The organism is Desulfobacter vibrioformis DSM 8776 (genome assembly GCF_000745975.1).
GTDB classification, from domain to species: domain Bacteria; phylum Desulfobacterota; class Desulfobacteria; order Desulfobacterales; family Desulfobacteraceae; genus Desulfobacter; species Desulfobacter vibrioformis.
This window is the reverse complement of the sequence record NZ_JQKJ01000016.1, coordinates 57,672-115,342: the sequence shown is the minus strand read 5'-3', so window position 1 is coordinate 115,342 and position 57,671 is coordinate 57,672. Positions and strand designations below refer to the sequence as shown.

Sequence of the window (57,671 nt, the reverse complement as noted above, 5' to 3'; positions counted from 1 at the left end):
GTCAAATTCATTGATACCGGTGCCCATACGCAGGGAAGAGGAAACCTCCACGTCTTCAATGGGTACGGGTCTGGCTGCAATGGCAGGCCTGCCCGCACCCGCCACACCCGGGGTCCGAACCACCAGGGTCTCCTCGATAAGGCTGTCCCAGTCTCCACAGTCCGGACACTGGCCCATCCATTTAGGCGTCTGGGTTCCGCAGTTTTTACAGCGGAATATGGTTTTATCTTTTTTTTTTGCCATGCCTTAATTTTGTCCAACTGGTTGAAAATCGAGTGAATGTATCATGATATCTTATCCCTATCAAGCACTGATCATTCCTGTCGTCGTGGACGCATCAACTTCTCGTTGTCTACGGATGCCAATACCAGCACGATATCTGCGGGCTTCCCCTCAATAATGAAGAAGCCACCGGCACCACGTCTGTCAATCGTCTTTAATGATGTCTTGAAATAACATTATTGTTTTTTTTCTATTTACAATAATGTCACGCAAACGATTTGATTTGATTCTATTTGTAATTTTTTATACCATTGCAAAAGAAAATTTTGTTATTTTAAATATCATATATATAGTTGGTATTATTTTTGCAAAAAATAATTAAGACAATTTATAGATTGTTTGTAGAAATAATGACCAGCAGAGCCAAAGGATGGGATGTGGACACCGAATCCGAAGATTTATTAAAAGAATTTGTAGCGGAGAGTGCCGAGAATCTCAGCGCCATCGAGCAGACCTTATTAGGCCTGGAAACAAACAGGTCTTCAAAGGACGTTGATGAAATATTCCGGGCAATTCACTCAGTCAAGGGCGCAGCAGGATTTTTCCAACTTACCGGCATTGAACGGGTCGGCCATAATGCCGAAACATTGCTGGAAAAAATAAGAAGCAATGACATTCCGGTTACGGCAGACATTGTCGATATTCTTTTAAGGGCAAGGGACACCCTTTCGGACATGCTCTTTGCGCCGGATTTTGGAAATGATCTGGACATAGACGAGCTGGTGGCCGAACTTAAACAGGCCTGGTCCGGACATCCGGATACAGCCCAGACGGCTCCGGATGAAAGGAGATTTCCCGCAAACGACCAGGCCGAAAAGGCGTTGCCTGAAAATGACAAAATTGAAAACAAACCAAAAGAGAAAAACCAAACCGGTCCCGTATCACCGGAAACCGGGACCGGCCTGCTGTCCAACGGGACTGAAAAAAGTACCATCCGTATTGGTGTGGATGTTCTGGACGAGTTGCTGGAGTTGATTGGAGAAGTTGTACTGGGGCGCAATCAATTCTTAACAAAATATGAGAGAGATAAGCCGTTCCAGACCCTTTCTCAAAGTATTACAAAACTGCACCAGCACGTCATACAGATCCGGATGCAGCCCATCGGACATCTGTTCAATAAATACAAGCGAACGGTTCGTGACCTGTCCAGGGACCTTGGCAAAAAAATTGAGCTGCACATTGACGGCGGCGAACTGGAACTGGACAGAACCATTCTGGAAGCGCTCTCAGATCCCTTGACCCATCTGGTTCGAAACGCAGTGGATCATGGCATAGAAAAGCCGGGGGAACGTTCCAATTCCGGCAAAGGCATTTTAGGCAATCTGTACCTTCGGGCCCGCCACGAAAGCGGACAGATTCTCATTGAGGTCGAGGATGACGGCAAGGGCATTCATCCCGATGTGATCCGGGCCAAGGCCATCGAAAAAAAACTGGTCACCGAGGCAGAAGCCGGGCTGCTTTCTGACAAAGATGTAATACATTTCATTTTCCACCCGGGATTTTCCACCCAGGAACATCCCACCACGCTTTCAGGCAGGGGCGTGGGCATGGATGTTGTACGCAACAACCTGGAAAAAATCGGCTGTATGGTGGATATCTCCTCCAAACCGGAAAAAGGCACTTTGATTCAGGCCCGGATCCCCCTGACCCAGGCCATTGTCAATTCCTCGGTGATTGCCGGACTGATCATAAATATCGGATCATACACACTGGCAATCCCCCAGGTCGCGGTCAACGAGGTGATCACGCTGTCACCGGATGTGGAAATGCAGCAGATCGCCAGAATCAAAGACCAGGAAGTCTTCAAGCTCAGGGATAAACTGATCCCCCTGGTTCACCTGGAGGATATTCTTGAAATTCCCAGAACCTATATTTCCAATGACGGCAAAAAATCCCAAGACCGACGACAGTCTTTTGTTGACCGGCGCCTGGAAGTCCCCCGGGGTGAAGCTAAAAAAAGCCGGAATCAGAGAACAGGAGCAGACCGGCGGAAAGACAACCTTATTTTTATTGTACTTCAATTCAAACAAAACTATTTCGGCGTTTTGGTGGACCGGATTATGGGTAAGGAGGAGATTGTCGTCAAACGGTTGCCCCAGTTGATCAAGCACCGGAGGGTATTTGCAGGCAGCACCATTCTGGGAAACGGAAAAGTGGCGTTGATTCTTGACATCAACGGGCTGGTGGAAAAGGCGGCTTTAAATTTTTCCCGCCACCAGGAAACCCATCATCAAGCCGCCAGAAGGGTGATGCAGGATGATAAGCAGCAGGTTGTGGTGTTTAATTATGCACCTGAAGAGTACTTTGCCGTTCCCGTAAATCTGTTGTCGGAAATCGACAAATTTAAAATAAAAGATGTAAAAAAAGTGGGCAACCGTGAGTTCATCCAGCGTCATGGCAAATCCATGCCCCTGCTTCGCCTGGACAAATCTTTGGATGTGTCCTCCCTGGAAAAGCCAAAAGAAGAGTTGATATTCCTTGTCCCTTCCAGAATAAAATACCCCACCGGAATCGTTGGATGCCGTATTATCACACATATTGAACTTACGGAAAATCTGAACACCAAAGAGGCCGATGAAAACGGCATCATGGGGACCTTTTTCCACAATGATGAGCTGATCACCCTTCTGGACATATTTACGCTGCTGCAGAAGTTTGACCCGAAACGGTATCACAAAAAGCTTTCCAGCAATATTGAACAATGCCGGATTCTGCTTGCCGAAGACCAGATCTTTTTCAGGCAGCTTATCGTGCAGTATTTTAAATCCTACGGGATTAAAAACATAACCGTGTGCAAGAACGGTAAAGAGGCGTTGCATGCGCTGATCGCAAAACCGGATGAATTCGACATCCTGGTCTCAGATATTGAAATGCCTGTTATGGACGGATACCAGCTGGTCTCAACAATTAAAACAGATCCAAGACTCCGGGACATTCCCGCCATGGCATTAACATCGCTGAACAGTGAAGAGAATATCAAAAAAGGTATGGACGCAGGATTTGATGCCTATGAGGTGAAACTGGACAAGGACCGGGTCCTGCACCGGATCAGCGAACTTTATGAAACAAATAAAACCAACCCAAGGAATGCATGATGAAATATGCTACATTTTATATTGCTGACGATCTTTTCGGCATTCCCATCTACCTGGTTCAGGAAATTTCAAGACAGGCCACTGTGGATCCCATCCCGGGGAACGATTCAAGAATCGAGGGCCTTATGAACCTTCGGGGCAGAACCACTGCTGTCATAAATCTTAAGCGCTGTCTGTTTAAATCCGGGATAACGGCGGCATCCACCGGGCAACGGAAAAAAATGATCATCCTGGAAACCCAGGACGGGCTCCCCCAGGAAGCCCTGGACCTGGGGCTGAATGCCGGAGACGAACCAGTTGTCTTATTGATTGATGACGTTTTTAAAATTATTGACGGTGAGCTGGAATCTTTTTATCCACCGCCGGCCCATGTGAATGAAACATACATTGAAGGGGTCATGAAAAGTGGCGAGGATCTGATCTCTCTTTTATCAATACCCAAACTAATCCTAGGCCTCGTCACGCATATGGAGGATACAAACCATGGCAGCTGATATGGGTGCGGCAAAAAGATTCAGTATTTTTGACCCCTCGATTCAATTCGAACACCGGGAATTCTACGAAAGAATTGTAAGCGAATTAAACGGCATTTTCCCGGTCTGTAATCAAGGGGAGTCAACTGCTATGGAGATCAGTGCAAATCCCACTGAGCAGGAGCAGATCACCGAGCTGATGAAACGGGTGGAAAATTTTTCCCGGGAACTTTTAGATGTCACCAAAAAGCTTTTTGACCAGTACTACGTCGCAAAAGAGCAGTTGCATGCCTCAATTTTGCATACCACTGCGTACAACAAAATCAACACCCTTGACCGGAACCTTTTAGAACGGACCTGTGATGTGCGGTGGTGGGCGCTGGAAACCGCATTCAGCAACTGCATCCAATTCTATGAGGAAACCAGAAAAGAGGCATCCGATATTTTTAGACTGTTGGAAGGCATCTCGGAAGCAAGCAGCGACGCAGATGACAAGGCCCTGGAAAGGACGTCCCAGGAAATATCCTTTTCAAATCAACTGGAACGGATAAAAGGCGGGCTTGAAAATTTTTCCGGCTTACTCAAGCAAAACGCGCTGGAAGACTTTATATCCGCATTCAACGAGCTGAATAATTGCCTGGACAGCACGAGTACGGCAAATGTTGGAAAAACGCTTAAATCGTTTCTCAAACGACTGATTCAACTTGCCTCAAAAATTGAGTTTGCCTGCTGCCGGCTGGAGGATATCAACAACTCCTATACCCTTTACCGGGACCTGGTGATTGCGGATTCAGACGGGTTCATTATCGCCAATGCCAACAGCGAACGTCGACTGGCGGTATTGGGCCTGTGTGTAAAAGAAGAAGCCTGGTTCGTTAAGGCCCTTGACACAAAAAACGGCACAGAATATTTTGCCCAGGACATTTATCCGTCAAACGTGGAAGATCAGCTCTCCCTGGTTTATTCCACTGCTGTCAGGGAGAACAGTGACGAAAACGACAAGGTCAGCGGTGCCATGGGCGTGTTTTTCGATTTCCAGGGAGAGGCCCAGATTATTCTGGAAGAGTATATGCCCATGGACGAGGCCGGGCAAATTCTGGACGGCTGTTATTCCATGTTTACCAACAGCCGCGGAAAAATCATCGCGTCCACGGACGAAAACATCCTTGAAATAGGTGAAAGCGCCCATCTTCCCAAAAGAAACCGGACATTAAACGATGGCGAAAGCATGAACAGCTATCTGGTTTTTGAAGGGTGTGATTCTGCTGTTTTTTCTGCACGAACCGACGGATATCTGGATTACCGGGGACTTGGCTGGAGCTCCCATGTGATTATCCCCAAGTCCCATATATTTGAAAACAGCTCGGATGCCGATATCTATGATATCAGTGCCGAAGAGCTGTTGAATTCAAAAATCATTCCGGATATCAACAAACAGACCTATCGAAAAGTTCAGGATGATAAAGAGTCGATCCAGCTGATTTCCCTGAACGGTATTGTATTTGCTTCCAAGCTTGGAAAACGCGGCGGGGCGTTAGGGCCGATATTCAATCAGATTACAAAATCCGGGGACTATGTAACCTCCCGCATGGAAGATCTTCTTAAAGAGATGGCCAATGCGGAACTGCAGCTGAATTTAAAAGCCCTTGAGAATTTCTCAAAACAGGCCATTGATCTCATCGACAGGAACCTGTTTGAGCGATCCGCCGACATCAGATGGTGGGCCACTGATGAATATTTCTGGACAGCCCTTTTAAATCCAACCGAAGAAAATTTTATAAAAGCCGGAAACCGTCTGAAGGTCATCAACGGCAGTTATACCATGTACCGGAATCTGGTTTTGTCGGATGCCAACGGCGACATTCATGCCTGTTCCCGAACTGAATTGAAAAATGAACTGTCCAAGATCAATGTGTCTGACCAGGTCTGGTTTCAGATGGGAATGAGAACTACCCTGTCAAGCGAGTATGCGGTCCAGGATGTGGCGGATTCCAATCTGGAAAAAAACAAGGAGCGCTCATTAATCTATGCCAACGGGGTCAGAAGAAACGGCGAACGGGAGGGCGACAGCATCGGCGTATTGGGTATCCTGTTTGATTGGGACACAGAGGCAAAAAAGATTCTTCACACCTGCCTGCCCAAGGACCGGCAGGGAATGATTATTGAGGGCAGTGTTGCAATTTATACCAACAACCAGTCTGAAATCATCGAAACAACTGATGCAGAAAGATTTCCTGTGGGGATGAAACTGGATCTGCCGGATCAAATTTTTGATCTCAAGGCAGGCGACACGGTTTCCGGCCTATTGGAATACCAGGAGAAACGGTATATATTCGGTTCTTCAAAAACCAAAGGATATCGTGAATATGAAGGATTAGGCTGGTTTGCCCATGTTTTAAGGCCCATTTTCTGATCCTGCGATTTTTGTTATGGAGCATATTGTAAAAAACAGCATCCTGATAATTGAAGACAACAAGACGATTTCCAATATCATGAAAAAGGCCCTTGAGGCCGACATGAGTGTTGAGATCTTTCAGGTGTTTTCATTGGATGAAGCCCGCGCCCTGCTTGAACAAAAAACCGATTTTTTTGTTGCTGTCATGGGGTTGAGTTTAAAAGGGGCCCCCCGGGGGGAGGCCGTGGATTATATCATGTCCAAGGGGATTCCCTCCATTGTTCTGACCGGTACCCTTGACGAAGAGATCCGTTCGGAGATCCTTTCCAAAAATGTCATTGATTACGTCCTCAAGCAGGGTGTGGCGTGCATTGATCATATCAAAAAGCTTATTGTCCGCCTTTACATGAATCAGAAGATCAAGGCCCTGGTGGTGGATGATTCAAGGGTTCTTCGGGCCCATTACAAAAATCTTTTGACCACGCATCAGTACCAGGTGATCGAAGCCGAAGACGGCGAGGATGCCTTGGAAAAACTGGCCGGGCATAATGATGTCAAGCTTGTGATAACCGATTATCACATGCCGCGCGTGGACGGTTTTGAACTGGTTCGCCGGATCCGGCAAAAACACAGTAAAAGTGAAATGATTGTCATCGGCATTTCTGCCAAGGGCAACACGCTGCTGCCTGCAAAATTCCTGAAAACCGGGGCCAATGATTTTTTAAAAAAACCCTTTGAAAGCGAGGAGTTTTACGCCAGGGTCACCCAGAACGTCGAATACATGGAGATGCTGAAAAAGCTTAGGGATGCGGCCATTAAAGATCCGCTGACACAGCTTTACAACCGGCGTCACTTTTTCGATGTGGGTGAAAGACGTTTTGCTGAATCCAAACAGCACCGCACCCCGCTGACGGTCACCATGGTTGATATCGATTTTTTCAAAAAGGTCAATGACACCTATGGGCATGACGGTGGAGATGTTGCATTAAAGCATCTTTCCGGGCTGTTATTAGAAACCATGGAAGAGGAAAGTCACCTTCTGGCGCGTTTCGGGGGAGAAGAGTTCTGTATTCTCTCCAAAGGGTTTGATCTTGGAGCGGCCCAAAAATTTTTTGAAGATATCAGAACCCGTGTGCAAGCCTCATCCGTTGACTATAAGGGGCAAACCATAAAATTTACCATCTCTGCAGGCATATCGGATAATCGCCATGACACGCTCCAGGGGGTTATAAATCATGCGGATGACATGCTCTACCAGGCCAAGGCGGGTGGGCGAAACCGGGTAGTTCTCCCGTCCTAGAGATTACGAATAAAATTTTCCAAACAAGCAAAATACTCTCTGGCATTACGCATCATGATACTGTTATGATCGCCCTGATCAAACAGCTTAATGGTTTTACGCGCTGGTGCCCAATCATAAAGCCGCTTACCATGGCTAACATCAATCAATCCATCATTAACGGTGTGCAGCACCAGCACATCGCCTTTAAATAAAGCGATTTTCTGCTGATGATTAAGCTGCTGACCTACGACCTTGCGTAAAGTAGACAAATCAACATTAAGCTCATCCGGGTGAACACGTAACAACAAACGCTCAAGAACATCGGCAACAGCACTTTCAAGAACCAATCCGGCAGCATTAGGAAAGCGGGCTGCTGCTTCAAGGGCAAAAATAGAACCAACGCTGCGGCCGAAAAAAATCAAATCCTGCGCTTTACGTTTTAATGCTTCGATGGTTGGCACGACATCGCTGATCATTTTACCTAATTGCACCTGACCGCTTGATTGCCCATACCCGCGCATTTCTGCCAGCAGGCAATTACAGCCCATCTGATTAATCAAGGTAACAAAATCACCGCGCCAGTCATCAACAATCTCACCATTGCCGTGAAAATGCACGATCGTTTTCGCTCCGGGATTAATTTCATGATAGCTGCATGCCAATCTGGCACCATCAACATCAACCCAGAAAGGGTCAGCAAAAAATCCCTTGCGAGGAAAAAAATAACGCTGCCCAATTAACGGATGATCAAGCAAATTATCCATAAACACTCCTTATAAGTTGGAGTATTCGCCACGAGTCATGTGGCTACGTGGCGAATATTTATGCGCAGAGTAAATTAAGCTGCGGTGAATGCAATGCTTCCATCCTTGTTGATGGTTAATGTGAGATTGCCAGCCGATGCTTTATAAAGCACTTGCACGGTATTGGGATCTTGTTGGGTTGCCGCGAAAATTTCGCTGTCCCCGCTATCCCAGAAGGCATAGGTCTCGACACCGGTATAAATCCAATTGGCTTTAGGGAAGGCTTGCGAATAAGAGCCAAAAGTCCCGGTATTCAAAAGTGGCGGATGTTGTGGGTTTACCTTGGAACCTGGGCTAAGAAAATAAGTATCGCGGGTAGCCTCAGGGTTCGCTGTCACAGAATTCAAGCCGGATTCGTTCACGAACGTGGTGATGTGATAAGCCATGATATTTCTCCTTTTTAGTATTGCTGAAAAATGATGGAACGGTTTGAAGAAAAAGCTCAACTTAATTTGAAACAGCTTGTTTTGTATCATTGACTTCAATATATGTATATCAGGTAAACCCTTAATTTTTTATTGTTCTTTTGTATGGACAGGGATCAATTTTATTGAAAATTCATTTTTACCGGTACTTGAGATCAAGAGAAATAAACTTTAACCTGCTTGGAAGATCTCTTTATATTTGGAATTGCCGGGCGGAGATGTTGCCCTGAAACACCTTTCCGGGTTATTATTAAAAATTACGGAAAAGGAGAGTCTCCTTTTAAAAAAATGAAGGACATGAAAATTGATTTTCCAGTATATATTCTTCATGCCCTTCATGGTGGAATAAAAATATTGATCCCGGCATAGGGACTCGGAAAAATCAAAAAATGCGCTACCCGGCATACCTTGAAAAAAAATTTAATTTCCCCGGGTTTTACCGGGTAAGGCTGGCGTTGCCATCCATGGCGCTGCCGGATCCGGCGACGGCTCTGAAAGCACAACTGGTAAAGGCTCTGGATCAGTCAGGCATTAAGCCCGGACAGACCGTAGCCATTGGCGTGGGCAGCCGGGGCATTGACAAAGTTGCGGATCTTGTGGCACAAATCTGCCGGAGCATCAAAGACAAAGGGGCCCATCCTGTCATCATCCCGGCCATGGGAAGCCACGGCAGCGCCACCCCTGAAGGCCAGGAAAAAACCCTTGCAAAATTAGGCGTTACAAGTGATACCTGCCAGGCAGTGATTGCCCCGCAAATGGATGCAGTGCAAGTCGGAAACGTGTTTGACGCAGTGCCTGTATATTTTTCAAAAAAAGCCATGGAAGCGGACCACAGCATCTGCATCAACCGCATCAAGCCACATACCAAATTCAAAGGGGATGTGGAAAGCGGGCTTTACAAAATGATTGTGGTGGGCATGGGTAAGCACGCCGGTGCCTTGACCTATCATAATTTTGCCCTGAAATACGGATTTCATACGCTTCTCAAAGCCATGGGCGACACCATTATTGAACAAACCAACCTTTGTCTGGGCATCGGTGTGGTGGAGGATGCCTATGACCAGGTAATGAAGATTGAGGTGATACCGGCGGCCGAAATCAGCACCAGGGAGCCGTGCCTTTTAGCCCTGGCCAAATCCCATTTTCCCAGCCTGCCGTATAAAAAGCTGGATCTGCTGGTGGTCCGGCAAATCGGCAAGGAGATCAGCGGGTCAGGCATGGACCCCAATGTCACCGGCAGAACCTGTGATCTAATGGAAGATGATTTTTCCCAAAGCCTTTATGCCAAACGGCTGGTGATCCTGGACCTGTCCGCAAACACGGCAGGCAATGCCATCGGCTTAGGCAATGCCGACATCATCACCGAAAAAGTATTTGCAGGCATGAATTACCAGGCCACCATCATGAACGCCCTGACCGCCATGTCCCTGAAAAAAGCCGCCATTCCGGTCCGGCTGCCCAGTGAGGAAAAGGCGGTTCAGGCAGGGTTCCAAACCATTGGTCCGGTGCCCCCTGAAAAGGTCCGGGCCGTCATTATCAGGGACACCATGCATACGACCGATTTTCTTGTCAGTGAAGCCCTGGGGCCTGAAACCGAAAAACTGTCCTGTCTTAAAGAAATGATCCCCTGCCGGATCGCATTCTCTTCTTCCGGAGATCTTATTGCTCCCGGCCCCTGACAGATATCTAAAAAGTGCAAGACGTATCCGGCCCGGTATGATAAACACATGCCTGTAAAACAAACTGAACCAGGAGAAAAATATCCATGCCTGAGACCAAGTATATTACAACTTTTATTTTTTCACTGATGCTGCTTATAGGAACAGCCCTGATTTTGCCTGCCCACTCTTTGGCAACCCAGGAGTATGTGTTTACCGGCAAGACAATGGGTACCACCTATTCCATTAAGCTGGTTTCTGCCAAACCGCTGTCGGAAAGCTTATGGCAGGAAAAAATTGATCTGCGCTTAAAACAGGTCAATGCCCGGTTGTCCATGTATCAGAAAGACAGTGAACTGTCCCGGTTCAATGCCGCGCCAAAGAACCGGCCTTTCCGGGTTTCCTCGGATTTCTACCAGGTTCTTGAACAATGCAGGAACCTGTATACCCTGACCTCTGGGGCCTGGGACGGCACGGTCAAGCCCCTGGTGGACCTGTGGGGATTCGGCACAAAGGGACGGCGGGCCACACCGCCTGAACCCGGGGAGATAAAGGCACTACTTAAGACTATCGGCTTTAACAAGCTTGACATCGGGGATCATATCCTGACCAAGACAATGTCCGGCATAACACTGGATTTAGGCTCCATTGCCAAAGGGTATGGCGTGGATGAGATTGCCCGCCTGATCAGGGATGGCGGGGTTGAGAACTATCTTGTGGAAATCGGCGGAGAATTGGCCGGGGCAGGGGTAAACAAGCATCGCAAAGCATGGATCGTGGGCATCGCAAATCCCGAAAAAGGCATTTTGAATTCAGGGCTGTGCAAAGAAGTGCGCCTGGATAACAAGGCCATTGCCACCAGTGGCAATTACAGAAATTATTTTGAAAAAAACGGGCGCATCTACTCCCACATCATCAGCCCTAAAACCGGTTATCCAGTAGAAAACGCGGTGGTATCGGCATCGGTTATTTCCGATACCTGCACCCGGGCGGATGGGCTTGCCACAGCACTTATGGTCATGGATACCGGCAAGGCCATTGCGCTTATCAACTCCCTTGACAACACCGAATGCCTGATCATCCGCCAGGACGGGGCGAAAAAAACGGTCCTGCGGTCATCCGGATTCAAGTCCTATGAAATCGGCTTCTGATTCTTTCATCGTCCCCGACGGATGATTGCCCTGCCGGCATAATATGCCAGGGCAATCGCATATAAATTTCGGTTATTATAAGTTCAATGGGGTATAAAGCGAAATTTGCGTTTTTGCAGTCTCTCTTAAAATTTTGTTTTTTTAATTAGTTGAATTTATTAAAATTAAAAACAGCACCAATTTTATGTGCGATTGCCCTGCATAATATGCTTGACAATCTTCATTTTTCCAGTATGATGCGAGAAATGCATGTTTTGTGTGTGCATATGTTCCTTCCTTAAGGTGTATATCTCAATATTTTCTGCGATTACTCCCAAAGTTAGAAGCAAATTTTCATTTTTTTATTTAGGAGACTGCCGACATGGCAAAAGGTACTGTAAAGTGGTTCAGCGAAAGTAAAGGTTTTGGTTTTATTGAAGTAGAAGATGGCGGAAAAGATGTCTTTGTGCATCATTCCGGCATTAACGCACAAGGGTTTAAAACCCTGAATGAAGGCGATCAGGTCACTTTCGACATTGAGCAGGGTCCCAAAGGGCCTTCTGCTGCAAATGTCGTAGTTCAATAGCAGGCCACTTTTTTATTTATAACTGCCATGGTGTGACCCGATCTTTATTCCGGGTCTGTGTTCGGCAGACATGAAAGGGCTGTGGACTATTCCATACGCTTTCATTTGAACAGTTACTAAAGCCCCTGAGGATTCTGTTCTCAAGGGCTTTTTTGCATTTGGCCGTCATGGTCAATCCAGCCGAGTTAGGGAAATAACATTTGAACGGCAAGGCGTTTCAACTGCAGCAAGTGCGGCATTTAACATTCTTAGCAATCTTGCAATTCCCTATCCTTTATGTATGACACGTTGTCATGATACGCCTTTGATCCTCGGCTTATCTTTTTTCATTTAATATAATTGTAAGCAGATATAACGCATAAATCCGTCTATACGGACTAACGCGGGAGATGTCTGCATTCAGGAGTTTTAATGCGTTTTACCCAGTTTCATTTCCATCCTGATATCCAGTCAGGCATTTGTGATGCGGGCTACACCAGTCCAACCCCCATCCAACAAAAAGCAATTCCCACCATTCTTGACGGGAAAGATATCCTTGGTCTGGCCCAGACCGGTACCGGAAAAACCGTTGCCTTTGTACTGCCCATTCTTCAGCATTTGCTCAAAAAGCCCAGTACCCCGTCCGCATCGTCTCCCTCAGCATTGATCATGGCTCCCACCCGGGAACTGGCAGAGCAGATTCATGAAAGTATTAAAATGATGGCCGTTCATACCCCTGTTAAAAGCGCAGTTGTCTACGGCGGGATTGGGAAACCGCTTCAGATCAAAGCACTTAAACGGGGTGTGGATATTGTTGTGGCTTGCCCTGGCCGACTGCTGGATCTTATGAATGATAAGGCCCTGACCCTTAAGGGCGTTGATATCCTGGTTCTGGACGAGGCCGATCAGATGCTTGATATGGGGTTTCTGCCCGACATCAAGCGAATTATCAGGGCATTACCCAAAAAACGCCAGTCCCTGGTATTCTCCGCCACCATGCCGAAGATGATCGGCAATCTGGCCCAGGAGATTTTAAACCATCCCATTCAGATCCAGGTCAACCATACACAGCCTGCCCCCCGGATTACCCATGGCCGTTTTAATGTCCAACCGGAAAAGCGGACAGCCCTGCTCAAGACGTTGTTTTCCAAAAACGGTATGGCCAGCACCATTGTATTTACGCGAACCAAGCATAAAGCCAAAAGTCTTGCCGTCCTGTTGAAGAAGTCGGGTTTCAATGCCGTGTCCCTGCAGGGGAACTTATCCCAGAGTCAGCGGCGCAGGGCCATGGATGGGTTTCGAAGCGGGTCATTCAAAATTCTGGTGGCAACGGATATTGCGGCCAGGGGAATTGATGTATCAGGGGTTTCCCACGTGATTAACTACGATCTGCCGGATACGGTTGAAACCTATATCCACAGAACAGGTAGAACAGGCAGGGCCAATCAATCCGGCCAGGCCTATACCTTTGCATCCGTGGAAGACAGCAAAGCCATTGCCTTGATTGAAAAGGCATTAGGCAGAAAAATGACAGAAGAATCGCTACTTCCGGCTTAATCAGCCATAAGGTATGACTTAATAAAAGGAGAGGCATGGCAGTCCGAAAACATTATTCCTGGGAAAAACGGCAAAAGGAGCTGAACAAAAAGAATAAAAAGGAAGAAAAAATTCGGCGAAGAGCGGAAAAAAAGGGGCAGGCGGAGACCGGGGTCGATTTTGAACCGGGGCAACCGGAACAAGAGGAATAAAGGCAGCCTGATGTCAGGTTTACGCGTCCGCTATACAACCCTGGAAATCGGAGATATGGATATTCATATCAGAACGCTCAGGGATACGCTGCAGTTCCGGGATATCGATGGTGAGGCGGAAAAATTTGGAATATCTTCGGCTGCCTGGCCCATATTCGGCGTGATCTGGCCCTCAGGCCGGGTCCTTGCCCATCTGATGCTTGATTATCATGTGAGCGGAAAAAGAGTGCTTGAGGTGGGATGTGGGATTGGCCTGGCCAGTCTGATCCTGAATCAGCGGTCGACAGATATCACCGCCACGGACCGCCATCCTGAAACCGAAGGGTTTCTGGCGCACAATGTAGCACTCAATGAGGGGAATGCGATTCCTTTTGTGCGCACGGGATGGGCGGATCTGGATGATGATCTTGGTAAATTTGATCTGATTATCGGTTCTGATCTGCTTTATGAAATTGAACATGTCAGACTTTTGTCCGCTTTCATAAACCGGCATGCATGCAGCCATTGTGATGTGGTTATTGTGGATCCCAGGCGGGGATATCATGCAAAATTCAGTAAAAAGATGGCGGAATTAGGCTATGCCTGTTCACAGAGAAAAATAAACCATACAGACTTCATGGAAAAAAGTGTCAGCTGCCAGATATTGACATTTTCCCGTTAGGCTGCAATTTAAAAACAAAAGGACCCGTGAATGAACATTTATGTCGGGAATCTGACGGAACATATGACAGAAGAAACGCTCAGAAAGGCGTTTGAAGCATTTGGTGAAGTAGAAAGCGTTAAAATTATAAAAGACAGATTTACCGGACGTTCCAAGGAGTTTGGTTTTGTTGAAATGCCAAGCAATTCCGAAGCGGATAAAGCCATTAAGGCCTTGAACGGCAACATGGTTGATAAAAAGCTCATCAAAGTGAATCATGCCGATTCCGGTGGCAAAAAGAAGAAAAAGCCTTTCAGGAGAAGACGCGATTAGACGCCGGCTCAAAATCAAAGAAGGATGGGGATTTTAAATCCGGCATTTTCCCTGGTACGAATCCCTGGCTTCCAGGGTATTCTGGATCATGTTGAATGTCTCCCTGTACCGGGCCGACCACAACGGAGCCACAAGTTCATCAGGATGGGGATCCCCTGTGATCCGCTGGATGATCAGGGATTTGGGCAACTGCTCCAGAAAATCGCAGACCAGATCCACATAGGCCTGCTGTTCTAAAGGCGTATACCGGCCCTGGCCATACATCTTATCCAAAGCAGTTCCCCGGACCACATAAAGCAGGTGAATCTTTACGCCGTTTATCCCCAAGTCCCCAAGAATCCGGGCATTTTCCAGCATCATGGCCCTGGTTTCTCCGGGCAGACCCAGAATAATATGGGCGCAGACATTGAGTTTTTTTTTAGGTGCAGCCAAGGCCACGGCCGCTTCAAAGGCCTTAAAGTCATGCCCCCGGTTGATCAGGGCAAGGGTGGCGTCATGGGCGGACTGAAGCCCGTATTCCAGCCAGATAAGATAATCCTTTGTGTAGGCGTCAAGCAGATCTATTTTTGCTTTATCCACGCAGTCAGGCCGGGTGCCCACTGCCATGCCCACCACCCCCTCACAGGACAGTGCTTCGTCATATAGGGCCTTAAGATGATCCACCGGGGCATAGGTATTGGTAAAAGACTGGAAATAGGCAAGAAACTTTCCGGCCTTGTATTTTTTTATAGCCCCGATCTTGCCGGCCTCAATCTGCTGGGAAATGGAAAGCCCCCTGGCAAACGCACCGGTACCCGATCCTTTTGCATTGCAGTAAATACATCCGGACCTGGACAGGGTGCCGTCCCGGTTGGGACAGGTCAACCCGGCATCCACGGAAATTTTTTGCACCCGCTCGCCAAACAGGCTGCGAAGATAAGCATTATAATCAGAATACCGTTTTATCCGGTCAGCATCTGCCAATGTGTTCCTCCATTCCATCGTGTTGCATTCATGGGGTCACCCCCCAATACCAGCTTTTTAACATACAGATTACAGATGACTTTGCCAAGGTGAAGATTATCAGGGAAAGCTTGACCAAAAGCGGGCAGGCATTATATTTAATCCCTCAAACAAGGGGTTGTGTATGGAAATAAGGAATTTATGAACATTTTTAAAAATACATATGATGTCATTGTGGTGGGTGCCGGGCACGCCGGGTGCGAATCGGCCCTGGCTGCGGCCCGCATGGGCTGTGATACCCTGCTGCTCACCATTGACATGGATAAAATTGCAGCCATGCCCTGCAGTCCCTCCATCGGCGGTACGGCCAAGGGACAGCTGGTCAAGGAAATTGATGCCCTTGGCGGCTGGATGGCAAAGGTATCAGATTCTTCGGCCATCCAGTACCGGACCTTGAATACCCGTAAAGGGCCGGCGGTTCAGTCCACCCGGACCCAGAATGACAAGAACATGTATTCACGGCACATGAAGCATGTCCTGGAAAAGGCGGAAAACCTGGATCTTAAGCAGGCCATGGTGGAGTCTTTGATCATTGAACACAATGAAATTAAAGGGATTGCCGATAATACCGGATTTGAGTATTTTGCGCCCTGCGTGGTCATTACCACAGGCACCTTTCTGCGGGGCACCGTGCATATCGGCTCCTCCAGAATCCAGGCCGGACGTGCCGGAGAATTTGCTTCCACCGGACTGGCCCTGAGCCTTGAATCCATGGAACTTGAAATGGGCAGGATGAAAACCGGCACCCCGCCGCGCCTCCATGCCGATTCCATTGATTTTTCAAAATTCAATGTCCACGGATCTGACGAGGTGGTCAAACCCTTTTCCTATTCCACCACCAAGGTGACAACCCCCATGCTGCCAAGCTTCATGGGCCAGACCAACCCGGACACCCATGCCGTGATCCGTAACAATTTGAAGTATTCGGCCCTGTACGGCGGGCATATCAAGGGCCGGTCCGCCAGGTACTGCCCCTCCTTTGAAGACAAGGTGGTAAAATTTCCGGACCGGGATTCCCATCATGTGATCCTGGAATATGAAGGCATAGATTCCAAAGAAATTTATGCGTCAGGCCTGGGCAACAGTCTTCCCCTTGACATCCAGTACCAGGTGGTGCGCTCGGTAAAAGGCCTTGAACAGGCCCAGATCATGCGACCGGCCTATGCCATTGAATACGATTATGTGTCACCGCTGGAGCTGACACCGGCCCTTGAAACCAAAAAGGTCAAAGGACTGTTCCTGGCCGGGCAGATCAACGGCACGTCAGGCTATGAAGAGGCCGGGGCCCAAGGGCTGTGGGCCGGGGCCAATGCCGCGGCAAAAATACTTGGCCGCCCGCCTTTTATTCTGGACCGGTCCCAGGCGTATATGGGGGTCATGGTGGATGACCTTGTCACCCGGGGCACCCAAGAACCCTACCGCATGTTCACGTCAAGGGCTGAATACCGGCTGCTGCTCAGGGAAGATAATGCCGATCTGCGTCTGGCCCGGATCGGTTATGAATACGGCCTGACAGACAAGGTGCGCCTGGATGAGGTGTCGCGGATCAAGGCAGCCACAGCAAAAGAACTTGAACGGGTCAGCCGGACCGTGATCAAACCCAGTGATGAAACCAATGCCTTTCTTAGCGGACACAACTCCAATCCCATTGACACAGGTGTCCCTTTAACCCAGTTGCTCAAACGTGCGGAGCTCAGTTACGACCTTTTAAAGCAGATCGCCCCGGCTCCCGAACCTGTCCAAGACCGCGCAGCCCGGCAGGTGGAAATTGAAATTAAATATGAAGGGTATATCCGGCGTCAGTATAATGAAATTAAAAAATTTGAAGACCTGGAACGAATAAAAATTCCCTCTGAATTCTCCTTTGATGCGGCCCACGGCCTGTCCAATGAGATCAGGGAAAAGCTTAACCGGATCAATCCTGCATCCCTGGGCCAGGCATCCCGCATTGACGGCATGACCCCTGCGGCCATTTCCGTTCTCATGGTTGCCATTACCGCATTCAGGCAAAACCGGCCCCTTTGATGCAAAGTAAGGGCCGTCCTCCCCTTGACTTCACCGGGTCGCGCCTTATTTTTATTACACATTTGTACGAAAAAACAACCATACAGCTATACGCAAAGGACTCAGAAATAAAATGGCGCAAGATTATTACAAAACGCTTGGTATAGATAAAACTGCTACAGCTTCGGACATTAAAAAGGCTTACAGAAAACTTGCCCTCAAATACCACCCAGATAAAACCAAAGGGGACAAGGCCCTGGAAGATAAGTTCAAAATCATTTCCGAAGCCTATGCGGTTCTCAGTGACCCTGAAAAAAGAAAACAGTATGACACTTACGGATCTGCCGATTTCCAGCAAAGGTTCTCCCAGGAAGATATTTTCAGAAATTTTGACCTGGGCGATATTCTCAAGGAATTTGGTTTCGGGGGAGGGGGCGGATTCAATCGGTCCGGCGGCTTTTCCTCCTCATTTGGACAGGGCGGTGCAAAAACCTCGTTTTCCGGCATGGGGGGCAATCCATTTTTCCAGAACGCAAGGCCCGGGGGGGGCGGTCGTAAAGCCCCGGCCCGGGGCAAAGACCTGGAATATGAAATCCCTTTAACCCTGGACGAACTGATTAATGGTGTCGGCAAGACCATCACCATTTCCCAGGACGGCCAGACCAAGGCCATTGAGGTAAAAATTCCCAAAGGCCTGACCCAGGGCAAAAAAATCCGGCTGGCCGGCAAAGGGGAACCCGGTGCCAGCGGCGGTCCTGCCGGCAACCTGTACATCAAATCCAGCCCGTCCCTGCCCCAGGGCATTACCCTGGAGGGTAATGATATCCTGATGACAAAGGACATCAGGCTCACCCAGGCCCTTTTGGGGGACAAGGTTGAAGTAAACACCCCTTCAGGAAAAACCATCAATCTGACATTACCGCCGGGAACCGGATACAAGGCCAAAATGCGTCTGCCGGGCATGGGAATCCCACATATGAAAGGAAATGGTTGCGGAGATCTCTATGTTGTGGTTAATATAGTCATGCCAAAGGTTTTGGATCCAAAACAGCAAAAACTAATCAAAGAACTAAAGGACACAGGATTATAATTTAACATGCCTGAATTTATCCCTTTGATTTCTCAACAGGAGATTCAGGACAGAATCCGGTGGATTGGACAAGAAATTGCTCAGGATTATAAAGGCCTTGATCTCGTGGTTATAGGGGTTCTCAAGGGCGCTTTTATTTTTCTAGCCGACCTTGTCCGCCAGATTACCATTGATCATGAAATTGATCTGGTGGGTGCATCATCCTACCAAGGCACATTGTCTACCGGACAGATCGTGTTTACAAAACAGCCGGACCTTGAACTTAAAGGACGTGATGTGCTGCTTGTGGAAGATGTCGTGGATACAGGCCAGACCATTGCCAAGATTGTCGAATTCATGAAGCGGTTAAATCCCCGGTCCATAAAAATATGTACGTTGGTTGATAAAAGCGAACGCCGGGAAGTGCAGATTAATGTAGAGTATTCATGTTTCTGCCTTGATGAGGGGTTTATCGTGGGATATGGGCTGGATTACAATGAAAAATACAGAAACCTGCCGGCAATCTTTAATTTAAAATTATAAAGATAGGGGATGCCCAATGATAATTACCTGCCAAGCGTGCTCAACCCGATTTGTCCTTGATGACGCCCTGATCAAGCCTGGGGGGTCAAAGGTTAGATGCAGCATATGCCGGCATGTTTTTACAGCCTTTCCGGAAAAAAGCCCGGAAGCGCCCCAGGCCGTTGAAATTCCCGATCCGCCGGAATTTGAAGATCAGGATATCCTTTTTGATGCACCAGAGATCCAGGACGATTCAGGCGTTAACGTATCACAAGATGATGATTTCAGTATAAACAGCGGTTCGGACAGCCTGGACCCTGACCTGGAAGAGACAGACATTGATTTCTTAGAAATTGAATTCGATGAGCCGGAATTTAAACAGGACCCGTCTGAACGGGGGACAAACACAGACGCGCCGGATTCTCAGAATCAGGGCATTGAAATTGAAGACCCGGCCCAGGGCTCCGACGAAGACGACCTTGGTCTCGAAACTGCTGATTTTAAGATAGATGACCCGGAAGTGGACTTCCAGGGCTTTGAATTTGACGACGATCCCCAAGCAGATCTTATTATTGAAGATGACGGCCGGGATTTATCCCCCGAAACCGAAGACGCCCTGATTGATGTCTCCGCCGAAGAGCAGGAGGAAATAATTGGAGAACAACCGGCTATATCCATAGATGATGACAATGAAAAAAACGATGACCAGAAAGCAGACAGCGGGTTTGAACAAACCGTCTCAGACCAGGATAAATTCGCAGAATACGACGCGGTGCTGGATCAGGAGACTGAACCGGAAGACGCCAACATAACCATTCCGAATCCTGAAGTGGAAAATAACACATCAGCGCTTGAAATTCCGCTGCTTCCGACGGATGACGAAATCAAGACCCCCACAGAGGCATTAATCGACCCCAATCCATTGATCACGCCCCCGGCCGCACAAAGCGTCCGTCAAAAACGGAGCACAAAGAAGCAAAAGGGGATAACCCTGCCGGTTAAAATTCTACTGGTGCTGTTTCTGCTGATTCTGGCAGCCTATGTGGCAATCATCCGTCTTGGTGTAACCATTCCGGCGGTGTCCGGCATTCAGATTCCCTTTATCACCAAATGGCTTGAGCCCAAACCGGCACCCCAGCCGCCATTGCCCCCCGTACCGGACGAACCCAGTATCAATGGCCGGTTTGTTTCCAATAAAAGCGCAGGGGAACTGTTTATTGTCACCGGCAGGATTAAAAATCCGTCCAATACCTCTGTCAGCTACATCCAGGTCAAAGGCACCCTGATGACAAAGGACAACACCAAAGCAGGAACCCTGACGGCCTATTGCGGAAATATAATTCCCGAAGAAACACTTAAATCCGGCAATATTTCGGACATAACCAAGCAGATGGAAGTAAGACAGGGAAATCAGAACACCAATGTCAATATCAAGCCCGGTACCACGGTCATGTTTATGCTGGTTTTTTCCAATCTGCCCGAGGATCTGTCCAACTTCACCGTGGCCGTACACGGATTTGAGCCTGATGAAAAATAAAGCAGCAACGATGAATCAGTATTAGAGGACAATTATTAGTAGAATAAATTTAAATTTCATTTGACATAAATCATAACGTTGTGGTATTAAGTTTTGGTTTTTTGTGGCGACGTAGCTCAGATGGTCAGAGCATGCGGCTCATATCCGCAGTGTCCGGGGTTCAATTCCCTGCGTCGCTACCAGCCTCTACAATGGCCCCTGTTTTCAGGGGCTTTTTTGATTTCCCCCTCCTCTATGATTTCAGGGCCAAAGCAAGCTGGCGGATATCGTCCGGTGTTGTCTGGCAGCACCCTCCGATAAGCTGCGCGCCTTGTTTTGCCCAATGAACCGCCATTTCTCCAAAGGAGGGGCGGTACGGCTTGGGGGCCAACGCTTTGGTCAAGCTGTTATACACTCCGCCTTTATTGGGATACACCACCACGGGTTTGTCGGTCACGGACCGGATCTCTTTCACAAGGGACGCCACATGAACCGGATCTGTACAGTTGATGCCCATGGCTGCCACACAGGGTTTTTTATCCAGCCATTGGGCGCAGTCCCGCACGGCCTCACCGCTGTTGATGTGCCGCCCGTCCTTTGCACTGAAGCTGAACCAGGCCGGGATCGTATCCAGATCCTCCATCAAATTCTCCAGAACCCGGACAATGGCTCTGGCCTCGGCAAAACAGGGCAGGGTTTCACAGGCCAGCAGATCAGGTCCGGCGCAAATCAGTGTTTTCAATCGTTCTTTGTGAAAATCAACCAGTTCCGCTTCACTTACGCCGTAATGGCCGGTGTATTCTGACCGGTTCGCCAGAAAGGCTCCGTAGGGACCTGCAGACGCAGCCACCAGAGGTTTAAGGCGGTTGACCCGGTTGGCGGGATCAGCCCAGAACGCATCCACGACAGTTTTTGCCAGCGTAACAGCAGACCGGATAAGCTTTCGGGCCTGTTCCAGGGTGTACCCCTGGCGCACCAGGCCCTGGAACGTGGCCTGGTAACTTGCGGTGATCAGACAGTCCGCACCGGCATGAAGATAGTCGGTATGAACTGTTGCAATCATGTCGGGATTGTCCGACAGAAGCCGGGCCGACCAAAGCGGATCATTAAGATTGCACCCCCGGCGCTCGAGCTCCGTACCAAGTGCCCCGTCAATGATCAGGTATTTCTGCTGTTCAAGATACGTCTGGATAACATCGGTCATGGTCTTGTTTCTCCTTTGCCCGTTTCATTGTTTTACGGTTCACACCCAAGGATTATGAAATCCATGAATGAATTTGAAAAGTATAAATTTAATCTCCTTGACATCTTTGATTCAGACCCAAATTTATGATAGATTTTTCAAATCACCAGGCTATTTATTTAATACGGGAGTACCACCTATGCCAGGCATATATGACATTTGTGTCCAGGACCATTTTGCAGCGGCTCATTCCCTGAGGGGCTATGACGGCAACTGCTCAAATCTTCACGGCCATAACTGGGTTGTCGAAGCGCACATACGATGCACCAAACTCAACCAGCTGGGCATGGGCATAGATTTCAGGGATATTAAAAGTGTGGTCAAGGATGTTTTAAGCAAACTGGATCACACCAATCTTAATGATGTCGTTGAATTTGGATCAATCAATCCCACGGCTGAAAATCTGGCCAAATTTCTTTACTCGGAACTGTCCAGGCGTCTGAACACCAATTTCATCAAGGTCAAAAAAATCATGGTATTTGAAAGTCCGGGCTGCGGATCATCCTACCAGGAGATATAAGTGTCCCTGGACATCAGCGAGATTTTTTACAGCCTGCAGGGGGAATCCACCCGGGCGGGCCTTGCCTGCGTGTTTGTCCGGTTGTCCGGGTGCAACCTGTCCTGTTCCTGGTGCGACACCACGTATGCAGAAGTACAATCCACCCCCATGGGTATAAACCAGATCGTGGACCAGGTGGTGGCCTTTGGCTGTCCCATGGTTGAAATTACCGGTGGAGAGCCCTTGATTCAGCCCCGGACCCCTGCATTGATATCCCTGCTTCTGGAAAAAGGATTTCAGGTGCTGCTGGAAACCAATGGAAGCCAAAGCATTGCGTCCGTGGATCCCGCCTGTATCCGCATCATGGATGTCAAGTGCCCCTTATCCGGTGAAGCCGGATCATTTCTTTTCGACAACTTCAATCACATGACAGACTGTGATGAAATCAAATTTGTGGTGGGATCAAGGCAGGACTATGACTATGCCGCATCCGTCATTCAGACGCGCCTTATGGACCATCCCAGGGAGAAGATCCACATCTGCCCGGTTTTTGGCCGGATTGAACTTGCGGACCTGGCCGCATGGATACTTAAAGACAGGCTGGGTGCAAGACTGTCCCTTCAACAACACAAACTCATCTGGGATCCGGATTTAAGAGGAGTATAACCCATGACAAAAAAAGCCGTTGTTCTTTCATCAGGCGGCATTGACTCCACCACTGCCATGGCCATTGCCAGGGACAGGGGGTACAATATTTACAGTTTAAGCTTCAGATACGGCCAGCGCCACAGTGTGGAGTTGGAATGCGCAAAAAAAGTGGCCCGTCACCAGGGAACCATTGACCATAAAATCCTGGACATTGACCTGCGCCAGTTCGGCGGCTCTGCGCTCACCGACGACATTGCCGTGCCCAAACACGAAGATGTGTCGCAGATTGATCAAACCCGGATTCCTGTCACCTATGTACCGGCCAGAAACACCATTTTTTTATCCTATGCCATGGCCTGGGCCGAGGTGCTCAGGGCCGAAGCCATTTTCATCGGTGTCACAGCCGTGGATTATTCAGGATACCCGGACTGCAGGCCAACGTTTATAGAAGCCTTCCAGACCATGGCCAACCTGGCCACAAAAACCGGGGTGACAAAGGAGACGGTTCTAACCATTGAAACCCCTTTAATCCATATGTCAAAATCCGAAATAATCACCACCGGTCATGGGTTGGGCGTGGATTACAGCCTGACCATCTCCTGCTATGATCCGGACGATCAAGGCCGTTCCTGCGGCAGATGCGACTCGTGCCTGCACCGCAAAAAAGGATTTAGCGAAGCCGGTATCCCTGATCCGACCCCCTACATCAGAGAGCCACCACAACCTGGGAACGGCGAAAAGCCATTTTCATAAAAGATGATTAAAGAACTTGGTCCCAGGGTATCGGCTTAGATGAAAAGAGCTTTCCACCATACCGGCACTCTTTTTTTTGACCCCGAAGACAGGATATACAGGGATCATTTCCCGGGAAAGCCCGTGGTTCCTGGAAGTTTGATTATTCACGCCTTTCTCCGGCTCCATGGGGTTTTGGCGTATCCTGGAAATCCGGTTCAAGCCGAAAATTTCAGGTTCAAACATTTCGTCTCCCCCGGAGCGTACCAATATGAAATGACAAAAAATGATCAGGTGATCAGGTGCAGGCTTTTTGATAAAAGCCGGGTGCTTGTTACCGGACTCTTGTCTTATGAATCTTAACTTTGCTGGAAAAAATGTGTTGATAACCGGCGGCAGCTGCGGGATCGCCCTTGCGCTTGCCCCCCTTTTGATCAGTGAGGATCTTTTCCCCATCCTGACATTCAGGAACAGTAAAGGAGAAAAGAAAATAAAAGAGAGCCTCTCGGGGTGGAAGGGCCGATATGACACCACCTTCCTTGACTTTGGCCTGCCTGGAAAGATGGGAGAGATTTTTTCAAAAAGAACCGATATCAACTATATGGTGGATTTGGCCCAGGGGGATTACGAGACCCTGGTGGCTTCGGCAAATCCAGATACGCTCTCCCAGTATATGGCCGAGAATATTGCAGCCCGGGCCCAGCTGGTTCGCCTGGTCTCACGGTCCATGGTCAGAAAACGTTTCGGCAGGATGATTTTTGTTTCCTCTGTTGCGGCAGGCATGCCGGGAAAGGGACAGGGGCTGTATGCATCTTCAAAGCTTGCGGCCGAGGGGATTTACAGGAATGTCGGGCTTGAACTTGCCGCAAGGGGAATCACCACCATAAGTCTCAGGCCAGGATATGTGGCGTCGGGACGGGGAGACAAATTTATTGAAAAGAATCGGCCAGCGCTGTTGAAGAAGATTCCCGGAGGCTGTTTTATTTCAGAGGCAACGCTTGCCAAGACCCTGGTTTTCTTCTTGTCTGACACGGGCATTGCATTTAACGGGGTGAATCTTACCATGGACGGCGGTATGAGCTGCGGAAAATAAGGAGTATTACAAATGAGTACCTTTGAAAAAGTCAGGGAAATCCTGGCGGAGATTTTAGATTTTGATAAAGAGGAGATTTTTCCGGACAGTTACCTTATGCGGGAGCTTACTGCGGAATCCATTGATCTTCTGGAGGTGGCCCTGGAACTTTCTTTAAAATTTGAGATCGAGGTTCAGGACGATGATATTTTCCTCAGAAAGCTGCGGAGCATCATCTTGGATGCAGGGGAAAACGGCCTGAACCCTGTACTTGCAATTGTGGAAAAACTTCCCCACCTTAAGCAGGAACGCGTGGAAGAGATGCTGGATGAGTTAAATGAGGGACCGGTTCTAAAGGTTCGGGATATTGTTTCCTATGTGGAATATTTATGCTGATGACCACAGACTTTGACTCTTTGGTGGCGGCCAGGAGAAGCATCAGAAAATATACCGGTGAAAAGGTTCCTGACTCCCATATCCTGGATATGGTGGCCTCGGCCGGAAATGCCCCTTCTCCATCCAACAGCCAGCCGGTGAGATATCTTCACATGGTTTCTTCTGAATTACGCCAGGGGATTTTCAAGAATATGGAAACAGGATACCGGAATATGCTGGCCCAGGCGACATCCCTGGAAAAACCCCGGAAAGCCATCAACATTTTGAATCACTATTGGCGTTACTCCCGGTTCATGTTCCATGCACCGGCCCTGTTTGCCGTGGGTGTGGAAAAACAAGGAGACAGTTTTTCCGGAAGATTGAACCGTGCGGGACTCATGGAGGGGAAAGCGCTTGAAACCATGGGATGCGATATCTCTTTGGGGCTTTCTCTCCAGTTATTTATGTTAAAAGCGGTGGCGCTTGGCCTGGGAACCTGTATCTTGACTGCACCCCTCCATTTCCTTAAGAGAGAGAACGCCATTCCCGGGAGTGAAAATCTGTTGATTCGATGCTTTTTAACTGCGGGATTCCCGGATGAATATCCGGCTGCCCCGGAACGAAAACAACCCATGGAGATCTATAGGAAGGTTTAGATGAAACCGCGTGTGGTAATTACCGGGTCCGCTTTTTTCTCACCCCTGGGGAACAGCGGAAAGGAGGTGATCTCTGCCATGGTGGAGAACAGGACCGCTTTTAAAAGGGCAGACTTTGACCTTGATCTGGTGGTTGCACAGGTGCCGGATTTTAACCTGAAAACCAATACCGGAAGATATAAAAACGCCCGTTATCTCAACCGGGGAGCCGCCCTTGGTGTGGCTGCAGCCCTCAGGGCCGTCAAAGGCTCCGGCCTGTCCGGTAATATGCTTGAACATGCGGGGCTCTTCACCGGTGCGGGTCCAAACCTTGACCAGGAAGCGCGTTCCGCGCTCTGGATTCTGAAATTTCTCCCGAATACAGCGGCTGCAGCCATTGCAGATCTTGTGGGTATCCACGGAGAAAGCTTCACCATAAGCACCGCCTGCGCCACCACGCTTCAGGTGGTGGGGGAGGCGTTTCAAAAAATCAGGAACGGCAATCTTGATCTGGCCCTGGCAGGGGGAGGCGACAGCCGAATCAATCCGGGAGCTGCCCTGGCATACAAGATGGCCGGAGCCCTTTGTACGGAAAAGGGAGATCCGGCCAAGGTTTATAGGCCCTTTGATCTTGGCCGCAAGGGGTTTGTCATGGGTGAGGGGGGCGGGTTTGTGATTCTTGAATCCCTGGATCATGCAAAAAAACGGGGTGCCGATATTCTGGCAGAGGTTGCAGGGGCCGGCGCATCCATGGACGGTGGAAACATGACAGCCCCGGAGTCCTCCGGGATCTGGATGGAAAAGGCCGTACAAAAGGCCCTTACACAGGCAGAACTCCCATTTGATAAAATTGATGTGGTCTCCACTCACGGCACGGGAACCCAACTCAATGATGCAATGGAAACGGCCCTTATGGAACGTATGTTTGCCCCAAAATCCCCGCAGATCATAGCATTGAAATCCTGGATCGGGCATCTTTCCACGGCCTGCGGAGTGGTGGAGCTTGCAATTGGTCTCTGCCTTATGAAAAAGGGTATTCTTCCCGCCGTAAGAAATCTAAAAGATCCATCCTCCACTTATCTGAACTTCACGGCAGAGAACCGGGAAACTTCTTTTAACACCCTGCTTCTCCAGAATTTCGGGTTTGGCGGTCAAAACGCTGCCCTGGTGGTTAAAAAATGGAGAGAATAGATATCAATACCCAGATGGACGGTTTTCATCTTCTGACTTCAGTGACAGATCTTGATAAAGGGATGATTGGGGGAACGGCAGCTTTTGTTGACCAGCCGGCCTTTGTGGCCATGGAGTCCCTGGCCCAGCTGGGAGCCCTCCATGTCCGCTGGTTGTGTGATTTTTCAAAACATGCTTTTCTACTTAAGGTGGAGTGCTTCTCCCTTCCAAGTGAACGCCGCATCTCCGGGCTCCTGGAGCTTTCAGGCAGGCTGCTGGTGCGCAGCCAGGCGGCATTTTCCTACGATCTCACAGTATCGGGAATCTGGGAAGATCCGCTTATGGGAAGGTTTCTTTTCTCCGTGAAAGAGTATGATGACACCTTTGAAAAAGAGGTTCTGACAACGAGATACAGGGAGGTGTTTCAATGTTTGACAAGCGCTTCAGGGACCGTCTGAAACTCCGGCAACTGGAGGGACTGCACCGGAATCCCCCGGTCATCGAGAAAAGGGATGGCAGATTTGTAACCATCAGAGGCCAAAAGGTCCTGAGCTTTGCCTCCAACGACTATCTGGGGCTGGGGTCGTCACACCATCTTGCTGCCCAGGTGGGAAAACATTTTAAGGCTGAAGGTTCTTCCGCCTCCTCATCCCGTTTGGTGGCGGGAAACTACCAAACCATCTGCCGGGCTGAAAAAATTTTTGCCGATTATTTCGGGTATGAAGATGCCATCTTCTTTTCCAGCGGATTTCAGGCAAACCTGGCCATTCTCTCAACCTTGTTTGAAAAGGGAGACACCCTTATCTTTGACAAGCATGTGCATGCAAGCTGCGTCAAGGGAATCTCCTTAAGCGGTGCGTCTCTTAAGGGATATCGCCACAACAACCTGGGACATCTGGAAAAGCGCCTGGAAGCTGGGATTTTGGAAAACAAAGCCGTTGTTACTGAATCTTTGTTCAGCATGGACGGGGATCTTTTGCCCGTAAAAAGATTTGGGGATTTAAAGAAAAAATATGGATTCTACGGTGTTGTGGATGAAGCCCATGCCTTTGGCGTCCTGGGAGACAAAGGCAGGGGAATTGCCCATGGGGTGACGGATATAGCCCTTGGCACCTTTGGCAAGGCCCTGGGGCTGTTTGGCGCCTTTGTGCTGCTGCCGTATGGGGTAAAGGAGTATCTCATGAATTTCGCCTCCCCGCTTATCTACACCACCTCCCTTCCCCAGGCCCATGCCCTGGCTGCCGTGGATGCCCTGGAACTTGTGGAGCAGGGCGACAACGTCCGGAAAACCTTAAAGGATGTCAGTGCGTCCATGGGGGAAACACTTATCCGGGAAGGATTCCAGGTGGTTGGAGACGCCCATATCATATCTGTGCTGATGGGAGATGAGAAAAAAGCAACACAAGTCTCCCAGGATCTTCTTTCCCGGGGCATCCTGGCTTTTTCGGCCCGTTTTCCCACAGTGCCCTTGGGAAAGGCGATATTGAGGCTGGGCTTGACCGCTCTGCACCGGGAAGAGGACATTCAAACCTTTGTAAATGCACTAAGGGAGGTGGTCTGAATGGCTTTGTGTAAAAAATATGGTGCCGGGAACCGATAAAGTTTTTACAGCCAGCCAAGCAGCCGCCACCAAAAGTAATTAATGATCAGGAGCAGGAGAAACGTAACAAGTGCAAGGCTTATGCACACCTTAAACGCTTCTTTGTGTTTTACCTGCGCCATTTGCATGCCAACAATAAGAGGGGGTGCCTGATAAGGAAAAATGATGATCGAAAAACCGATGACCTGAGTCATCAAGACGGATTGAAGCGTAAAACCAGTGGCATGTGCCAGGCCTCCAGCCAAAGGAGTCAGTACCACCGGGATTCCCGGCAAAGTCGTGACAATTCCGGTTATCGCCGCGGTGAGCGTTAACAAAGCATAGTTGATAAATGGCGTCTGAGGATTTAACGGCAAGGAGGATATTGCAGAACTTGCCAGTACTTCTCCCAGACCGGAATAATTGATAAGTCGCCCCAGCCCCAGGATGGCAGCCACAAAAAATAACGAACTGTAATTAATTTTTTCATTGAACTGTCCTGGATCAATGATACCCACCAAAGGAAGCATTAAAAAAACAGCTCCGGCCAATGCAATCCAGGCCGGAGAGATATGGTGATAACCATCCGTTACCCAGAGCGCAATGAGCAGAAGCAAAACCAGTGATAGGATTATTTCCTTCTTGGACATGGATTTTGTTTCCAGAATACTTTGGTTATCCATATGCGGAACATCGGGATAGAAGAACAGGATCAAGCCAGCAACGATGGCGGCTTTGAGAAGTCCCAGAACAGGAAAATGGAGCAGGAGGTATTCACCGTATAATGGTGAATACTGATATAACGATTCGGACATCCCCGCTAGAACCATATTGGGTATATTGGAGGGAAGAATCGAGAAGGCGGGAATATACGATCCCAAAATACAGGCGAGAATTACACCGGTATACCCGTTTGTATCTTTTTCAAATCCAAAATAGCGGGCAATGGCCTCGGCAATCGGAACAAGCAGTACGACCCGGCCCATGGCTGAAGGCATGAGGAAACTGAAAAGAATCCCGATCAGCACTAGCCCGAAGATCAATCTGGAATAGCTGTTGCAGAGATAGGTTGATATCTTGCCTGCTATCCGCGTCCCCAGGCCAGTTCCATTGATTCCTATGCCAATCACTAGCCCGGCAAAAACCAGCCAAAACGCAGTGGAAAAAAATCCGGAAAAAATAATATCCGCCGGTACTATGGAAAACAGCATCGTTACAAGAAACACGAGCAAAGCCGTCACATGTTGAGGGATGGAGCCGGTTATCCAGAAGACCACTGCCACAAGAGTCAACGCTGCCGTCATACTCTGTGTTTTGGTGAGCATTATCGGCCCTGCCAGATAAAGGACAATCCCAGACAGAACCGATAGTAACGAGATAATATGTCGTATTTGTTTCATGATATTCTTCTCTCCTTGTTCGATATCATACTTAATAGTATGATGCATACGGTAGGCTAAAGCCATGACAATGTCAACATAAAACCATACCGATCGGTATGGTTTTATGTTCGAGAATTGGACCCTGCATGAACGTATCATAAGCAAGATAGAGCAGAATAAGCTGCAAAGGATTATTCAGGCCGCGCAGGAGATCTTTCCGTGCAGCGGCGTTATCAGTGCTATTATGGATAAAATTGCGGAAAAAGCCGCCGTCACTAAACAAAGCGGTCTTAGATCATTTGATCATACCTGCTGCTGGGAAAAACAGTGACCAAAGATACTTGATGAAATAATCCCTTGCACGTCATAACACTGTTGTGGGCGATGGAAAGATTTTAAGCTTGCACCGAAGCATGAGAACGGTGCAAGCTTATTTTTGTACAAACTTTTTTTACACTTTGTATTTCATTTCATACACCGGCATCACATCGCCCAATTCGGTCAGGGCCAAAGATGTGTCTGTGATCTGAGCAGCCATCTGCTGATCCTGGGATGACAGGCTGAACAGGGATGATACCTCGCCCAAGTAAATGGCACCCACATCGGCATCCTTAAGCTTTGTCAGGCGCATTGCTTCGTCGGATGAGGGGTTCCACAGGACAAACTGGTCAAACATGGCGTCATTTTCATCAATCCACATGTTTTCATCGTCATCATAATCGGCAAGTTCCTGGAACCCGTTCCCCGTGGATGGGCCAAACAGCTCACTGCCGTCGTTGATGATGCCGTCTTGGTTGAGATCCAGTGCCAGAAATGCGTACCCTTGGGATAATCCTGCAAGGTTTTCGTCTTCTCCGTCACAGTCCAGGTCAAAGCAGAATTCTGCGCCTTGGAGCATGGGGGTCTGTGCCTCGGTCTGGATCACCAGGGGGTCAATGAACATGTAGCCTGTTTCGGTCTCGGTGGTTGTTGATTCATTGACATACTGCCGATCCATGAACAGATCCATGGAAAAGTCAATCTGGCGGTTATCTGCCGTATAGACGGTTCCCTGGGCGGATACCGAAACTTGTTCGTTCTCTTCATAGCGAAAGGTTGTGGTGCGGGTCTGCTCCCATTGGGTTAACATGTTGAAGCCCGAAGATGACCCCGCTCCTGTGTAAACCTGGTTTAAGCTTTTCAGATTGGTTTTGGCGTCGGGGTTAAGCCGGTTCTTGACCTGTTCAATCATGTCTATGGCCATTTGACGCAGGTTATTCAACCGGATTTTAAACTGCTGGGTTAAAGAGAGTTCTCCCACTTCCTGCCAGGAGGAAAGAGTGCTTTCATCCATTTTTGAAATCTCAGCGACAGGATACACTTGTGAAAACATACCTGATTGACTGTTCTCAGTGGCAGCACTGGGGGGGTGATCGTCAAAAACAGAACGAAATGAAATTGCGTTGCTGACCTGGGTACTTTGGGTCAGGGTATAGGTTCGGGATGAATCAAGGTTGACATAAAAATCATCTATTTTCATTCAGCCTCCTAAAAAATAGGCCGGCCTGACCTCTCTCCTGAGGCGTTACCGGAATAAAAATTTCGGCATCATCTTGATGTCGGTTATACCCGGCTGATAAGCAAAAATTATACCCCTAAATTATAGCCCTGATTTTACTGAAGATACTAAAAATAATGGTTTTTTTATCCCAAGGAACCAGGAAAATTTTGCCCCAGCGCATGGGGGCACCGTTTTGAATCCGGCTTAAAAAGAAGTGAACGGTTGCGCCAACTCCCTACAATCAGCCGAACCGAAAAATTTTTCTGGAACAGAATAACCGCCCCTACTTAAATCCAAAATCTTATCCTGTTACCTTTCGCGCTTCCCAATGTTCCATGCACTTGCTGAAAATATGGGGATAGACGACGAAATGGCGGAATGGTCGGATGCCGCGCATGTATAACGCGCTAAAAGCGGTCCTGTGCTTAATGTACACCGCAAGGCGGACCTTCCATTTCCCTTCTCCAGGCGGCGCGGCAAGCTGTATTATGAAATAAATCCAGTCATGGTTTCAGATGGCGGATTCGGGTCAGGGATTTCGCGTTCATGGATTCCCAGCAGGAACAAAAGCCCATCCAGGCCCATGGTGGAAATGGCATTGGCTGCTTTTTCCCGGACAATGGGTTTGGCGTTAAAGGCCACGCCGAGCCCTGCAATGGAAATCATGGGCAGGTCATTGGCCCCGTCACCCACGGCAATGGTCTGCTGGATGGACAGATTTTCTTTTTTTGCAAGCTGGCGTAAAAGCTCTGCCTTTTTCTGGCCGTCCACAATTTCGCCGGTAACCCGTCCTGTGACTTCGCCGTTTTCTATTTCAAGGGTATTGGCAAATACATAATCAAACCCCAGGGTCTGTTTAAGATAATTGCCCACAAAGGTAAAACCGCCGGATAGGATGGCAAGCTTGTAGCCCAGCCGCTTCAGGGTCCGGGTAACAAGATCGGCCCCGTCGGTGAGGGGCAGGGTCCGGGCAAGGCCCTGGATATCCTTTTCCTTTAATCCTTTGAGCAAGGCCACACGCCGTCTAAAGCTCTGCTTGAAATCAATTTCCCCGCGCATGGCAGATTCCGTGATCTGGGCCACTTGATCGCCGACACCGGCCAGTTTTGCCAGTTCATCAATGACTTCGGCCTGGATCAATGTGGAATCCATGTCAAACACAACAAGCTTCCGGTTTTTACGGTAGATATTGTCCTCATGAAAGGAGATATCAATGCCCAGATCCCGGGAGATGTGAATGAACCTGCCCTTCATCTCTGGGATACTTCTGGGTGTGCCGGACACGGCAAACTGGATACAGGCCATGGGGGATTGGGAAGGTTTTTTCAGGGATCTGCGGCCGGACAGACGGGTAATGGAATCAATGTTGAGATCATGATCGGTAATCACCGAGGAGACAGCCGAAATCTGGGCTGTGGTAATGGCCTGGCCCATGACCGTAATAATCCGGCGTTCCTTGTTCTGGGTCTGGACCCAGGTTTCGTATTCATTACTATCCACGGGCACCACATCCACGGCCAGCCCCATCTTATGCCCTTCAAAAATCAGATCCTTGAACATCAGGGAAAAATTTTGGGAACATGGAATATCCACCAGCATGCCCAGGGAGATATGTTCATGAATGACAGCCTGGCCAATATCCAGAATGGTCACCTGATACTGGGCAAGGATGGTTGAAACCCGGGCGGTGAGCCCTTTCCTGTCCTTGCCTGTAATGCTGATAAGAACAATATCCCCCATAATCTGTCCCTCATAACTGCGTAATTAAAAAGTATAGGAATTTTATTTCCTAACACCTAACACCTAACACTTAAAACTGAACACCCGCCCGAACAGTGTTTGCAAGATGCGCTGCCGGGCTTACTTTATAACCTTGCCGTTAGAATCTGTAAAGCAATTTTGGTCCATCTGCCGGACCAGCTCTTCCAGGGTTTTTTTTTGATTAAGGGACGGATCCTCCAGCACCTGATCGAATAAAAGCGCTTTAACCTTTCCAATGGCCGGGCCCTGGGGCAGGCCCAGAATGTCCTGGATCTCCCTGCCTGAAATATCAAGGCCATTAACATTAAATGGTGTCTGCTCATTCAGGGCATCCAGGATTTTGCCCAGGCGCAGGCGGATGTCTCCAAGGGTATATGGCTTCTTTACCGGATTCAGATTGCCTTTTTTGTCGGCAATGCGCATGCGTAAAAAATCCCGGTAAGACAGATTCAGATTATCCAGCATGGCCAGAAGCCTGCGTACCGCTTTCGGGGAGGTATCTGATTTCAAAGGACGCATATGACCCCGGACCAGGGCGTGGATATAATCCATGTCCTTTCCGGAAAACCGGAGACGCCCAAGGTCGGCCATCATGGCCCGGGTGCATTTCTGATGTCCCGGAAACGTGTTTCTGCCGTCCTTGATTTCCAGTGCATCCACTTTCCCTGTGTCATGGAGAAAACCTGCCAGCCGGAGTATGGGCATGGATGCGGGCAGGGCATCGCCCACCAGAAGGTTATGCTCAAATACGGTTTCGCCGTGGTGGGGGCCGCCGTCCATGTCGGAGCACCGGTCAAGGCTGGGCAGAATCAGGGCCAGAAGGCCTGTATCATGAAGCAGATTAAAAAATCCCGAAGGCTTGTCCATACCCATGGATTTGACAATTTCCCTTTGAATCCGGTCTGCGGTCCCTTGGGCAGTGATTTTATGGGCGCAGGCACGGATGGCATTAAAGGAATCCGCTTCAATTTCAAACCCGAAACCGGCAGCAAACCGGCAGGCCCTGACCATGCGCACGGGGTCTTCTTGAATCCGGTCAAAGGGATCCCGGGTGAACCGGATGACTTTTGCTTCAATATCCTTTTGTCCGCCAAAGGGGTCTGCCAGGGTACGGGTTTCAGGGTCCCAGGCCATGCTGTTGATGGTAAGATCCCGGCGGCCAAGGTCTGTGGCCGGAAAGACGAGGCCTGCCGCCACAGCTTCTTTATCTGCGGGCCTGCAGGTTGCCACCTCCACCTTGTTGACCAGGGTCACGGCAAAGGATTTTCCCACATATTCAGTATCCTGGCCGGCAAACAGCCGGGCCAGATCTTCGGGCAGGGCATTGGTCAGGATATCGACATCTGCGGGTGCTGTACCCAGAAGAGCGTCCCGGACTGCCCCACCAGCCAGAAAGGCTTGAAACCCGGCGGCCCAAAGCGTTTCAAGGATAGGGAAAACAGGACTTCGCTCCTGGATGGTGTCCAGAATGTCGGTAACGAAACTCATAAAAAAAAATATTTTTTTACTTGATCCAGAATTAATAGATCCCGAACACAGGCGATCCGCACCCGGGACATTTATTGGCGTGGGTTAAAAGGTTTTCCACTGTATAGCCAAATCGTTTGACAACCGTCCGGCCGCAGGCTGGGCAGCAGGTGTTTTCCCTGGCACCGGGTACATTGCCGGTGTACACATGAACGAGCCCGGCTGAAAGTGCGATATCGCAGGCCTTTTCAAGGGTATCCACAGGTGTCTGGCCAACCTGGGTCAACTGGTACGCCGGGTGGAACCGGGACAGGTGCCAGGGGGTCAAAGGACCCAATTCCCCGGCAATGAAGGCCGCCATCTGCCCAAGTTCGTGTGGATCGTCATTGAGTTCCGGGATCACCAGGGTCGTGACCTCCACCATGAGGCCTAAATCCACCATGCTCTTGAGCGTCTGTTTAACCGGTTCCAGGCGGCCGTTACAATACCGGGTGTAAAACCCATTGCTGAAGGATTTAAGATCCACGTTGGCTGCATCCAGCACGGCGGCGGATGCCTGCAGAAGCTTAGGGCTCATAAAACCGTTGGTAACAAGGATATTGGCCAGTCCTGCTTCCTTTGCCAGCATTGCTGTATCCAGAACCAGTTCAAAAAAAACCGTGGGTTCGGTATACGTATAGGAGATACTTTGGCACCCCAGTTCCACAGCCCTTGCGACAATCGCTTCGGGCGTCATTGCTTTGCCGGCAAGACGACCTGCAAAAGGGTCTGCTTCCCGGTCACAGACCTGGGAGATATCGGCATTCTGGCAGAACCGGCACTTAAAATTGCACCCGGGCGCGGCAATGGAAAAAGAGAGGGAACCGGGCTTGAAGTGGAAAATAGGCTTTTTTTCAATGGGGTCCACGCCGGCGGCCACCACCCGGTCATACACCAGGGAAAAGAGCTGACCATCCCGGTTCTCCCGGACACCACACAAGCCGGTATGTCCCGGCGTAATCGTGCAAAAATGGTTGCAGGCCAGACATTTGACCGCACCACCGGACAAGGGGTCATAGAGGCGGGCCCGTATCATTCTTCCACCCTGAATCCTGACACCAGGCCTGTGGCCGGATTATACATTTTGCGACTCCGGGTTTCCAGGGCCAGGGGCCGGGTGCGGAACTTAGGCACAGGCTTGATGCACATGCCAATGAAACTGCCCCAGCAAGAGTACTGGATCAGGCTGCAATTTTCCAACTTGGAGACCAGGCGCCCGGAGATAAACGGAAACTGTACGGTTGTCCGCCATTTTACCGGCACTTTCCCCAATATTGAAGTCATCATGGTTTTCAACTCCCACACACTGAAAAAATGAGCCCGGCTGTACATATCCGGGAAAAATAAACCTTTGACCCGCCGGGCTATGTTCTGGAGGGCATACCGGTTGTGGACCCCGATGACCACCTGTTCCCGGGCCACCCGGCAGGCTTCTTCAATGGCCTTGGCCGGACGGTCTGAAAATTCAAGGCTGAAAAACAGCAATGCCGTATCAAATGTATTGTCGTCAAAGGGCAGATCTTCGGCCGCACCCCGGTGCAGGTCAACGCGATGGCCGAGCCGTTCAGCAGCCTTGTCCAGCATATATGCCGAGGAATCAATGCCGGTCAGGTTCATGCCCAGATCCACAAAAGGTTCAAGGCTCAACCCTGTGCCGCAGCCAATGTCCAGCAGGCGCTTGCCTGACATGGGGCGGATCAGTGAGCGGATCAGTTTGATCTCAAGGTTAAGGCAGTGCCTGGCCCGGCCTTTTTCAAATAAGGCATCATAGTCCTGGGCTACCTTGAAATCAAATTCATATGCCATGCTCATAGCAGATCCTCATAGCAGATCATAGGGTATTTTCTTCATCTGAACCAGGTTGTGCCTTTTTTTTATACCAGTCATATCCCTTATACAGCTTGTCCATACATGCCGGACAGGTACCGTGGGTAAAGGCCGGATGGGCGTGGGTTTCAAAATACCTGTCCACATCATTCCAGAATCCCTTGTCGTCCCGGATTTTTTTGCAATGTGAACAGATGGGCAAAAGGCTGCGCAGGGTTTTAAGTTCGATATGGGTTTTGATGCGGGCCAGAAGTTCAGCCGAATGAAAGGGTTTGGTTACATAATCCACCCCGCCTGCCTCAAACCCTTTTACAATATCCTGGTCATCGGACTTGGCTGTTAAAAAAATCACCGGAATATGGCGGGTAGGGCGTCCGGCCTTCAGTTCTTCACAAGCCTCATACCCATCCATCTCCGGCATCATGATATCTAAAAGGATGAGATCCGGGAATTCAGTTCTTACAAACTTCAGGGCCTGGGCCCCGCTCTGGGCCATGGCAACTTCATATCCGTTGTTTGACAACAACTTCCCAAGAAACTGAAGATTCTGGGGTTTGTCATCAACTGTCAGAATGAGGCTTTTATTGACCATTGCGATGCTCCAGGCCCTACATCAGGAATTAACCACAGTTGCAGGATCCGCAGCAGCCCGAATCGCAGCCCCCGCTATTGGTTCCGCAGCTGCTTGCCGGAGGTTCCAGCCCGGTTTCAGCAATGGTGATGTCAAAAATAAGGGTTTTGCCGGCCAGAAAATGGTTTACGTCCATGGTGACACTTGTTTCGCTGATACTTGCCACCCGCGCAGGGACCGGCTGGCCTGCCGGATTCTGAAGGTGAAGCTCAAGGCCTTCTGTCAGGGCCATCTCCTGGGGGAACTGGGCCCTTGGGATGTCCACCATGGCGTTTTCGTCCCTTGGGCCGTATCCCATTTCAGGCGGAATGGTTACGGTTTTTGATTCACCTTTTTTCATGCCGATGACGGCCTGGTCAAAGCCTTTGATCAGCATGCCTGTATCAACGGTGAAGGTCAGCGGCTGTTTGCCTTCGGAAGAGTCAAACACATCCCCGCTTTCAAATTTTCCCGTATAATCCACGGCAATGGTATCTCCTGATTTAATTGCTTCGGTCATAACTTTTTTTCCTTCCGGCCGGTGGCAGTTCCGACTGTTATGGTGGTTTTTCCGGTACGTTTACCCGGAAAATTGTAACACGCCTTTTTCAAGGACAGATTCAACAAAATAAGTTGAAATCATAGGGGAAAAAGCAAAAGATGTCCAAAAGTATTTTAAATTTTAATATTTTTTGTTGAATGAAATGTGGTATAGTCAGGCAAAAGTTACTAAGATTAAGGATAATAACATGGAACTTTTGAAAATTATTGCAGCCATTATTCTTCCGCCGGTGGGTGTGTTTTTTCAGGTCGGTCTTGGAAAGCACTTCTGGTTGAATATTCTTTTAACCATTCTGGGATATATTCCGGGTATTGTGCATGCCATCTGGGTAATTGCCAAAAACAAATAGTATATTCCAGGAACAATCCGCCCGCCTGGGGCGGTGCAAAAAAATTTCAATCCTCACAACCATTGAAGGTGCTCCGGTTGAAATTTTTTTTTGCGTCTTGCATCCAAGGCAATTTTCCCCAGATACGGCGGGGTTATCCCATGAACGGATAGTGGTAATTGAGGGACGGAACAAAGGTCTCCTTGATGGTCCGGGGTGATGTCCAGCGGATCAGGTTCAGATAGGACCCTGCTTTATCGTTGGTGCCGCTTTTGCGGGCCCCGCCAAAGGGCTGCTGGCCGACCACGGCGCCTGTGGGTTTATCATTAATATAAAAATTGCCGGCGGTGTGGGTCAGCCGGGCCATAAGGGCATTGATCACACTGCGGTCCCGGGCGAAAACAGCACCGGTCAGGGCATATGGGCTTGTGTTGTCCAGGATGTCCAGGGTGGCGTCAAGGTCTTTATCTTCATATACATAAACCGTGAGTACCGGTCCGAAAATCTCCTGGACCATGGATTCATAATCCGGTGTTTTCGCCTGGATTACGGTGGGGTGGACAAAATAGCCCTTGGACTTGTCCCGCTGACCGCCGATGATCACTTCAGCATCGGAAGATGCTTGGGCCCGTGAAATATACCCGTCAATGGTGTCAAAGGCTTTTTCATCAATTACGGCATTCACAAAGTTTGTGAAATCGGTCACCGGACCCACCTTGATTTCAGCAATTTTTTCTTTGAGCTGATCCTGAACCCCGGGCCACAGAGATACCGGAACATAGAGGCGGGAGCATGCAGAGCATTTCTGGCCCTGGAACTCAAAGGCGCCGCGGATGATGGCTGTGACAAGCGCATCCACATCGGCACTGGCATGGGCAAAGATATAGTCCTTGCCGCCGGTTTCACCCACGATTCTGGGATAGGAAACATAGGTTTCAATGTTTTGGGCCGCTTTTTTCCAAAGATTCTGGAAAACCGCCGTGGAGCCGGTGAAGTGCATGCCGGCAAAATCCTTGTGGGTGAACAGGATATCGCCGATCTGGGAACCACGGCCCGGGATAAAGTTGATGACGCCGTCGGGAAGACCTGCTTCCTTAAGAATCCGCATCAGAAAGTAGTTGGACAGAACAGCCGTGGTGGAAGGTTTCCACACAATGGCGTTACCCATCATGGCCGGTGTGGTGGGCAGGTTGCCGGCAATGGCTGTAAAGTTGAATGGGGTCAGCACGAAAACAAATCCTTCCAGGGGACGGTATTCCAGCCGGTTGTAAACGCCTTTTTCGCTAAACGGCTGGTTGGCGTAGATCTCTTCCATGTAACTGGCATTGAATCGCAAAAAGTCCACCAGCTCGCAGGTGGCGTCAATTTCAGCCTGGAAGACGTTTTTGGACTGCCCCAGCATGGTTGCCGCATTGAGCCTGGCCGAATATTTGCCGGAAATCAAATCTGCAGCTTTCAGGAAAACAGCAGCACGCGCCTGCCACTCCATGGTCTCCCAGGCTGATTTTGCAGACAGGGCTGCATCCACAGCAGCCTTGATCTCTTTTTTGCCTGCCATATGCACGTGACCCAGCACATGACCGTGGTCATGGGGGCAGACCACATCACTGACATCACCGGTTTTAATCTCCTGGCCGTTGATAATTACCGGGATTTCCACCTGGCCTGCCATCTGCCGCCCAAGCTCTGCGGACAGCACCCTGCGTTCCGGACTGCCCGGTGCATAGGTCTTGACAGGTTCGTTATAGGGTTTGGGGATGGTAAATATGCTGTTGGTCATTTTATACCTCCTTTTTTAATGCAGATTACTGCTACCCGATATTAAATTCGATACCCTGGGCCAGCGGCAGTTCCTTGCCCCAGTTAATGGTGTTGGTCTGGCGTCTCATGTAGGCTTTCCACGCATCTGACCCGGATTCACGCCCGCCGCCGGTCTCTTTTTCACCGCCGAATGCGCCGCCGATTTCAGCGCCGGAGGTGCCGATGTTCACGTTGGCAATGCCGCAGTCAGAGCCTTTGTGGGACAAAAACTTTTCCTGGTAGTGCAAGGATCTGGTAAAAATTGCGGAAGACAGGCCCTGGGGCACGTCGTTATGCAGTTCAAGGGCTTGCTGAAAGTCATTATACGCGATGATGTACAGGATGGGTGCAAAGGTTTCGCTCTGGACAATGGGGAAATCATTTTTGACTTCAGCCACGGCCGGACGCACATAATGGCCGCCGTCACAACCGTCCACAGTGACCCGTTCGCCGCCGCAAAGGAGCTTTCCTCCGCAAGCCTTAACTGCTTTTAAGGCTTGTTCCATGGCAAGAACTGCGCCCTGGTCAATGAGCGGTCCCATGAGCGTGTCCTTGTCCAGGGGATTGCCGACCTTGACCTGTTTGTAGGCTTTGACCAGATTGTTGACAAAGGCTTGTTTTACCGAATCGTGAATGATGATCCTGCGGGTGGAAGTGCAGCGTTGTCCCGCAGTACCCACCGCACCGAACAGGGTGGCCCGGATGGCCATGTCCATGTCTGCGTCTTCGGTGACGATAATGGCATTGTTACCGCCAAGTTCCAGCAGGGTGCGTCCTAAACGGCCGCCAACCACTTTTCCCACATGTTTACCCATGGCCGTTGACCCTGTGGCGGAAATCAAAGGGATGCGCGGGTCATGGAGCATGGGTTCGCCCACATCCTCCCTGGAACCGATGACCATGTTGAAAATACCTTGAACACCATATTTGTCAACCACAGGCCCAAGGATATTCTGGATGGCAATACTCGTCAAAGGGCTTTTTGAGCTGGGTTTGAACACAATCGCATCACCGCAGACACAGGCAATCAAGCTGTTCCAGGACCATGGGGCCACAGGAAAGTTAAACGCCGTGATCAGCCCGACAATTCCCAGGGGGTGCCATTGTTCGTACATCCGGTGTTCGGGCCGTTCGGAATGCATGGTCAGGCCATAGAGCTGGCGGCTCAGGCCCGTGGCGAAATCGGCAATGTCGATCATCTCCTGGACCTCACCCTCGCCTTCGGCACGGATTTTACCTACTTCGAGGGCAATCAGGGCGCCTAGTGCTTTTTTATTCTCCCGTAGCGCATTACCAATCTCACGCACCATCTGGCCGCGCCGGGGAGCGGGCATCATGCGAAAGGTTTTAAATGCGGCCTGGGCTTTGGCCATCACCGCTTCATAATCTTTTTTTTCAGCCATCAAAACACTGGCAATGGGTTTGCCGTTGATGGGGGAACAGGAAACAAGTTCTTTGCCTTTTGTACCAAGCCAGCCCTTGCTGCCACCGGTTGTGGCACCGGAATTCACAGATTTAATCCCAAGGGCATCAAGAATTTGTTTCACTTCCGCATTAAATTCGCCGCCCATATCAATCACCTCCTGATCATATATTGTTCATATAAAGGCCTGCCGCTCAAAACCCCCAGACCTGTGTCTTGATGCTCAGAGCTTAAACCTGCCGACCATCTCGTTAAGATTTTCCGCCAGCTTGGATAATTCCAGAGCACTTTCATTTACGTGTTTGGTGCCGGTGGTGATATCGTCTGCAGCCTGACTGACCATGTTGACATCCTCAGTAACCTCGGTTGCCACGGTGGATGTCTGGTTGACATTTTCATTGACTTCCTGGACCCCCAGGGCTGCCTGGCTGACATTATTGGAGATCTCCTGGGTTGTGGCAGACTGCTCTTCAATGGCAGAGGCAACCGATGTGACAATTGAGTTGATATCGCCTATGATTTCAACAATTTCCTTTATGGCTTTTATGGATTCTGTGGTTGTTGCCTGAACCTCGCCGATTTTCAAACCGATTTCATCCGTTGCATGGGCGGTCTGCTTTGCAAGTTCCTTAATTTCACCGGCTACGACAGCAAACCCCTTACCCGCTTCTCCGGCTCTGGCTGCCTCTATGGTTGCATTCAGCGCCAGAAGATTTGTCTGTTCGGAAATATCGGATATGGCTTCGGTCACCTTGCTGATCTCCGTTGCTGCCCGGCCCAGCGCATCTACTTTTTCGGAAATATGTTCGGCTTTTTCAACGGCCTGGGTCGTTGTCTGGCTTCCCTTGGCGGTATTGGCTGCAATTTCATTGATCGTTGCGGACATCTCTTCTGCGGCAGCTACAATCATTTGCAGGTTGGCACTTGTCTGTTCCGTGGCGGCCGCCACGCTATTCATCGCCGTTGCCATCTCTTCTGCGGCCGAAGAAACGCTGTTTGCCTTCTGGGAGGACTGTTCTGCACCGGCTGTCATCTCCTGGGACACTGCCGACAGTTCCGTGGAAGATGATGTCAAGGTCTGAACCCCTTGTGAAATGTCCGCAAACATGTGTTTTAAATTGTCAGTCATTTGCTTCATACTGGCATACACGCCACAGATCTGTTTTCCGGTGGTTCTGAATTCATACGTAAGATCACCGGCCGCAATCCGGTCGGCCAATATAGCGAGTTTAGACGGGTCATTTCCCAGAAGCGCCATAATTCTTTTAACAAACCACAGAACCGCTACGATTGTCAGGACCAGAAATATACAGCCCGCGGCAAGAACCATATTGCGAATCGAAACCGCTGACGCTAAAAATTCCGATTCATTCTGAGTGACCACAAGGCTCCAGCCCGTGGCAGGAACAGGTGCGAAACCGGCAATCTTATTAACCCCTTTGAAAAAATATTTTTCAACACCTGTTTCCTGGGCCAGCGATCTTTTGGCAATGTCCTCCATCCCTTCAAGATTCGCCATATTCAGTTTAAAAATATAATCTTTCACAGGATGGGCGATAAAAAGTCCGTCACTGCCCACCATATAAGGATAGCCGGTGTCGCCGATTTTGGTCTGTGTAATTTTTTCGGATAAAGCCGTCAATTTTACCGCTGTCCCTAAAATACCGGCAAACGTCCCGGAACTGTCCCGCAAGGGAACGGCTACGACAAAAACAGGCTCTCCGCTGGCCTTTGAAATAACCGGTTCACCTATGGTGATCTTGCCGGATTTGGCAGACTGAAAATATTTCCTTTCCGCCACACTTATTTTTTTCAGTCTGGATTCCCCGCCATGGCCGTCAGCGATAATAAGGCCGGATGAATTCGCAACCAGAATATTCTCATAATTTTCTTGGGTCTTTTGATAGATATCTGAAAGATATGATTCAACAGCAGGTATTTCAGAAAAGCTGTTTTCAAAATCTTTGGCCCCGGCCCTCTTCGCCAGTTGTTGAATCAAGGGCTCCGACGCGATTATCCGGGCTTTTTCGATTTCCTGTTCCATGTAACGGTTTACCATGGTTGCAAGCGTTTGTGCGGTGAGCTTTGCCTGACCCTGTGCAATGTTAACCAGTGCAGAGGAGGATTTATTTATTGAAAATAATCCCACGACAATCAGCGGAAATATTGCTGCCACCACGCCACCAATGATTAATTTTGATTTTAAAGTTAATTTTCTCATTATACTCTCCTCTCATGTGGATTTAACCAGTTTCTAACTTTTTGGGGGTGCATGCAATTTATGTTTTAGCGAAAAGTGTGCCAATGAATTAAATTATTAAATTTGCTTTTAACGATAGTATATTATACAAACTATGCCCATTCATGTGAAGTCTGATTCATTTTAATTTCTTGAAAAGGAGAACGGTTTTCATTCTTGTTTCCAAGAAACTAAAATTTTATTGAAACAAAGAAAAGGCAGCTTAAAAGGACGTTATTCGACGCGGGGTTATTGGATTTAGAACCGATTAATCAGGTTTTTTTGTTTTTGTTCTATGCGTTTCAGAACTGAAATAACATCCTGAAAGTCATTTTCAAAATAGCTGGAATATAATGGTTCCAGCAGGAGTGCAGATTTCTGGACGTCGTCAAGTCTCTTACAAAAAATTAAAATCAGTTTTAGGTTTTCGAACAAAGGCATCAAAGGAAGCAGGAGGCTGACACTTTCAGAATCGCTTATAAAGGCAATCAGTACTGAAATGTTGTGTAACGGCCTGCACAAGGCTTCAGACAACTGCAGTCCGGAGTTTGTCAAAATAATCTGCCCTTTTGGGAACGTATCCTCAATCCGGTCCTTTAACTGACTTCTAAGCGCATGATTTTCGGTTGCATGTAAAATGATTTTCATCCGTGGCCCCCATTTTCAAAAAATTCACATCTGAACGTCTGCCAATCAGCAGAAAGCATCTTAGTGCCTTACTCCTGAGCTTCTGTCACAAAAAACAAGAAATTGTTAGACTCCTTTCTTCTTGTTTCTAGTTTCCAGTCTCTAGTTTCTGCGGCTCTGCCGCCTTAGAAAGTACCTAAAGCAGAAAGTATGCCAAATAAATGTCATAAAATTTAAGATGATTTCAGATTAAAACCACGAAATTCACGAAGTTTTGTTCTCTAATATCTTCGTGGTAAAATACTCAATGTTTAAGTTAATGACGTTGATTGGTAGGAAGCGAATCCGGGAAGATTATGCTTATTGAGCAATGCGTATAACCTGGCCTGGGACACACCGGATAACCGGCAGGCGATTTTTCTGTCACCACCGGCTTTTTTCATTAAACGGGTCAGGTAATTTTTTTCAAGTTGTTCCCGACAGGCAGTCAGCGAGGGAAAGTCCGAATCACTGCCCAGAACCTCGTCGGCCAGCGACAGTGTATCCTGCTGGACAGCAGGCGCCTCAAACGTTAATGTTGAAAGCCTGTAACTTGGCGGAAGATGCTTTGGCACCAGCGTCGGATCGCTTCCTGCCGAAGCCAGTGTGTACTCCAGAACGTTGAGCAGTTCCCTGATATTGCCGGGCCAGGCGTTTGACATCAGGGTTTCAAGCAACTCCTTGGAGATCGCCTTGGGTTCAAGATTATATCTGTTTGAAAGCTCATAAACCTTTTTTAAAACGATCTTTTCAATATCTTTTCCCCTGTCCCGGAGCGGGGGCAGATGGATTTCCATGGCCCTTATCCGATACAGAAAATCCTCTCTGAAGCGATGCGATTTGACCAGTTGATCAAGGTTGAGATTTGTAGCAGAAATCAGACGGATGTCCACTTTTATCTCTTTTTTCCCCCCAATGCAGCGGACAGATCTTTCCTGGAGTGTCCTTAACAATGCTTTCTGGATTGACAGCGGCAAGTCGCCGACTTCATCGAGCATCAAGGTGCCGCCGTCTGCCTGGACAATCAAGCCGTCCTGTTTATACACTGCACCTGTAAAAGCGCCTTTCTCATGCCCGAAAAGGGTACTTTCAATCAAGGTCTCTGTCAAAGAACCGCAATCAACCGCCACAAAAGGTTTTGAGGCCCGTTTGCTGTTTTCATGGATCGCTTTGGCAAACAGCTCTTTACCGGTTCCGGTTTCTCCTGTGACCAGGACCCCGGCATCGGTTGAGGCGGCTTTGCCCACTTCATCCAGACATTTTTTCAACGCAGGGGATTCCCCGATAATTTTTGACCGTTTCAGAACGATCAGTTCACGGGATGAAAGCTTCTCCTTCCGATAGTGAAGTGCCCTTTGAATGGGAAAGCTGATATCATTCAGGCTAAATGGTTTTTGCACAAAATCCCATGCACCGTTTTTAAATGCAATCTCAGCTCCCCTGGCATCGCCGGTGCCGGTAATAATAATTATTTCCGGGGCAGAAGGCAGAGTTACGAGATCAGGCATGATATCCAGTCCATTGCCGTCCGGCAGCTCAAGATCAAGTAAAATGATGTCAAAATCATTTTGGCGGCTCAATGCCTTTGCTTCATTTATTTTTTTAGCCGTAAATGTTTCACAATTCATATTTGCAAGAACGGTTTCAAAAAACAAACAGATGTCCGGGTCATCATCAATAATCAATACACGAAACATATAATCCTTTTATTCTTCTTTTTTGTTCATCGCTTTTTCAACATCTTAATTTATTGCGTCAATGAACGAAAGCCTGATTACGGATATTTTTTAATTTAAAAATTTTATTCTTGTTCAAATGGTAAAGATGAATAAAGTACGATTTGACATTTAGCGGGAATATTTTTAAATCATTTGTCATTTATGGTGCTCACCCGCTAATACTTTGATTATGATTTTGGTCATTCTAATACTCTGAATTTCCATGAAAAACAGAGGGTGAAAGCAATGGATTTATCTATTCCAACCATCTGAAATAATAAGTTAATTCTAAATCAAAGTATTAGCGGGAGAGCACCTCATTTATCGTAAATAGAAAAAACCCTTGCTAACGTCCTCATATTAAAGTTATGAGGAAAAGATCATGATATTTGTTTCACAGTTTGTTTATTCTTCTGAATTTCAAGCCAAGGGGCTTAGTCGATGGAAAAATACAATTTGTTCACAGGGGATCCCTTCGTAGACAACGGTTTTCTTGCTAAAAGCTATCTTAAAGGCATTTCAAAGGAAATGAGCGCCTTGATGAATCAGAGTACCTGAATAATCCCAACCTGATTTATGAAAAGTTACTGGCCGGGAAATCCATATCAGGAATATGATAAGGAGATCACTATTATGACTACCATCCAGGGATTCGTGTTGATTGATGTGGATGTTGCCGCCCTGAATAATGCCGGAAATGCAGATGCATCAATTTTGGAAAACGCCGTTGCCACCAAAAAGATAACAAAAAATCGCAGAACGTGAAGGCAAGGCGCAGCGATTCACTTTCCGGGACATTCCTGGCGACGCTTTTACCGTTAAGAAGGCGATCTAAAGGGGTTGAATTTATCTCCCGGTTCAAGCTGCGATGATAATCCTGTTCGACCCAGGCCTGGGCTGCCTGATTTAAAAAGGATAGCTTTAAATTCTTGTGTTTACGCACCAATTCCAAAAGGCGGCCTTCAAGCTGACCCCAGAAGACTTCCTGCTTACCATTTTGATACGGGGAGTAAGGCAAGGTAGTTTTGTGATCAATGCCGAGGCGGGCGAGCCCTTGCCTGGTTTCCTCTGCCAGCATTGCCGATCCGTTATCGGTCATCAATACCCTGGGCAGCCCTCGTTTCATAAAAGCCTGGGCCAATCCATGCACCAGGCACTCCGCAGTTTCGACCAGATAAAACTGCAGGTGGCAGCAAATACGGGAATGATCATCAAGAATCGCCAGTACCATGGGCTGAAGCCAGTTCCCGGATGCATCTAAAATTCGAACTTTCGCATGGTGGAAATCCAGATGCCAAAGGCCGTGAAGGAAAGATATTTCATAGCCTCTCACTTCCCGGTTTTCAAGGTGTCTGGCGGCCTGTACCTGGCCTGGAGCAGGCTGGGCCGGTTCACGGGATTTCCACCAGCCATTATCCCGCATGCACCGTAACACAGTCTTGTAGCTTGGCAATTTTCCTAATTCAGGCTTTTGCTGCACCACAACTTTCAGGTTGTCATAATGCAGCTGAACCGTCCAGCGAGGATATGTTTGGTACTGGGCTTTTAAAGCATCCAACAGTGCTCCGGGCATGGACCAGCGTATCCCGGCGTCGGATCGGGGTCTTCGCCCCAAAACAGCTACCGGATCATCAGCCGTTTTTGCTTTATAATACCACCGTTCAATGGTCGATGCCCCCAGTGTGAATTTCCGGTCTTCGTCAATGGGGTGTTGATAGATTTTTTGTGAAAGTCGTTGAATAGCCTGCTGAAGTTGTCTCTTGGCTGGCGGGCTGGACAACAGTTCTCCAATCACTGAGTGACGAAATTGCCCCCAGCGTCGCCAAATAGGCGCTTGAGTGTTGCTCATGGCGTCTCTCCTTTCGGTTTTGCTTCCTCCGGCCTCCACCATGGAGGCAAACGGGGGCAAAATCGTACGCTGACACCTTGTAACAAATTGATTCTCTCCTGGAACCGGCCCAACTTCTGCGTGGACGGTTCTCAGCTGAAAAGCCCCTTAACTATCCTGGCCTTCAAGGTCTCACGGCAAGAACTTGAAGACACTTAACCAGTGCTGCTTCTGGTTGCTGTATATTCCGATAGTAGCTGGATAACAGATCATGAATCAGCCGCTCCCTTTTTTTTCCCAGAAAATGCCCGGAAAGGCGGTGCCAGATACTGCTCTCTGGAAAAATTTTTAAAAAATAATCCCTCCAGCGATTCACGGTGGATCTCCAAACGCCACAAAGCCCTTTTAGACGTTCCAGAGTCGCGTCCGGATTTCTCCCCTGACGGAGGGCGGTGAGTAACAAAATCACAGGAGCCCAATACACCCGGCGTCCCCAAAACCTGACCGATGGTGGCATGACGCGTCGACGGCATCCTTCACGCCCGCAGCAAAGGCTGTAACGGAGTTCAAAGAGTTGTTCAAGATCAGGAGGGCCACCACGTGGTTTACGCCAGTAGTTGGCATAGTGCAACGGCCCTTTACAGTAGGGCAGCGGCGTTCTTTCGTTTGCCTTGCCAGATCTAAGTCAATTTGATGAAGAAGAGAAAATAACGATTGTTGAGTAAGCAAGTCTAATGATATCATGGTTCCCGCCATTGGTTAATGTGGCAGGAGCCCTCCATCAACGCATCGGTCAAGAAACGTGAGGGGGCTCCTCTCTTTCCCATCACTTTTCTGGACCATTTTAGCGATTTTTTCCATCATTTTTTGAGTCCGCACTCATTTGAGGAATGATTTGACCTTTGTGAGCCGAAAATAATTCGAAAATATTGGTTCAATTTCTGAACGACCTGCCACAGGCTTTTACCCCCGCTTGCGGCGGGTTCATTCCCGGACTTTATCCTTGAGCCGTTTCATGCTCTTGGCATGAATCCGAATCTTTGACTGTCCACACATTTGAAAATATGTGAATTGCCCCAATGGTGGATCAACCGGCACAAGGATTGCTTGAATCTTAATGATCACCCAACTCTAATTTAAGGGGTCTTAACTATGGTGAGTACACTAAACAACAGAAACAGTTCAGTTTCTATGCTTTCCTATTCAGAGACAGTAAGACTTTCCCAAGGTGTGCAAACGGAAAAATTTGCCGGGCAATCGGTAAAAAATAGTCAATCGGCCTTTGGGGGTAATGGATCTGAAACGGAAACGTTTTCAGCCATGCTATGCAGGCAAATGGCGAATTGCATTGAATCAACCTCTTTGGGTATTGACATGACCCAGACTACCCGCAGTCAAATGATGGGTTGGGTTAATGATGAAATTAAAAGCGGCAATATGTCATTGGATCAAGGGTTTCCCTTTATGGCAATGTCAATGAAAATACCGGCTGACGGAAGCTCTTTCTCAGGCTTGCACAATTTGGACAACTCGGAACTGATCAATGTGCCCGAAATGATATCCAAAGGTATTGAAGATGCAGAACGACGAGGGGATCAGCAGACGCTTGGTATGCTGAGGACGGCACAACATACTATTCAACAGAATTCAAATGCTGTCCTGACAGCCCGTGAAAGTCAGCAGATTGCGCAAATGATGCAACCCAAAACGGAAGAAAGCTTGTCCCTTACTGATATTGCAAAAAAATATGACGTAACCAATATGACACCGGTAGAGGTCGATCAGATGGTGAAGGAAATGACAGATAATAATGTCGCACCATTAAAAGACCTTATGATGCTTTCAACATATGGTGCAGAATTCAGGGCACATTTACAAGAACATGCCAGAGCGGCGGGGGTTGAAGAGATGTCGTTGGGAACGACAGAGTATAATTCCGGGATGAATGAAAAGAAAAATATCCTTGATATTGTTTATGCCCAAAAAGAAATGGCACACAAACATGGTGAATCTACGGAGAACTATGACAGGATGACCGCCTTATTGGAGAGGATGGCGGCCCAACATTCCGCCGCCATGGAGACTCAGGAGGCGGCTGGTCCATCACCATATGGAAGCGTCCAACAAAGCAATCGTGTGAACATCGATGGCATAATTGTTATAACCTCGGAACATAGTCTGGATAGCCGAGAGGGTGTATCGTTACTACAAACAGTTTCCCCAACAGAGAGCAAAGATATTTTTTCACAATTGGTTTCTTTTGCCGACGCAAATGATCCCGATGCCGAAGGGTCTGACGAGTCTGCAGTGGCACAAGAGGGTGCGCCATTGATGACGGTTGTTGAATCAAAAGCCCATGGTCCTTTACCGGCAGGTGCCTCATCCACCTATATGGATATTGATATGTTCAGGCCAGCAGGCCAGTGGGCTGAGTATCCTATGTCCAGGCCAACAAACCCAGGAGCAGATGATCGTTTTTACAGGAGACGAACAGAAGAATTAATGAGAGTCGTTGGCGTGGAAAGACAGCTAAAAGCGCAGTATGGTAATGATATAAAGCTCATATATAGCCATTCAGATGAGGATTATATAATGCTGACACCAGACGATGCGCGCTACAACGAAATGAACAGTGCTGAGAGTTCTGTTCAAACAATTATTGACGAAGTGCACAGGGGCTTTATCAATGAGGGTGCGGTAAGCGATATACTTGCTAAATATGGGTATACCGTGTAGCGCGCCTATTCATAGCTGTTTAAACTACAATTCTGTTAAAAATGGCCGTATGATTTTCTTGTTTTTTTTGGCAGAAATTGAGGCGTAAGGCACTAACGGTTTAAAATATCTTTGCTTTCAATTTATTATTGTCCTAATATGACATTTTTCGGTAAAGCATGGGTTGCTTTGCCGAGAGCGGCGCACCGGTATTGCCTGGAACATACTGACACGATAGGTTAAAACAAGGCCAGCCGGTTGAATGACAGTTAAATGAATTGATAACGGAGGCGTAATGGAGGTTAAAGTTACCCGGGTATCTGAACCAGGCACCCGGCCCAAGGATGAGGACCTGGGATTTGGTACGGTGTTTACCGACCATATGTTTGTCATGGATTATGAAAAGGATAAGGGATGGTTCAATGCCCGCATTGAACCCTACGGCGATTTTTCCATGTCGCCGGCAAGCATGGTGCTGCATTACGGGCAGGCTGTATTTGAGGGTCTGAAAGCCTATAAAACAAAAGACGGAAAAATTCAGCTCTACAGGGCCCGTGATAATTTTGCCCGCATGAACCGTTCCAGCCAGGGGCTTTGCATTCCTGAAATTGATATCGATTTTGTCATGGATGCGCTTAAAAAGCTGATCAAGCTTGAGCAGGCCTGGATTCCCGAAACCATGGGAACATCTTTGTACATCCGGCCCACCCTGGTGGCCACCGACCCCTTCCTTGGTGTCAGGGCATCCTATACATATAAGTTTTTTATCATTCTGTCCCCTGTGGGATCATACTATGCCCAGGGTCTGCAGCCTGTAAAAATCTGGGTCTGCGAGGACCATGTCAGGGCTGTACGCGGCGGTGTCGGCGAATTCAAAACCCCGGGTAACTATGCAGCCAGCCTTCTGGCCGGGGAAAAGGCCAAAAAAGAGGGATATAATCAGGTGCTGTGGCTGGATGGTATTGAGCTCAAATATATTGAAGAAGTCGGGGCCATGAATATTTTCTTTCTTATCAATGACGAACTGGTTACCCCAATGCTGAACGGCAGCATCCTGCCCGGCATTACCCGTTTTTCAGTCATTGAACTGGCCAAAAAATGGGGCATGAAGGTCAGTGAGCGCAAGATCAGTATTGATGAGGTCATTGCCGCTGCCGACAATGGAACCCTGCAGGAAATGTTTGGCTCCGGAACCGCTGCTGTTGTTTCCCCTGTGGGAGAACTGCGCTATAAAGACCGGGTTATTCATATCGGCAACGGTGAACCCGGTGAGGTATGTATGAAATTTTATAATGCCGTGACTGCCATTCAGTACGGAAACGCTGAAGATACCGAAGGCTGGATTGAAGTTGTAGAGTAAATGAACCTTGTGTGTTTTTTAGTCCATCGGCGCTGAACGAGCGCTCAGTCAAAGATGGAGTTTGATCACCCTCAAACTATTGGAGATCGTATGGCTAAAAAGAAAGAAGTGACCCATGTAGGCGTCCGGATCAGGCGCGCCAGGCTGGACAAAAAACTCAGCCTGGACGCCATGGCCAATGAAACCGGGCTGTCAAAAGATTTTATCAAAAAAATTGAGAGCGGGGAGCAGCGTCCTTCGGTGGGAACGCTGCTCCAGCTCTCACGCACCCTTCAACTGGATTCAGGTTTCTTGCTCAAGGAGCCTGATGATTCCGTGGAAGCCCGGGCCGATGCCTATACCAAGCGCACAGATCATTATGCGTATACACCATTGTCCCCTGGGGCTGAAAACAATCATTTAAAGGCATTCCGCATCGTGGTAGAAGCCGGTGGAAGCCATGAGGGGGTTGGATTTCAGCATGAGGGCGAGGAGTTTGCCTATGTGCTGGACGGGGCAGTTGAAATCCAGGTTGGGGATCATATCAATACCTTGAACACAGGGGAATCCCTTCATTTCAATTCAGGGATCAAGCATGACCTGCGCAATATCGGTGATCATGATGCCGAACTGATTGTGGTGGTCTATGCGCCTTGAATCTGTTTTGTTGAAAAAGGAGATACCATGTTATTCAAGTTAACCGATGAACAGGTGATGATCCAGAATATGGTGCGTGAATTTTCTCGCAAAGTGGTTGCCCCCACTGCTGCTGAACGGGATAAAACCACAGCGTTCCCCGCAGAGAATTTCAAACAGATGGGGGAGCTTGGGCTGATGGGTATGATGGTACCCGAAGCATACGGCGGGGAAGCTGCAGATGCGGTGTCCTATGTGCTGGCCCTGTCCGAGATCGCATACTCCTGCGCATCCACCTCCGTGGTGATGTCGGTCCAGAATTCCATTGTGTGCGAATCCCTCAATAAGTTCGGCACAGAAGAACAAAAGCAGGAATTTCTCGTGCCCCTGGCATCCGGGGAGATCCTCGGGGCCTTTGCCCTGACCGAACCCGATGCCGGGTCTGATCCGGTGAGCCAGGCCACCACCGCTATAAAGGACGGCGATGAATACGTGATTAACGGCACCAAGCGGTTTATCACTTCCGGGGAAAACAGTTCCGTGGTCCTTGTCACGGCCAAGACGGACGAAACCCTGGGGCATAGGGGCATATCCTGTTTTATTGTGCCCAAGACAACAGCCGGTCTCATCGTGGGGCATCATGAAGATAAGATGGGGCTGCGGGCATCGGACACCACGGACTTGATTTTTGAGGATTGCCGGGTGCCGGCCGCCAATATACTGGGCAAAGAAGGGGATGGGTTTAAAATTGCCATGTCCGGCCTGGACAGCGGCAGGATCGGTATTGCAGCCCAGTCCCTTGGCGTGGCCCAGGCGGCCTTTGATGCCGCAATCAAGTATGCCCGGGGCCGCAAGCAGTTCGGGGTGGCCATCACCAAACACCAGGCCATCCGTTTTCAGATTGCGGATATGGCCACAAAAATAGAAGCTGCCCGGCAGTTGACTCTTTCTGCGGCCTCCATGAAGGACCGGGGCGAAAGATTTACCCGGGAAGCCTCCATGGCCAAATTGTTTGCCTCGGAAATGGTGCAGGACATCACGGCCCAGGCCATCCAGATCCACGGAGGCTACGGGTTTACCAAAGATTACGCGGTGGAGCGGTTTTACCGGGACGCCCGGGTATTTACCATCTACGAAGGCACCAGCGAAATTCAGCGTATTGTCATTTCAAATGCAGTGCTCAAGGATAAACGGAAACCATAGATCAACTTGACAGTATAGGACCATTTCCTAAAACCGAACAGTTACCAACCTGCCCGAATGGCGATAACACGGGACGGGTTGGTAAATGTCTCAAAATTACCACTACCAAATTATAAATGACGATAAAGTTGTGAAAGTCTTTCGCATGTGGACATATTATGAATAAATGACAGAATAATCCGCTTTCACCTGAGCTAAGCCCGCTGCGCGAGGTTACCTGTATTGCCCGCTCTCAATTATAATCCGCATGAGCCATTCGAAATTGGTATTAAGTGCAGGCAAGTTACATAGGCGGATTACCCTAAAGGAAGAAGATGCGTTTGCATTTAAAATATTTACGCCCAAACCGCTATATTTTGGTTTTTTATATTATTGCTTTTTTTCTCACGGGGTTTTTCCAAGGCAATGTTGCGGCATTGGCCGCCCCTATTCAGGTGCAGGACAGCACCGGTGCAATCCTTGTTTTTGATCAGCCGCCCCAACGAATTGTCAGCCTGGTGCCCACGGCATCGGAAATACTTGTAACTATCGGGGCCGGGGACCGGCTAAAAGGGGTCACCTACCATGATGTGACCCTTTCAGGATCAGACAAACGCGAAGTTGTGGGTGGGTTTTTCAATCCTTGCGGTGCCCATGTCAAAAAAGTGCATCCGGATTTGCTTATCACCGCCTCGTTTCACCGCCGGATTATTGAAGATGCAAAAAGGTCCGGGCTGAAAGTTTTTGTTTATAATACAAACTCCATGGACCAGGCCTGGGCCCAGATGAAAACGCTTGGCCGGATCACAGGCCATGAAGTCCGGGCCCTGGACCTGGTGAAAAAGAACATGGACAATCTGGCCCATGTCAAAGCCAAGCTGGACAAGGCAAACGTAAAACATAAACGGGTAATGCGGCTCATGGGCCGGGACAGCATCATGACGCCGGGGGCTGACACGTTCCAGGCAGAAATGATCCGGGCTGCAGGCGGCCAGGCCCCGGATTTCGGCAAAACAGGCAAAATTGTACCTGTAACCCTAAAAGAATGGACCCATTTTAATCCCCAGGTGATTTACGGCTGCGGGGATGATAAACTGGTGGCAAAGAAATTTTTCTCGAAGCCAGGCTGGAAAGATGTGGATGCGGTGAAAAATAACCAGATCTATTACCTGCCCTGTAATCTGACATGCAGGGCGTCGGTTCACACCTCCGATTTTGTGGCTTATCTCTCCTCATTGATTTACACACAGCAATTTGCCAATGCGAAAAATGATGTCCATTCTTCCGGGATTATCGATGAAACGCCCCTTGAACGCAATATCTCAAAGGATTTGCCCTATGTGGAAAAAGCATCCATCATCAATGCGTACGTGTTTGACTATCCCAACAAAACCCTGGCAGTTGATTTAACCCCTCCCATGACCGTTTTGTCCACCCTGGAGGGCTGGCGGGATAATATTACAACTGTGGGCAACCATTATACCCCGCCGCCCACCTGGCTGCCGGGCCATCTGCCCGGCATAGATTCTGTCCGCGTCAGCATCCTTGGTGCCATTGGCAAAAAAGCCGAAACAACGGCCCTGCTCATGACTGGGGCGGATATGGGAAATTTGTCCATTCGAACCGAAAAATTCAAGGATATGAAAGTCATGGCGCTGGTTACGGCAGGCGTCATGTCCAATGCCGTGCGCATGGGCGCAGATAAGGGCATGTTTTATGAACCGGGCACCATTAATATATTGATATTAACCAATATGCACCTGACTCCCAGGGCCATGTCCCGGGCAATTATTTCGGCCACGGAAGCCAAGACAGCCCTTCTTGAAGACCTGGACATCCGTTCAAGCTATTCCGGGGAAAAACATCCGGCCACGGGTACGGGCACGGACAATATCCTGGTGGTGGAAGGACAGGGTTTACCCATTGACAATGCAGGGGGGCATTCTAAAATGGGAGAACTCATTGCAAAGGCGGTTTACGCAGGGGTTAAACATGCCGTGGAAAAGCAGAACGCAATTTTGCCCGGACGCCATGTTTTTCAACGTCTGAAGGAGCGAAATATCAGCATTTATAAAATTACCTCCGAAGCCCAGTGTAACTGCCTGCAAAAGAAAAGTGAGTTCAACGCAATGGTTGAGCACCTGCTGTTGAGCAAAGAAATTTCAGGATTTATGGAATCCGCGTTAAGCCTAAGCGATGCCTATGAACGCGGGCAGATGAAAAGCCTTGACGCCTTTGACCTGTGGTGCGGACAGATGGCGGAAAATATCGCGGGGCAACCCGTTAAAATAGAGGATGCCACCCTGGATGATCATGTTCCCATTGTAATCAAAAAAGCGTTGAATGCCGTTATGGCCGGTGCCAAAGCCCGGATTGGAGAGGTGAATGAATAATGGACAGGCCTAAGCCTTTTAAAATGCTTTTCGTCTGGGGCCTGGCCCTGGCCCTGGTCTGCCTTCCGGCCTGGGCCGCAGCCCAAGCCCCGGCACCGGCTGCCCGGGTGATCTCCATGTCTCCTTTTATCACGGAAACCATTTATCTTTTAGGGGCCCAGGACCAGCTGATTGCCGACACCTCCTATTGTACGATCCCCCCCGAGGCGGCCCAAAAAGAGAAGATCGGGTCCGTAACCCAGATGAATGTGGAAAAGGTTATCAGCCTGCAACCGGATCTTGTGATATCCTCTCCTTTGAGCAGGGAAAAGCAACTTAATATCCTTCGTTCCCAAGGTCTCCGGGTCATGGCGATCCGCAATCCCAAAACATTTGAGCAGATGTGCGCCATTACCCTAGAAATTGCGGACGTCCTTGGCAAAAGAGCCCAGGCCCAGGTTCTTGTGCAACAGGCCTCAAAGGATGTGGATAGGGTTCGCGAACAGGTTGCCGGCTTAAACCCGAGACGGGTTTTTATCCAGATTGGTCTTAAACCCCTTCACACAGTAAATAAAGATCTGTTTATCAACGAATATATCATCCGGGCCAATGCCGTTAATATTGCAGAAAACCAACCCTCGGGCGTCTACTCCCGGGAAGAGGTGATTAAACAGGACCCGGATGTTATTCTCGTGGCCACCATGGGGTCAAATAAAAAAGCCGCAGCCCTTGAGAAAAAACGGTGGATGGCGTTTCCTTTCCTGACATCTGCCGGGAATAATGAAATTCACGTGCTTGATCCGGAAGTGATTTGCCGCCCGACACCTGTCAGCTTTGCATCTGGCCTTAAGCAGGTGGCAGTTTTGATCCACCCGGAAATCGGAATTGCCGAAGGGCCCAATTGAAGGCCAATGCCAGGTCATGGGGCCTGTTTTCCCTCGGCCTGTTTGTGCTTCTGGCGTTCACCGCAGGCCTGTCCCTGTCCGTGGGCAGTGCCTGTATCCGATTTGCTGACATCCCGGGAATTATTGCCGCAGGACCGGGCAGTGCCGAATACGGCATCCTCCTGGGTATCCGGCTGCCGCGAACCTTGCTTGGCATTGCCATGGGCGGGGCATTGAGCCTTGCAGGCACCCTGCTCCAGGGCATGTTTAAAAATCCTCTGGTAGAGCCTTATACCCTTGGAATTTCCGGCGGGGCCTCCCTGGGCATCTGCATAAATATTCTGTTCAAGCTCTACGCGGTCATCGGCATCATTGCCTATCCTTTATCCGGGTTTGCCGGTGCCAGCCTGGTTATTTTTTTGGTATACGGGCTGAACCGAAGCACCCGGCATATCCGC

At 48.9% G+C, this 57,671-nt stretch carries 52 protein-coding genes, 1 tRNA gene and 1 pseudogene (2 of these 54 cut by a window edge); 35 read left to right on the top strand and 19 right to left on the bottom strand.

Annotation, left to right across the window (positions count from 1 at the left end):
- Nucleotides 1-243, bottom strand: the 5' portion of a protein-coding gene (radA, locus tag Q366_RS11700; protein ID WP_035239076.1) for a DNA repair protein RadA. It extends 1,134 nt beyond the left edge of the window; only the first 243 of its 1,377 coding nucleotides appear in the window; its start codon is at nt 241-243; its stop codon lies off the left edge, out of view.
- Between the two features lie 416 nt (nt 244-659).
- Between radA and Q366_RS11695 the strand changes: the two genes are divergently transcribed.
- From Q366_RS11695 to Q366_RS11680, 4 genes are read left to right on the top strand one after another with little or no spacing between them, the layout of a single operon-like run.
- Nucleotides 660-3,377 carry a hybrid sensor histidine kinase/response regulator gene (locus tag Q366_RS11695; protein WP_169742960.1) on the top strand — a complete coding sequence of 906 codons (2,718 nt, stop codon included), beginning with the start codon at nt 660-662 and terminating at the stop codon, nt 3,375-3,377.
- Nucleotides 3,377-3,871 carry a chemotaxis protein CheW gene (locus Q366_RS11690; protein WP_035239074.1) on the top strand — a complete coding sequence of 165 codons (495 nt, stop codon included), beginning with the start codon at nt 3,377-3,379 and terminating at the stop codon, nt 3,869-3,871. The genes Q366_RS11695 and Q366_RS11690 overlap by 1 nt, the downstream gene beginning before the upstream one ends.
- Nucleotides 3,861-6,263: a cache domain-containing protein gene (locus Q366_RS11685; protein ID WP_035239073.1), complete on the top strand. Its 2,403-nt coding sequence runs from the start codon at nt 3,861-3,863 to the stop codon at nt 6,261-6,263. The genes Q366_RS11690 and Q366_RS11685 overlap by 11 nt, the downstream gene beginning before the upstream one ends.
- A gap of 16 nt (nt 6,264-6,279) precedes the next feature.
- The gene (locus Q366_RS11680; protein WP_035239072.1) at nt 6,280-7,545 is read left to right on the top strand and encodes a diguanylate cyclase; all 1,266 of its coding nucleotides are present in this window, start codon (nt 6,280-6,282) and stop codon (nt 7,543-7,545) included.
- Here Q366_RS11680 and Q366_RS11675 read toward each other — a convergent pair.
- Both Q366_RS11675 and Q366_RS11670 read right to left on the bottom strand, forming a co-directional pair.
- Complete coding sequence (locus tag Q366_RS11675) at nt 7,542-8,291, bottom strand: alpha/beta hydrolase (protein WP_035239070.1); 750 nt, start codon at nt 8,289-8,291, stop codon at nt 7,542-7,544. The genes Q366_RS11680 and Q366_RS11675 overlap by 4 nt on opposite strands.
- A gap of 74 nt (nt 8,292-8,365) precedes the next feature.
- Nucleotides 8,366-8,716: a hypothetical protein gene (locus Q366_RS11670; RefSeq protein WP_035239068.1), complete on the bottom strand. Its 351-nt coding sequence runs from the start codon at nt 8,714-8,716 to the stop codon at nt 8,366-8,368.
- Between the two features lie 428 nt (nt 8,717-9,144).
- Here Q366_RS11670 and Q366_RS11665 point away from each other — a divergent pair, with 428 nt between their 5' ends.
- The 7 genes from Q366_RS11665 (at nt 9,145) to Q366_RS11640 (ending at nt 14,829) form a co-directional block, all read left to right on the top strand.
- Nucleotides 9,145-10,434 (top strand): nickel pincer cofactor-dependent isomerase, group 22, encoded by a 1,290-nt coding sequence (locus Q366_RS11665; RefSeq protein ID WP_035239065.1) that lies wholly within the window; start codon nt 9,145-9,147, stop codon nt 10,432-10,434.
- An 86-nt stretch (nt 10,435-10,520) separates the two neighbouring features.
- Nucleotides 10,521-11,564 carry an FAD:protein FMN transferase gene (locus tag Q366_RS11660; protein ID WP_035239062.1) on the top strand — a complete coding sequence of 348 codons (1,044 nt, stop codon included), beginning with the start codon at nt 10,521-10,523 and terminating at the stop codon, nt 11,562-11,564.
- 361 nt (nt 11,565-11,925) lie between these two features.
- Complete coding sequence (locus tag Q366_RS11655) at nt 11,926-12,129, top strand: cold-shock protein (RefSeq protein ID WP_035239059.1); 204 nt, start codon at nt 11,926-11,928, stop codon at nt 12,127-12,129.
- A 411-nt stretch (nt 12,130-12,540) separates the two neighbouring features.
- Nucleotides 12,541-13,665: a DEAD/DEAH box helicase gene (locus Q366_RS11650; protein WP_035239057.1), complete on the top strand. Its 1,125-nt coding sequence runs from the start codon at nt 12,541-12,543 to the stop codon at nt 13,663-13,665.
- A gap of 35 nt (nt 13,666-13,700) precedes the next feature.
- The gene (locus Q366_RS21565) at nt 13,701-13,856 is read left to right on the top strand and encodes a hypothetical protein (RefSeq protein WP_169742959.1); all 156 of its coding nucleotides are present in this window, start codon (nt 13,701-13,703) and stop codon (nt 13,854-13,856) included.
- 10 nt (nt 13,857-13,866) lie between these two features.
- Nucleotides 13,867-14,517 (top strand): class I SAM-dependent methyltransferase, encoded by a 651-nt coding sequence (locus Q366_RS11645; protein WP_035239055.1) that lies wholly within the window; start codon nt 13,867-13,869, stop codon nt 14,515-14,517.
- 30 nt (nt 14,518-14,547) lie between these two features.
- Entirely contained in the window at nt 14,548-14,829 is a 282-nt protein-coding gene (locus Q366_RS11640) for an RNA recognition motif domain-containing protein (RefSeq protein WP_035239053.1), read from the top strand.
- Between the two features lie 33 nt (nt 14,830-14,862).
- Here the strand turns inward: Q366_RS11640 and mnmL are convergent, their stop codons facing one another.
- Nucleotides 14,863-15,792 (bottom strand): tRNA modification radical SAM protein MnmL/YtqA, encoded by a 930-nt coding sequence (mnmL, locus tag Q366_RS11635; protein ID WP_425388315.1) that lies wholly within the window; start codon nt 15,790-15,792, stop codon nt 14,863-14,865.
- A gap of 180 nt (nt 15,793-15,972) precedes the next feature.
- Between mnmL and mnmG the strand changes: the two genes are divergently transcribed.
- From mnmG to Q366_RS11610, 5 genes are all read left to right on the top strand, one after another.
- Entirely contained in the window at nt 15,973-17,856 is a 1,884-nt protein-coding gene (mnmG, locus tag Q366_RS11630; protein WP_035239047.1) for a tRNA uridine-5-carboxymethylaminomethyl(34) synthesis enzyme MnmG, read from the top strand.
- Nucleotides 17,857-17,968: 112 nt separating this feature from the next.
- Complete coding sequence (locus tag Q366_RS11625) at nt 17,969-18,925, top strand: DnaJ C-terminal domain-containing protein (protein ID WP_035239044.1); 957 nt, start codon at nt 17,969-17,971, stop codon at nt 18,923-18,925.
- Between the two features lie 6 nt (nt 18,926-18,931).
- A complete protein-coding gene (gene hpt, locus Q366_RS11620; RefSeq protein WP_035239041.1) occupies nt 18,932-19,447 on the top strand; it encodes a hypoxanthine phosphoribosyltransferase in 516 nt (171 codons plus the stop codon).
- Nucleotides 19,448-19,463: 16 nt separating this feature from the next.
- The gene (locus Q366_RS11615) at nt 19,464-20,963 is read left to right on the top strand and encodes a DUF3426 domain-containing protein (protein ID WP_035239038.1); all 1,500 of its coding nucleotides are present in this window, start codon (nt 19,464-19,466) and stop codon (nt 20,961-20,963) included.
- A gap of 105 nt (nt 20,964-21,068) precedes the next feature.
- Nucleotides 21,069-21,145: transfer RNA gene (locus tag Q366_RS11610), tRNA-Met, on the top strand.
- A 50-nt stretch (nt 21,146-21,195) separates the two neighbouring features.
- Here the strand turns inward: Q366_RS11610 and mmuM are convergent.
- Complete coding sequence (gene mmuM / locus Q366_RS11605; protein WP_035239034.1) at nt 21,196-22,146, bottom strand: homocysteine S-methyltransferase; 951 nt, start codon at nt 22,144-22,146, stop codon at nt 21,196-21,198.
- Between the two features lie 178 nt (nt 22,147-22,324).
- Here mmuM and queD point away from each other — a divergent pair, with 178 nt between their 5' ends.
- From queD to Q366_RS11555, 10 genes are read left to right on the top strand one after another with little or no spacing between them, the layout of a single operon-like run.
- A complete protein-coding gene (gene queD / locus Q366_RS11600; protein ID WP_035239031.1) occupies nt 22,325-22,705 on the top strand; it encodes a 6-carboxytetrahydropterin synthase QueD in 381 nt (126 codons plus the stop codon).
- Entirely contained in the window at nt 22,706-23,350 is a 645-nt protein-coding gene (locus Q366_RS11595; protein ID WP_035239028.1) for a 7-carboxy-7-deazaguanine synthase QueE, read from the top strand.
- Nucleotides 23,351-23,353: 3 nt separating this feature from the next.
- Nucleotides 23,354-24,085 (top strand): 7-cyano-7-deazaguanine synthase QueC, encoded by a 732-nt coding sequence (gene queC / locus Q366_RS11590; protein WP_051958009.1) that lies wholly within the window; start codon nt 23,354-23,356, stop codon nt 24,083-24,085.
- A gap of 39 nt (nt 24,086-24,124) precedes the next feature.
- Nucleotides 24,125-24,427 (top strand): ApeI family dehydratase, encoded by a 303-nt coding sequence (locus tag Q366_RS22365; protein WP_051958008.1) that lies wholly within the window; start codon nt 24,125-24,127, stop codon nt 24,425-24,427.
- A complete protein-coding gene (locus tag Q366_RS11580) occupies nt 24,417-25,157 on the top strand; it encodes an SDR family NAD(P)-dependent oxidoreductase (RefSeq protein ID WP_035239026.1) in 741 nt (246 codons plus the stop codon). The genes Q366_RS22365 and Q366_RS11580 overlap by 11 nt, the downstream gene beginning before the upstream one ends.
- A 12-nt stretch (nt 25,158-25,169) precedes the next feature.
- Nucleotides 25,170-25,532, top strand: coding sequence for a phosphopantetheine-binding protein (locus tag Q366_RS20340; protein ID WP_051958007.1), 363 nt, complete (start codon nt 25,170-25,172; stop codon nt 25,530-25,532).
- Entirely contained in the window at nt 25,526-26,167 is a 642-nt protein-coding gene (locus Q366_RS11570) for a nitroreductase family protein (protein WP_035239024.1), read from the top strand. The genes Q366_RS20340 and Q366_RS11570 overlap by 7 nt, the downstream gene beginning before the upstream one ends.
- A complete protein-coding gene (locus Q366_RS11565; protein ID WP_035239021.1) occupies nt 26,168-27,337 on the top strand; it encodes a beta-ketoacyl-[acyl-carrier-protein] synthase family protein in 1,170 nt (389 codons plus the stop codon).
- The gene (locus Q366_RS11560; protein WP_035239018.1) at nt 27,325-27,774 is read left to right on the top strand and encodes a hypothetical protein; all 450 of its coding nucleotides are present in this window, start codon (nt 27,325-27,327) and stop codon (nt 27,772-27,774) included. The genes Q366_RS11565 and Q366_RS11560 overlap by 13 nt, the downstream gene beginning before the upstream one ends.
- Nucleotides 27,744-28,877, top strand: coding sequence for an aminotransferase class I/II-fold pyridoxal phosphate-dependent enzyme (locus Q366_RS11555; RefSeq protein WP_035239015.1), 1,134 nt, complete (start codon nt 27,744-27,746; stop codon nt 28,875-28,877). Before Q366_RS11560 ends, Q366_RS11555 begins: the two co-directional genes overlap by 31 nt.
- 44 nt (nt 28,878-28,921) lie before the next feature.
- Here Q366_RS11555 and Q366_RS11550 read toward each other — a convergent pair whose 3' ends face one another.
- A complete protein-coding gene (locus Q366_RS11550; protein WP_035239012.1) occupies nt 28,922-30,295 on the bottom strand; it encodes an SLC13 family permease in 1,374 nt (457 codons plus the stop codon).
- Between the two features lie 106 nt (nt 30,296-30,401).
- On the opposite strand from Q366_RS11550, the gene Q366_RS21560 reads away from it, so the two are divergent.
- A complete protein-coding gene (locus Q366_RS21560; protein ID WP_035239009.1) occupies nt 30,402-30,608 on the top strand; it encodes a hypothetical protein in 207 nt (68 codons plus the stop codon).
- A 120-nt stretch (nt 30,609-30,728) separates the two neighbouring features.
- On the opposite strand, the gene Q366_RS20335 is transcribed toward Q366_RS21560, so the two are convergent.
- The 8 genes from Q366_RS20335 to Q366_RS11510 form a co-directional block, all read right to left on the bottom strand.
- Nucleotides 30,729-31,796, bottom strand: a complete 1,068-nt coding sequence (locus tag Q366_RS20335) for a hypothetical protein (protein ID WP_051958006.1) — start codon at nt 31,794-31,796, stop codon at nt 30,729-30,731.
- Between the two features lie 322 nt (nt 31,797-32,118).
- Nucleotides 32,119-32,304 carry a DUF2867 domain-containing protein gene (locus Q366_RS22360; RefSeq protein WP_425388316.1) on the bottom strand — a complete coding sequence of 62 codons (186 nt, stop codon included), beginning with the start codon at nt 32,302-32,304 and terminating at the stop codon, nt 32,119-32,121.
- The gene (gene serB / locus Q366_RS11535; RefSeq protein ID WP_035239006.1) at nt 32,304-33,557 is read right to left on the bottom strand and encodes a phosphoserine phosphatase SerB; all 1,254 of its coding nucleotides are present in this window, start codon (nt 33,555-33,557) and stop codon (nt 32,304-32,306) included. Before serB ends, Q366_RS22360 begins: the two co-directional genes overlap by 1 nt.
- Before the next feature lie 120 nt (nt 33,558-33,677).
- A complete protein-coding gene (locus tag Q366_RS11530; protein WP_035239003.1) occupies nt 33,678-35,066 on the bottom strand; it encodes a CCA tRNA nucleotidyltransferase in 1,389 nt (462 codons plus the stop codon).
- 31 nt (nt 35,067-35,097) lie between these two features.
- Nucleotides 35,098-36,120, bottom strand: coding sequence for an AmmeMemoRadiSam system radical SAM enzyme (gene amrS, locus Q366_RS11525; protein WP_035239001.1), 1,023 nt, complete (start codon nt 36,118-36,120; stop codon nt 35,098-35,100).
- Complete coding sequence (locus Q366_RS11520) at nt 36,117-36,896, bottom strand: class I SAM-dependent methyltransferase (protein WP_245619944.1); 780 nt, start codon at nt 36,894-36,896, stop codon at nt 36,117-36,119. Before Q366_RS11520 ends, amrS begins: the two co-directional genes overlap by 4 nt.
- A 19-nt stretch (nt 36,897-36,915) precedes the next feature.
- Nucleotides 36,916-37,503, bottom strand: a complete 588-nt coding sequence (locus tag Q366_RS11515; protein WP_035239000.1) for a response regulator — start codon at nt 37,501-37,503, stop codon at nt 36,916-36,918.
- A 28-nt stretch (nt 37,504-37,531) separates the two neighbouring features.
- Nucleotides 37,532-38,041 (bottom strand): FKBP-type peptidyl-prolyl cis-trans isomerase, encoded by a 510-nt coding sequence (locus Q366_RS11510; protein WP_035238999.1) that lies wholly within the window; start codon nt 38,039-38,041, stop codon nt 37,532-37,534.
- A gap of 229 nt (nt 38,042-38,270) precedes the next feature.
- Between Q366_RS11510 and Q366_RS20880 the strand changes: the two genes are divergently transcribed.
- Nucleotides 38,271-38,432 (top strand): YqaE/Pmp3 family membrane protein, encoded by a 162-nt coding sequence (locus Q366_RS20880; RefSeq protein WP_035238998.1) that lies wholly within the window; start codon nt 38,271-38,273, stop codon nt 38,430-38,432.
- A gap of 133 nt (nt 38,433-38,565) precedes the next feature.
- On the opposite strand, the gene pruA is transcribed toward Q366_RS20880, so the two are convergent.
- The 5 genes and pseudogenes from pruA to Q366_RS11475 all read right to left on the bottom strand — a co-directional run.
- Nucleotides 38,566-40,191 carry an L-glutamate gamma-semialdehyde dehydrogenase gene (pruA, locus tag Q366_RS11500; RefSeq protein WP_035238997.1) on the bottom strand — a complete coding sequence of 542 codons (1,626 nt, stop codon included), beginning with the start codon at nt 40,189-40,191 and terminating at the stop codon, nt 38,566-38,568.
- 31 nt (nt 40,192-40,222) lie between these two features.
- On the bottom strand, nt 40,223-41,782 hold the full coding sequence (amaB, locus tag Q366_RS11495) for an L-piperidine-6-carboxylate dehydrogenase (RefSeq protein ID WP_035238996.1): 1,560 nt from the start codon (nt 41,780-41,782) through the stop codon (nt 40,223-40,225).
- Between the two features lie 75 nt (nt 41,783-41,857).
- Nucleotides 41,858-43,855, bottom strand: coding sequence for a methyl-accepting chemotaxis protein (locus Q366_RS11490; protein ID WP_035238995.1), 1,998 nt, complete (start codon nt 43,853-43,855; stop codon nt 41,858-41,860).
- A gap of 956 nt (nt 43,856-44,811) precedes the next feature.
- On the bottom strand, nt 44,812-46,236 hold the full coding sequence (locus Q366_RS11480; RefSeq protein ID WP_035238993.1) for a sigma-54-dependent transcriptional regulator: 1,425 nt from the start codon (nt 46,234-46,236) through the stop codon (nt 44,812-44,814).
- Nucleotides 46,237-47,017: 781 nt separating this feature from the next.
- Nucleotides 47,018-48,106, bottom strand: a pseudogene (locus Q366_RS11475) (DDE-type integrase/transposase/recombinase); the annotation flags it as partial.
- Between the two features lie 1,131 nt (nt 48,107-49,237).
- Here Q366_RS11475 and Q366_RS20330 point away from each other — a divergent pair.
- The 7 genes from Q366_RS20330 to Q366_RS11435 form a co-directional block, all read left to right on the top strand.
- The gene (locus Q366_RS20330; RefSeq protein WP_051958005.1) at nt 49,238-50,821 is read left to right on the top strand and encodes a hypothetical protein; all 1,584 of its coding nucleotides are present in this window, start codon (nt 49,238-49,240) and stop codon (nt 50,819-50,821) included.
- A 274-nt stretch (nt 50,822-51,095) separates the two neighbouring features.
- On the top strand, nt 51,096-52,160 hold the full coding sequence (locus Q366_RS11460) for a branched-chain amino acid aminotransferase (RefSeq protein WP_035238991.1): 1,065 nt from the start codon (nt 51,096-51,098) through the stop codon (nt 52,158-52,160).
- A 90-nt stretch (nt 52,161-52,250) separates the two neighbouring features.
- The gene (locus Q366_RS11455; protein WP_035238990.1) at nt 52,251-52,796 is read left to right on the top strand and encodes a helix-turn-helix domain-containing protein; all 546 of its coding nucleotides are present in this window, start codon (nt 52,251-52,253) and stop codon (nt 52,794-52,796) included.
- Nucleotides 52,797-52,823: 27 nt separating this feature from the next.
- Complete coding sequence (locus Q366_RS11450; RefSeq protein WP_035238989.1) at nt 52,824-53,978, top strand: acyl-CoA dehydrogenase; 1,155 nt, start codon at nt 52,824-52,826, stop codon at nt 53,976-53,978.
- A 314-nt stretch (nt 53,979-54,292) separates the two neighbouring features.
- Nucleotides 54,293-56,350, top strand: coding sequence for a helical backbone metal receptor (locus Q366_RS11445; RefSeq protein ID WP_035238988.1), 2,058 nt, complete (start codon nt 54,293-54,295; stop codon nt 56,348-56,350).
- The gene (locus Q366_RS11440; protein WP_035238987.1) at nt 56,350-57,234 is read left to right on the top strand and encodes an ABC transporter substrate-binding protein; all 885 of its coding nucleotides are present in this window, start codon (nt 56,350-56,352) and stop codon (nt 57,232-57,234) included. The genes Q366_RS11445 and Q366_RS11440 overlap by 1 nt, the downstream gene beginning before the upstream one ends.
- Nucleotides 57,231-57,671 carry the 5' portion of a FecCD family ABC transporter permease gene (locus Q366_RS11435; protein ID WP_035238986.1) on the top strand. Its footprint extends 567 nt past the window's final position, so 441 of the gene's 1,008 nt are visible here — the first part of the coding sequence; its start codon is at nt 57,231-57,233; the stop codon falls past the right edge of the window. Before Q366_RS11440 ends, Q366_RS11435 begins: the two co-directional genes overlap by 4 nt.

Coding starts and splice junctions, on each gene's coding strand:
- Q366_RS11690 (WP_035239074.1), top strand. CDS start 3,377: ATGAAATATGCTACATTTTATATTGCTGACGATCTTTTCGGCATTCCC.
- Q366_RS11685 (WP_035239073.1), top strand. CDS start 3,861: ATGGCAGCTGATATGGGTGCGGCAAAAAGATTCAGTATTTTTGACCCC.
- Q366_RS11680 (WP_035239072.1), top strand. CDS start 6,280: ATGGAGCATATTGTAAAAAACAGCATCCTGATAATTGAAGACAACAAG.
- Q366_RS11675 (WP_035239070.1), bottom strand. CDS start 8,291: ATGGATAATTTGCTTGATCATCCGTTAATTGGGCAGCGTTATTTTTTT.
- Q366_RS11670 (WP_035239068.1), bottom strand. CDS start 8,716: ATGGCTTATCACATCACCACGTTCGTGAACGAATCCGGCTTGAATTCT.
- Q366_RS11665 (WP_035239065.1), top strand. CDS start 9,145: ATGCGCTACCCGGCATACCTTGAAAAAAAATTTAATTTCCCCGGGTTT.
- Q366_RS11660 (WP_035239062.1), top strand. CDS start 10,521: ATGCCTGAGACCAAGTATATTACAACTTTTATTTTTTCACTGATGCTG.
- Q366_RS11655 (WP_035239059.1), top strand. CDS start 11,926: ATGGCAAAAGGTACTGTAAAGTGGTTCAGCGAAAGTAAAGGTTTTGGT.
- Q366_RS11650 (WP_035239057.1), top strand. CDS start 12,541: ATGCGTTTTACCCAGTTTCATTTCCATCCTGATATCCAGTCAGGCATT.
- Q366_RS21565 (WP_169742959.1), top strand. CDS start 13,701: ATGGCAGTCCGAAAACATTATTCCTGGGAAAAACGGCAAAAGGAGCTG.
- Q366_RS11645 (WP_035239055.1), top strand. CDS start 13,867: ATGTCAGGTTTACGCGTCCGCTATACAACCCTGGAAATCGGAGATATG.
- Q366_RS11640 (WP_035239053.1), top strand. CDS start 14,548: ATGAACATTTATGTCGGGAATCTGACGGAACATATGACAGAAGAAACG.
- mnmG (WP_035239047.1), top strand. CDS start 15,973: ATGAACATTTTTAAAAATACATATGATGTCATTGTGGTGGGTGCCGGG.
- Q366_RS11625 (WP_035239044.1), top strand. CDS start 17,969: ATGGCGCAAGATTATTACAAAACGCTTGGTATAGATAAAACTGCTACA.
- hpt (WP_035239041.1), top strand. CDS start 18,932: ATGCCTGAATTTATCCCTTTGATTTCTCAACAGGAGATTCAGGACAGA.
- Q366_RS11615 (WP_035239038.1), top strand. CDS start 19,464: ATGATAATTACCTGCCAAGCGTGCTCAACCCGATTTGTCCTTGATGAC.
- mmuM (WP_035239034.1), bottom strand. CDS start 22,146: ATGACCGATGTTATCCAGACGTATCTTGAACAGCAGAAATACCTGATC.
- queD (WP_035239031.1), top strand. CDS start 22,325: ATGCCAGGCATATATGACATTTGTGTCCAGGACCATTTTGCAGCGGCT.
- queC (WP_051958009.1), top strand. CDS start 23,354: ATGACAAAAAAAGCCGTTGTTCTTTCATCAGGCGGCATTGACTCCACC.
- Q366_RS22365 (WP_051958008.1), top strand. CDS start 24,125: ATGAAAAGAGCTTTCCACCATACCGGCACTCTTTTTTTTGACCCCGAA.
- Q366_RS11580 (WP_035239026.1), top strand. CDS start 24,417: ATGAATCTTAACTTTGCTGGAAAAAATGTGTTGATAACCGGCGGCAGC.
- Q366_RS20340 (WP_051958007.1), top strand. CDS start 25,170: ATGAGTACCTTTGAAAAAGTCAGGGAAATCCTGGCGGAGATTTTAGAT.
- Q366_RS11570 (WP_035239024.1), top strand. CDS start 25,526: ATGCTGATGACCACAGACTTTGACTCTTTGGTGGCGGCCAGGAGAAGC.
- Q366_RS11565 (WP_035239021.1), top strand. CDS start 26,168: ATGAAACCGCGTGTGGTAATTACCGGGTCCGCTTTTTTCTCACCCCTG.
- Q366_RS11560 (WP_035239018.1), top strand. CDS start 27,325: ATGGAGAGAATAGATATCAATACCCAGATGGACGGTTTTCATCTTCTG.
- Q366_RS11555 (WP_035239015.1), top strand. CDS start 27,744: ATGTTTGACAAGCGCTTCAGGGACCGTCTGAAACTCCGGCAACTGGAG.
- Q366_RS11550 (WP_035239012.1), bottom strand. CDS start 30,295: ATGAAACAAATACGACATATTATCTCGTTACTATCGGTTCTGTCTGGG.
- Q366_RS21560 (WP_035239009.1), top strand. CDS start 30,402: ATGTTCGAGAATTGGACCCTGCATGAACGTATCATAAGCAAGATAGAG.
- Q366_RS20335 (WP_051958006.1), bottom strand. CDS start 31,796: ATGAAAATAGATGATTTTTATGTCAACCTTGATTCATCCCGAACCTAT.
- serB (WP_035239006.1), bottom strand. CDS start 33,557: ATGGGGGATATTGTTCTTATCAGCATTACAGGCAAGGACAGGAAAGGG.
- Q366_RS11530 (WP_035239003.1), bottom strand. CDS start 35,066: ATGAGTTTCGTTACCGACATTCTGGACACCATCCAGGAGCGAAGTCCT.
- amrS (WP_035239001.1), bottom strand. CDS start 36,120: ATGATACGGGCCCGCCTCTATGACCCCTTGTCCGGTGGTGCGGTCAAA.
- Q366_RS11520 (WP_245619944.1), bottom strand. CDS start 36,896: ATGAGCATGGCATATGAATTTGATTTCAAGGTAGCCCAGGACTATGAT.
- Q366_RS11515 (WP_035239000.1), bottom strand. CDS start 37,503: ATGGTCAATAAAAGCCTCATTCTGACAGTTGATGACAAACCCCAGAAT.
- Q366_RS11510 (WP_035238999.1), bottom strand. CDS start 38,041: ATGACCGAAGCAATTAAATCAGGAGATACCATTGCCGTGGATTATACG.
- Q366_RS20880 (WP_035238998.1), top strand. CDS start 38,271: ATGGAACTTTTGAAAATTATTGCAGCCATTATTCTTCCGCCGGTGGGT.
- pruA (WP_035238997.1), bottom strand. CDS start 40,191: ATGACCAACAGCATATTTACCATCCCCAAACCCTATAACGAACCTGTC.
- amaB (WP_035238996.1), bottom strand. CDS start 41,782: ATGGGCGGCGAATTTAATGCGGAAGTGAAACAAATTCTTGATGCCCTT.
- Q366_RS11490 (WP_035238995.1), bottom strand. CDS start 43,855: ATGAGAAAATTAACTTTAAAATCAAAATTAATCATTGGTGGCGTGGTG.
- Q366_RS11480 (WP_035238993.1), bottom strand. CDS start 46,236: ATGTTTCGTGTATTGATTATTGATGATGACCCGGACATCTGTTTGTTT.
- Q366_RS20330 (WP_051958005.1), top strand. CDS start 49,238: ATGGTGAGTACACTAAACAACAGAAACAGTTCAGTTTCTATGCTTTCC.
- Q366_RS11460 (WP_035238991.1), top strand. CDS start 51,096: ATGGAGGTTAAAGTTACCCGGGTATCTGAACCAGGCACCCGGCCCAAG.
- Q366_RS11455 (WP_035238990.1), top strand. CDS start 52,251: ATGGCTAAAAAGAAAGAAGTGACCCATGTAGGCGTCCGGATCAGGCGC.
- Q366_RS11450 (WP_035238989.1), top strand. CDS start 52,824: ATGTTATTCAAGTTAACCGATGAACAGGTGATGATCCAGAATATGGTG.
- Q366_RS11445 (WP_035238988.1), top strand. CDS start 54,293: ATGCGTTTGCATTTAAAATATTTACGCCCAAACCGCTATATTTTGGTT.
- Q366_RS11440 (WP_035238987.1), top strand. CDS start 56,350: ATGGACAGGCCTAAGCCTTTTAAAATGCTTTTCGTCTGGGGCCTGGCC.